We start from the raw sequence: 57238 nt of genomic DNA on the forward strand, positions 1-57238 counted from the left end.
AGATTTGTTCGAACTTCATAGCCCGCAAGGGGTGTGATTTGTCGCGGGAGACGCTCAATCTCCCGCATATGATGGGTTTGCCTAACCGCACCCTCGAACCGATCTCGAGAAGCTGGTCTTTTTGTGCCAATAACATCAAGCCGAATTCTGCACAGGATTTGGCTGAAGCGACGATCCTTCGGATCGCGCTGAAGCGACGATCTCTTCGAGATCGCGCGGTGGGTATTGGCAATGAGAACGATCAAGTGTCTTAAGGGCAATTGGTGGATGCCTTGGCATGCACAGGCGATGAAGGACGTGATACGCTGCGATAAGCTACGGGGAGGTGCGAATACCCTTTGATCCGTAGATTTCCGAATGGGGAAACCCACCTAAGGTGCTTGGAAAATCAGAGCAGCAGGGCAACTTGCTGCTGTGGTTTCCAAGTATCGATAATAGGTAACTTATCCTGAATACATAGGGATAAAGTGGCGAACGCGGGGAACTGAAACATCTAAGTACCCGTAGGAAAGGACATCAACCGAGACTCCGGCAGTAGTGGCGAGCGAACCCGGACCAGGCCAGTGGCGATGATGAGACAAGCGGAACCTTCTGGAAAGTAGGGCCATAGTGGGTGACAGCCCCGTACGCGTAATGCAAATCATCGTCCTCGAGTAAGGCGGGACACGTGAAATCCTGTCTGAAATTGGGGGGACCACCCTCCAAGCCTAAGTACTCGTGCATGACCGATAGCGAACTAGTACCGTGAGGGAGAGGTGAAAAGCACCCCGACAAGGGGAGTGAAAGAGTACCTGAAACCGATTGCCTACAAACAGTGGGAGCCCGCAAGGGTGACCACGTACCTTTTGTATAATGGGTCAGCGACTTAGTGTGACGAGCAAGCTTAAACCGCTAGGTGTAGGCGCAGCGAAAGCGAGTCTGAACAGGGCGTTCAGTTCGTCGCATTAGACCCGAAACCGAGTGATCTAGCCATGAGCAGGTTGAAGGTAAGGTAACACTTACTGGAGGACCGAACCCATAACTGTTGCAATAGTTCGGGATGACTTGTGGCTAGGGGTGAAAGGCCAATCAAACTCGGAAATAGCTGGTTCTCCGCGAAATCTATTTAGGTAGAGCGTCGACCGAATACCCCAGGGGGTAGAGCACTGGATGGGCTAGGGGTCCTCACCGGATTACCAAACCTAACCAAACTCCGAATACCTGGGAGTACTAGTCGGCAGACACACGGCGGGTGCTAACGTCCGTCGTGAAAAGGGAAACAACCCTGACCTACAGCTAAGGTCCCCAAGTTATGGCTAAGTGGGAAAGGATGTGAGGATCCCAAAACAACCAGGATGTTGGCTTAGAAGCAGCCATCATTTAAAGAAAGCGTAACAGCTCACTGGTCTAAATAAGGGTCTTTGCGCCGAAAATGTAACGGGGCTCAAGCCATACACCGAAGCTTAGGGTGGCGATAATCCTTCGGGATTACGCTGCGGTAGCGGAGCGTTCTGTAAGCTGATGAAGCCATACCCGTGAGGGGTGGTGGAGGTATCAGAAGTGCGAATGCTGACATGAGTAACGTAAGGGGAGTGAGAGACTCCCCCGCCGAAAGTCCAAGGGTTCCTGCTTAAAGCTAATCTGAGCAGGGTTAGCCGGCCCCTAAGTCGAGGCAGAAATGCGTAGACGATGGGAACCACGTTAATATTCGTGGGCCTGGAGGAAGTGACGGATCATTGAGGTAGTCCAATCTTATCGGATTGAAAGGGCTGCTGCGTGGTTCCAGGAAATAGCTCCTCCTTATAGACCGTACCCGAAACCGACACTGGTGGACTGGTAGAGTATACCAAGGCGCTTGAGAGAACTATGCTGAAGGAACTCGGCAAATTGCACGCGTAACTTCGGAAGAAGCGTGACCCTTTTCCACGCAAGTGGAGGAGGGTGGCACAGACCAGGGGGTAGCGACTGTTTATCAAAAACACAGGGCTCTGCGAAGTCGCAAGACGACGTATAGGGTCTGACGCCTGCCCGGTGCTGGAAGGTTAAGAGGAGGGGTGCAAGCTCTGAATCGAAGCCCCAGTAAACGGCGGCCGTAACTATAACGGTCCTAAGGTAGCGAAATTCCTTGTCGGGTAAGTTCCGACCTGCACGAATGGCGTAACGACTTCCCCGCTGTCTCCAGCATAGACTCAGTGAAATTGAATTCCCCGTGAAGATGCGGGGTTCCTGCGGTTAGACGGAAAGACCCCGTGCACCTTTACTATAGCTTTACATTGGCATTCGTAGTGGCATGTGTAGGATAGGTGGTAGGCTTTGAAACCTGGGCGCCAGCTCAGGTGGAGCCACCCTTGAAATACCACCCTTATCACTATGGATGTCTAACCGCGGCCCGTTATCCGGGTCCGGGACAATGTATGGTGGGTAGTTTGACTGGGGCGGTCGCCTCCTAAAGAGTAACGGAGGCGCGCGATGGTGGGCTCAGAACGGTCGGAAATCGTTCGCTGAGTGCAATGGCATAAGCCTGCCTGACTGCGAGACTGACAAGTCGAGCAGAGACGAAAGTCGGTCATAGTGATCCGGTGGTCCCGCGTGGAAGGGCCATCGCTCAACGGATAAAAGGTACGCCGGGGATAACAGGCTGATGACCCCCAAGAGTCCATATCGACGGGGTTGTTTGGCACCTCGATGTCGACTCATCGCATCCTGGGGCTGGAGCAGGTCCCAAGGGTATGGCTGTTCGCCATTTAAAGCGGTACGTGAGTTGGGTTCAGAACGTCGTGAGACAGTTCGGTCCCTATCTGCCGTGGGTGTAGGAATATTGAAAGGATCTGTCCCTAGTACGAGAGGACCGGGATGGACGGATCTCTGGTGGACCTGTTGTGGCGCCAGCCGCATAGCAGGGTAGCTATATCCGGACGGGATAACCGCTGAAGGCATCTAAGCGGGAAACCCACCTTAAAACGAGTATTCCCTGAGAACCGTGGAAGACGACCACGTTGATAGGCCGGGTGTGGAAGAGCGGCAACGCTTGAAGCTTACCGGTACTAATAGTTCGATCGGCTTGATCGTTCTCATTCCTTATGCCCATCTCGGCGCAATCCAAAGGATTGTCGTCGGCGCAATCCAAAGGATTGTCGCCTGATGGTTGTTTGCCCTCGCGGCAGTCGGCTTCGCCGACGCCTCCGGGCAGGGCCTCGCAAAGGCTCGGACGCGCGGTCGCGCTTGCGGACTGCGTCCGAAAACCGCGACGCCAGGCACGAAAAAACAGCTTCTCGAGCAACGTGCGCTTTGCCGACCTGGTGGTTATGGCGGAGCGGCTGCACCCGATCCCATTCCGAACTCGGCCGTGAAACGCTCCAGCGCTGATGGTACTTCGTCTCAAGACGCGGGAGAGTAGGTCGCTGCCAGGTCTGCAAAACGCACGTCGCAAGAATCCAAATTCTTCTCCTTACAAAACAGGCCCGCCAATCGCGAGCTCGGGCCGCGCAAGCGGCCCTTTCATTTGGCGGAACTTGTACCTAAGTAAAGCGCTGACTTGCTTGAAAAGTTGACGCGGGGTGGAGCAGCCCGGTAGCTCGTCAGGCTCATAACCTGAAGGTCACAGGTTCAAATCCTGTCCCCGCAACCAAATCCACAAAACGGCCCGCCTCAGTGCGGGCCGTTTGCGTTTGCGGCCTGCCGCGGTCGAGTTTGAAAGCCGACGCAGCGGGACAGAGAAAGTCACATTTTTCCGGCAACCAGTCTCGACATAAGCCCCCAGCAATCTCGAATGGTTGCTGGGGTTTTTCTTTGATGCCCGCCACTTGCTCGCCCGACATTCCAACCGGCGCTGCGACGCCTGAATTTCCTTTTGCCGCTCAATTCACACGGCTTTCCAACCCCGCCGTCAGCGGTATCTCGAGCCCGCGCCGCAATCCCGTCGCAACGACCGACACCCTGAATTTTCCGGCGAGCGCCTTGTCGAAAATGGCGCCGACGATGATATCGGCGTCGGCGTCGACCTCCTCGCGGATGCGGGTGGCGGCTTCGTCGACCTCGAACAGCGTCATATCAGTGCCACCCGATATCGAGACAAGGACGCCCTTGGCGCCCATCATCGAAGCTTCGTCGAGAAGCGGGTTTGCGATCGCTGCTTCGGCCGCCTTCCTGGCGCGGTCCTCCCCGGTGGCTTCGCCGGTTCCCATCATCGCGCGACCCATGTCGCGCATCACCGACTTCACATCGGCAAAGTCGAGATTGATCAGCCCTTCCTTGACGATGAGATCGGTGATGCAGCCGACGCCGGCATAGAGGACGCGGTCCGCCATGGCGAACGCGTCCGCGAAGGTCGTCCTGGCATCGGCGATCCTGAAGAGGTTCTGGTTCGGGATGACGATGACGGTATCGGCGCTTTCGCGCAGCCGCTCGATGCCCTCATTGGCGGCATGCATTCGACGGTTCCCTTCGAAGACGAACGGCTTGGTGACGACGGCCACGGTCAGTATTCCCGCGTTGCGCGCGGCCTGCGCTATGACCGGTGCTGCACCAGTTCCAGTTCCGCCTCCCATACCCGCGGTCACGAAACACATATGCGTTCCCGCAAGATGGTCCATGATTTCGTCGATCGATTCCACGGCCGCGGCATGGCCGACCTCGGGCAGGGATCCTGCACCAAGGCCTTCCGTGACGTGCGCTCCCAACTGGATCAGCCGCGTTGCCTTCGACATGGTGAGCGCCTGGGCATCGGTGTTGGCGACGATAAATTCGGTGCCCTGCAAGCCTTCGGCGATCATGTTGTTGATGGCGTTGCCGCCACCGCCGCCAACCCCGATGACGGATATTTTGGGCCTCATCTCCGAGATTGCCGGCCTCGTTGCAGTATTCATTTGCCGTCTCTCCCCTTGAAGGCGCCAGCGCAGCGGTCGGTGGAAGGCTTACTCCTGGCGCACTGCTAAGACTTTGGACAGTGAGCGAATCAGGACAGCCCAGCGTAACCAAGGGAATCAGACGGTTGAACCGGCTGCAAGTGCAGTATGCAAACTCGCGCATGTTAAGCGCCATTGGTTTGCCGGCCGAGACCGATCTTCCTGTTCTACTTGACGGCGATGCCGGCCGTCAGGCCGCCATCGATCCTGTAGTCCGCACCGGTGCAGAACCCGGCTTTCGACGAACACAGAAAGGCGATGAGTTCCGCCACTTCCTCCGGCTCGCCGATGCGCCCGATGGGGTGGGCTTCGCCGAAGCGCCTGTAGGCGGCCTCGACATCGGCGTCGGTGCCATTCTCGCCGCGCGCCGCCTTTTCCAGGATCGGGGTGCGGATCGAGCCCGGGCTGACGGAATTGACGCGAATGCCGGAGCGCGCGTAGTCAAGCGCCAGAGAGCGCGTCAGGGTGTGGATGGCGCCCTTGGTCGTAGCATAGGCGGCGACGTTCTGCTGGCAGGCGAAGCCCTGCACCGAAGCCACGTTGACGATGGCGCCGCCGCCTCTCTTCATCATCTCGGGAATACCGAAATGCGCGGTCAGGTAGATCGAGCCGACATTGACGGACATCGCCTGGTTCCAGGTGTCGAAATCGGTGCTGGTCGCCGTTCCATACGGATGGACCGCCGCGGAATTGACGATGACATCGAGGCCGCCGAACCGCTCGACACCGGCCGTGACCGCGTCGCGAACCTGATCCGGCACGGAGACGTCGACGGCCATGACCAGCGCCTTGGCGCCGGAGCTGTCCAGATCCGCTGTTATCGCAGCGTTGGCCGCGCGGTCGATGCCGCAGGCGATGATCGCCGCGCCGCCCGCCGCAAGACGTCTGGCAGTTGCCAGGCCGATCCCGGTCGTCCCCGTCACCAGAGCGATCTTGCCGTCGAAATCCTTCATTGCGCAAACTCCTTTAATTTGACTTCCATTGTGGCCCAACAATACGGTTCTGTTTTATCGCAAAGGAAAGCCTCGATGGAACAATGCTGGCGCTGGTATGGCCCTGACGACCCGGTAACGCTCGATCATGTCAAGCAGGCCGGAGCCACGGGCGTTGTATCCGCCCTGCATAATATCTATGACGGCCGCGCCTGGCCTTTGACGGACATCCTCGAGCGCAAGCGGATCATCGAGGCCGAAGGGCTGACCTGGTCTGTCGTGGAGAGCATTCCCGTCCACAATTCGATCAAGATCGGCTCGGCGGAACGGGTTCGCTATGTTGGCTGGTACAAGGACACGATCCGTGCGCTGGCGAAAGCCGGCATAAAGACCATCTGCTACAATTTCATGCCTGTGGTCGACTGGACCCGCACCGACCTTGCGTATCGTCTTCCAACGACGGGCTACGCCCTGCGGTTCGATGCGATTGATTTTGCCGCGTACGACCTGTTCGTCCTGAAGCGCAGGAATGCCGAAGCCAGCTACAGCGCGGTGCGTATCGCCGAAGCGGAATCGCGACTGAAGGAACTGAGCGAAGAGCAGATCGACAGGATCGAGCGCAATCTCATTGCCGGCCTGCCGGCGACCGAGCGCAGCTACGTCAGGGACAGTTTTCGCGAGGCATTGGCGGAATATGACTCGATCGGGCCGAAGGAATTGCGCGACAATCTCGCCTGGTTTTTGCGCGAGATCATTCCGGTGGCCGAGCAGGAGGGAGTGCGCATGTGCATCCATCCCGACGACCCGCCATTCTCGCTTTATGGCTTGCCACGGGTCGTTTCGACCGCCGAGGACGCGCGTTTCATCCTCAGCGCCGTCGGCAGTCCGGCGAACGGCCTGACATTCTGCACCGGCTCCTACGGTACGCGCGCAGACAACGACATTGTCGGCATGGTCAAGGAATTCGCCGACCGGATCCATTTCGTCCATCTGCGCAATGTGACCATCGAGGATGACGGCTCCTTCCATGAAGCCGAGCATCTGGAGGGCGGCACCGACATGACGCATGTCATCCTCGCTTTGATGCAGGAAGAAGCGCGCCGCAGTAGGGAAGGCCGCGCCGACTGGCGGATTCCCATGCGTCCTGATCATGGCCATCTGCTCGCCGACGATATCGGCAAGACCAGGATCAACCCCGGCTACTCATTGATCGGCCGGCTGAAGGGCCTCGCCGAACTGCGCGGCATCATGCGCGCCGTGGAACGTTTTGATCTGGCCTGAGGATCGCAAACGGGAAGTGGTGCTAAGGTCTATGGCTTGATGAAACAAGCTCGGCCTTGCGCCGTGCCGTCTCCAGCCCGATGGCTATGAAGCGGCGCGCATGCCGCGCCAGTTCCATATTGTCGGTCCACAGATTGCGCCAGATGGCGGTTTTCTTCGACAGGTTCTCGTCGACGATCTCCGATGAGAAGGATTCGAAGCTGAGGTCGTCGCTATAGCCGATCGCGGTCAGCGCATCGAGGATCGCCGCGAAGTCGATGTTGCCGGTGCCGAGGAAGCCGCGATGGCTCTCGCCGATATGGACATAGCCGATCTTCTTCGCGGCGTGGCGGATGGCCAGCCCGACATCAGCCTCCTCGATATTCATGTGGAAAGTGTCGAGATGCAGGAAGATGTTGTCTGAGCCGGTGTCCTCGATGAAGGCTAGCCCTTGTGCGGCGGTGTTGAGCAGATTGCTCTCGAAGCGGTTGACGATCTCGAGGTTGAGCGTGACGCCGGCGGCCTTGGCGGTCTCCGCGACCTTGGCGAGCGTGGCAGCACTGCGGTTCCATTGATCGCGAGTCGGCGCCTCAGTCTGCAATCCGTGGCTGGTGCTGAGGATGCCGGCGACCTTCCGGCCGCCGAGATCGCGGGTGAGCGCGATCGTACGTTTCAGGATTTCGACGCCGTGCGCCGCAATCGCCTTGTCGGCGCTTGAAATGTCGCCGTCGGCCGGCAGTCCGATGCTGATCGCCACGCCGAGATCGAGCTCGGCGATGCGATTGGCCAGCCCGCCAATGTCGACATTGGCGGGGTCGAGATAGGAGAATTCGATCAGGTCGAAGCCGGCCTCTTTGGTGTTGGCCAGCGTCCGCTCGAGGTCGCCTTGCGCCGAGCTCGCCGACCAGACGAAAGAATGGATTCCAATGCGCGACATGATCGTCTCCTGCTGCTCGAGAGCATCGGACCCAAAAGTGGGACCGTTTTGGGAAAAATCCGATGCTCAAACAAAAAACGGTGCGGCCGGTCGTCCCGGCCGCACCAGCCTTGGGAGGCTCTAAGCTAGCGGGCCGCCGTCCAGCCCTTGTAGTCCTTCAGGTTCTCGGCCGTGATCAGCTGCGGGTCGAGCAGCACCGTCGCCTCGGCCGGCTTTTTGCCGGCGAGCACTTCGGCCGCCATCTGCAGCGACTGGCCAGCCATGACGTAAGGATCTTGCGAGGCCGAGGCCTTGATCATCGAGGTGCCGGAAGAGAGTTCCTTCTCGATATCGGGCGCGCCGTCGACCGCGGTGAAGATGAACTCCGAGCGGTTGAGCTGCTTGGCCGCAAGCTGGGCGCCGATCGCTGTCGGATCGTTGATGGCGAACACTGCGTCGATCTTGTCGAAACGGGTCAGCAGCGACTGGAACACCTTGAGGCCGCCGTCGCGCGAGCCTTCGGCATTCTGGTCGTCGGAGAGGATCTTGATATCCGGGTGCTTCGCCAGCACGTCCTTGCAGCCCTTCACCCGCTCCAGGATCGACGACGATGCCGGGCCGTTCAGGATGACATAGTCACCCTTGCCGCCGGTATGGTCGACCAGATACTGGCAAGCCGCTTCGCCGGCCTTGACGTTGTTGGTCATCACTGTGACGTCGGCGCCCGGCGCCGAAACATCGAAAGCGGCAACCACGATGCCCGCCGCCTGCGCCTTCTTCACCGCCGGTGCGATCGCCTTGGCATCGACGGCGTTGAGCATGATCACGTCGACGCCGGCGGCGATGAAGGAGTCGACCTGCGAGACCTGCTTGTTGAGGTCGTAGTCGGCCGACACCGACGTCACCTCGACATTAGGGTTGATCTTCTTGGCGGCGTCCTCGATGCCCTTGATGGTGGCGACGAAGAACGGGTTGCCGAGCAGGCCGACCGAGATGCCGACCTTGTTCAGATCCTTGGCCGAAGCCGGTGCGATGACGACGGCCGCAAGGGCAACGCCGCAGAGCAGTTTAGCGATGGTCTTCATTGTTTTCCTCCTGATGCCCCGCGCCTCTCACGGTGCGTTACATGAAACCGGGTCGTTGACGCCGGCGACTAAGGTCAATCACGTTCTTGCTCCTGCCTGGAGCCTGTAGCGGTCGAGGGCGACCGCCACGATGATGACCAATCCCTTGATGATGTACTGCCAGATGTCCGAAACACCGGCCAAGATGAGCCCATTGGAGAGCACCGCGATGATCAGCCCGCCGATCAGCGTGCCCCAGATCGAACCGACGCCGCCGACAAAGCTGGTGCCGCCGAGAATGACCGCGGCAATGGCGTCGAGCTCATAGGACTGCCCAAGCTGCAGCCCATTGGCCGCATAGAGCCGGGCCGCCGACATGGCGCCGCCAAGGCCGGCCAGCAGGCCGGAAACGCCATAGACGAAGAGCAGCACCAGCGGCACCTTGATGCCGGTGAGGCGCGCGGCTTCGGCGTTGCCGCCGACGGCATAGATCCAGGTGCCGAGCACGGTGCGCTTGAGTACCAGCCAGGACAGCACCACGACCGACAGAGCGATGATGACCAGCCAGGGAATGCCGAACAGCGAACCGTTGCCGATGAAGTCGAACGGCAGGTCAGAGTTGAACACTGTGGTGTCCTGGCCGAGCAGGCGGGCAACACCGCGCACGGCGGTCAGCGAGCCCAGCGTGACGATAAAGGGCGGCAGCTTGATGTAGGCGACGAGCAGCCCATTGACGACGCCGAAGCCGAGGCCGACCAGAATGGCCGCTGGCACGCCGAGCATGCCCCACTCCGGCACCAGCGACACCATCACCGCCACCATCGCCGAGGCGGCAAGGATGGAGCCGACGGACAGGTCGATGCCGCCGGTCAGGATGACGAAGGTCATGCCGGCCGCGAGCACGATGTTGATCGACGACTGCTGCGTGACGATCAACAGGTTGGTCTCGGTGAGAAAGCGCGGGTTCATGATCTGGAAGCCGGTCGCCAGCAGGATCAGGACCGGCAGCATGCCAAGCGCGGCGAAGGCGGTGCGCAGCCGCCGGCTCCTGCCGACCGCCTGGTCACCCGCGCTGATCTCGGTTGCCTTGTCGGTCATCCCTTGGCCGCTCCCGTTGCAAGTTCCATGATTGCTTCCTGACTGAGCGGCTGGCCGGCGGATGCCATAACTTCGCCGACGATAGTGCCGTCGCGCATCACCAGCACGCGGTCGGCGACGCCGATCACCTCCGGCAGTTCGCTGGAGATCATCAGGATGGCGATGCCCTTCTTGGCGAGATCGTCGATCAGCCGGTAGATTTCGGACTTCGCCCCGACATCGACGCCGCGAGTCGGCTCGTCGAGGATGAGGACCCGCGGCTCGGTTTCGAGCAGGCGGGCGAGCAGCACCTTCTGCTGGTTGCCGCCCGACAGCGAGCCGGCATTGGCCTGCACCGACCTGGTGCGGATGGAGAGGTCGGAAACGGCCTTGCCGGCGCGCCTTTCGGCCGTGGCGAAGTCGCGCAAGCCGCCGGCCTGCGCGTCCCTTGCGAGCACGCCCATGCTGATATTGTCGGAAATCGACATGTCGAGGAACAGACCGAGTTCCTTGCGGTCTTCGGTGAGATAGGCGATGCCGGCGTCCAGCGCCTCGCGCGGCGAGCCGATGGCTATCGGCTTGCCGTCGAGTTCCAGCGTGCCTGATGTGTGCCTGTCGGCGCCGAAGATCAGCCGTGCGAGCTCGGTGCGGCCCGAGCCGACCAGGCCCGCCAGCGCCAAGACTTCGCCCTTGTGCAGGTCGAAGGAACAGTCCTTCAAAAGATTGCCGTCCGACATGCCCTGCACCGATAGTGCGATCGCGCGCTTGCTGTCCGGCGGGCGGTGATCCTTCTTGTAGAAGGCGGACAGATCACGGCCAACCATCATCGAAACGAGGCGCGAGGCGTTCAGATCGGCGCGGTCGAGCGTGCCGACATAGCCGCTGTCGCGCAGCACGCTGACACGGTCGGCTAGTTGGTAGACCTCTTCCATCCGGTGGCTGATGTAGATGATGGCGATGCCCTGCGACTTCAGCGTCGCAATAACCTCGAACAACCTGTCCGTCTCGCGCGAGGTCAGCGAGGTGGTCGGCTCGTCCATGACGATGATGCGCGCGCTGGTCGACAGCGCGCGAGCGATCTCGACCAGCTGGCGTTCGCCGAGCGACAGGCTGGAGACCGAGGCCCGCGCCGAGAAAGAGACGCCGAGCCGCGCGATGATCTCGTCAGTGCGCCGATTGCACTGATTGCGGTCGACGATGCCGAACCGTCTCGGCTCGTTGCCGAGGAAGATGTTCTGCGCAACCGTCAGGTTGGGCGCCAGCGACAGCTCCTGATAAATGACCGCAATGCCGTTGGCGCGCGCCTTGATCGGGTCACCAGTCGCAACGGGTGTGCCGTCGATCAGGATATCGCCGCCTGGATCCGGCCGATAGGCGCCGGACAGCACCTTCATCAGCGTCGACTTGCCGGCGCCGTTTTCGCCCATCAGCGCGTGCAGTTCGCCGGCGTGGACGGTCAGCGACACGTCCTGCAAGGCGCGGATCGGGCCGAACGTCTTGGAGATGTGCCGCATCTCCAGTATCGGCTGGCGCGCCGTCTCGATTTGGGCAGCGGCGGTCATCGTGCACCTCGCGCTGCAGTTTCAACGACGCCTCGATCGCCGGAGAGGCCGCGCCAGCTGTCGCGGTAGCCAGCAAGACCAGCGAAGCCGGAGGCGCGCACCGGCTCCGGCGCCTCGGCGGCAAATTCGCGTCCAACACTCTCGAAGGCAAGAGCCGCCGCTCCGGTGGCGCTGCCCTCCAGCGTGGCGCCCTGCATGAAGGACTGGCCGGGGCGCAGCTGCGCCAGCAGGGCGGCGAGCACGCCGCCGCTGTTCAGCCCGCCATCGACGATTACGGTATCGTTCGAATGGATCAGGTCGAGACACAGATCGACCATCAGTGCGACATAGAGCAGCGCCACAGCCGCGCGCTCCTCCGCGTTGGGTGTGCGCCCGACCAATTCGCCGGGATGGCCAGGCATCGGCCCGCCCGGGGCGAAACCAGGCAGCGCCATGATGCCGGCGTCGATCACCTGCTGTACCGAGGAGCGAGCGATTGCGCCTTGCCAGCCGGCGCTGATTGTCGCGAATTCACGGCCGCCCATGAAACGGATGGTCGGCACCGGGCCAGCATCGACATCAACATTGACCAGCATGTCGCGGTCGCGGTCGAGCGCGTCGAGCGGGCAGTCCGGGTTGAGCACGACGACCCAGGTGCCGGTCGAGACGACTGTGACCGGCCCAAGCTCCTGCCGGCGATAGGCATGGAGCGCCGCATTGCTGTCATGGACACCGTTGTGGATGGCAATCGGCCGTGTTGCCCCGCCGAAGCGCCGCTCGCCGATGACAGCTCCGGCACGCTCAAAGGCGGGCATCTGGCCGCGCCAGCCCTCGGCGTCGACCAGCGAACTGAAATCGCGCTTGCGCGGCGCCCACAGATGCGAGTGACAGCCGAGATAGGACACTTCCGAGACCGCCCGGCCGCCAAAGCGCCAGCTCCAGTATTGCGGATAGCCGAGGATCGATTTCGCGGCATCGAACGTGCTGGGTTGCACCGCCTTCAGCCACAGCATGTGGCGACCATAGTTGAAGCCGAGCGGCAGGAGCGGCGAGAAAGTCTCGGCAAAATCCGGAATGCGGCGATCGATCTGCGCAGCGATCTCAGCCGGTGGCTCCTGCTCGTAGTCGAGAATAGGATGCGTCAGCGCCGCATTGTCGACCAAGGCAAAGGTGCAGCCATGGCCCGAAACCATCAATCCTTCCACACCATGATTGTCGACCGCTTCGCCGACGGCGCGAGCCGCCCAATCGTGAAGGGCTGTCTCGTCGAGCACACTGAAGCCGCCTTTGCGCGTCCAGTTTGGCTGAGTCCGGCGCTCATCGAGAATCTGCCCGTCCTGACCAAAGACGAAGAGCTTCGAGTTGGTCTTGCCGAAGTCGAGGACGGCCACCTTCACTGCAGGGCTCCAGAGGCAGAGGCGATCCGCACCATGACGCCGGCGTCTTCGAGCATGCGTGCGTCGGCATCGGACAGGCCGTCATCGGTCACCAGCGTGCCGATGCGGGACAGAGGCAGCGCGACGTTGCGCGCGTGGATCGACAGTTTGCGGCTGTCGGCCAGCACCACGATCTGGTCGGCGCATAGGCTGAGTTCGACGATGGAGCGGACCAGCAGCGGATGCGATTCCAGCACGCCCTCCGGGCCGATGCCTTGCGCGCCAAGAAAGAATTTCGACGCATAGAACGGCACCGCCTGGGTGAGCGAATGGATGATGCCAGGCTCGCGATGAAGCTCACCGCCGGCGATGGTTAGGCTGCAATGACCGTGGTCGCTCAAATAGGCGATGAGCGGCATCGAGTTGGTGTAGAGCCGGATGTTGCGGTCGGCGAGCTTGGCGCCGAGGTGGAAACAGGTCGAACCGCCATGCACGATGATGGCGTCGCCATCGCGCACCATGGTCGCGGCGAGAGCCGCGATCTGCCGCTTGGCTTCGACTGCGAGATCGCGGTTCTCGTCATAGGGCCTGGCATAGGCGACGCCCGCCTGAGAGGCGCCATCGAGCGCCGAGATGCCGCCATAGACCTTTCGTGCTTCACCGGCCTCATCGATCTTGTCGATGTCGCGCCGCACCGTCGCAGCCGACACGCCGAGCCGCTCCTGGAGCTCGCGCACTGAGGCGAAGGGGCGATCCCGCAACAACTCGACGATCTGACGCTGGCGGCCGGAGTCGCTCAACGGATACCCTCCCGAAATGCCATTTTGCCACGGCAATTGGTGCAAGTTACTCAACACAGATCAGATTGCAAGCTCGATTTGACGAAATAAGATCACTATTGACGTAACTTACTCGTATCTGCGATACCAGCATCACTCCTTATCCCGGCAGCGGGATATCCAAAGCCGTGGCCACGCGGCCGGTTTGTGAAGGAATTTCGATGGCAAACTATGCGGATGCGCAGGAATTGGCTACTTTGCGGTCGCTTTCGGCCAGCATCGGGCGCGACCCGCATTTGACCCAGGCCGCGGGCGGCAACACTTCGCTGAAGGCTGGCGACACGCTCTGGATCAAGGCTTCCGGTACTTGGTTGAAGAATGCGCTCGCCGAAGACATTATGGTTCCCGTGGCGATCGCCCCGCTGCTTAGGGCTGTCGAACAGCGCGACCCAGCCGCCGATCAGCCGCAGGGTTTCGCCATCGAGGCGCTCAACACACGCAGGCTGCGCCCGTCCATCGAGACCACTGTTCACGCCCTGATGCCGCAGCGAGTGGTTCTGCATGTTCACTGTGTCGACACCATCTCCCTGGCCGTGCAGGCCGACTGCGAGGCTCAAATCGCCAAGCGCCTCGATGGTCTCGAATGGGCGTATGTTCCCTATCGCCGGCCGGGCCTGCCGCTCGCCCAAGGCATTGCCGAGCGCCTTCGGCCTGGGGTCGATGTGCTGATCCTTGCCAATCACGGCCTGGTCGTCGCAGCCGAGACCGTTGCCGGCGCCGAAGCGCTGCTGCGCCGCGTCACAGGGCTGCTGGCGCGGCCGCCCCGCGAGGTGGCGGAGCCCAACCTTGCTGCATTGACGGCGCTCATCGGACGCACCGGTTACAGGTTGCCGGCGGATGTCGAAGCGCATGCGGCCGCGATCGATCCGGAAAGCTGCCGCATGGCGTCGGGGGGCAGCCTCTATCCCGATCACGTCATCTTTCTCGGCCAGGGTTCGGTCGTGGCGAGACCCGGCGAGGACGTGAAGCGTGTCACCGAACGGTGCGACAGTGCACCGGTGGGAATCCTGTTCCCCGGGCTTGGCGTGCTGATGCGCGGCGACGCGAGTGGCGGCGCCGACGCCATGCAACGCTGCCTTGCAGACGTGACGGCGCGGGTCGATGTCGCGGCGAAGCTGAACTATCTGACCGCCGCCGAGAACGACGAACTGATCAACTGGGACGCCGAGCAGTACCGCCAGAAACTCAATGCAGCCAGCAGCTGACATGGCGCGTTTGATCGGCCCGCTTTCGATCGACCCGCTTTCGATCGGCCCCCTTTCGATCGGCATCGACATCGGCACATCAGGTGCGCGCGTCGTCGCCATGCGCCCGGACTTTTCGATTGCCGCGCGTTCCGCCGTCCCACTCGACAGATTTGGCCAGAACGCCCGCGATCCCTCAGTGTGGTGGTCAGCGGTCGGCGCGGCGCTGACCGAACTGCTTTCAGGCATCGATCGCGCGGCGGTCCGGTCGATTGCCGTCGACGGCACTTCGGGCACGCTGCTGCCGGTCGACGGCGCCGGGCGGCCGCTGGCCGAGCCGCTGATGTACAATGACAAGGTTGACGATGACGCCATTCTGGCCGTGATCGCGCGCGAGGCGCCGGCAGCGAGCGCTGCACTTGGGGCGACGTCCGGTCTCGCCAAGGCGCTGTCGTTCCAGCGCCAGCCCGGCGTTGCCGCGGTGCTGCATCAGGCCGACTGGATCGCGGCACAGTTCTCCGGCCGCTTCGACATCAGCGACGAGAACAATGCTCTGAAAACCGGTTACGATGTCGAGGCCCGGCGCTGGCCGGACTGGATCGCGGCGACCGGCATGCGCATGGAACTCCTGCCTCGCGTCGTCAAGCCGGGCGACATCACGGGAACGCTCTCCGCGAGCGCCGCGGATTTGTTCGGCCTGGCGCGCGACGTCGCCGTGGTCGCCGGGACGACGGATGGCTGCGCGTCATTCCTGGCGACGGGCGCTACGGCAGTTGGCGACGGCGTCACCGCTCTGGGATCCTCGCTGACCATCAAGATCCTCTCCGACCTGCCGATCTCGGCGCCGCAGTTCGGAATCTATAGTCACCGGTTGGGAGATGCCTATCTGGCGGGTGGTGCGTCGAATTCGGGCGGCAAGGTGCTGGCGCAGCATTTTCCCCTCGCGCGCATCATCGAGTTGAGTGCGGCGATCGACCCAATGACGGAGACGGGCCTCGACTATTATCCACTTCCCGCGGTCGGCGAACGCTTCCCGGTAGCCGATCCCGCCCTGCCGCCGCGTCTGACGCCGCGGCCGGCGGACGACGCCGACTATCTGAAAGGAATGTTGGAGGGCATTGCCGAGATCGAGGCGCTCGGCTATCGCCGGCTTGCCGAGCTCGGCGCGCCTCGGCTGAACTCGGTCAGAAGTGTCGGCGGCGGTGCGGCAAACGCCGCCTGGACCGCGATCCGGCAGCGCAAGCTGGGCGTCGATTTTCTGCCGGCGCTTTCGGACGAGGCGGCCGCCGGCACAGCGCGCCTAGCGCTGATGGGCGCAATCGAAGCGGGGCTTTTGTGATCACGAAGACAGTTGAACATGTCGATGGCATCGGAGCGCTGGTCGAGCGCTATCAGGTGTTCCTGCTCGATCAGTTCGGCGTGCTGCACGATGGTACAAACCCTTATCCGGGCGCCGTGGAGGCATTGTCGGCGCTGAAGCGCGCAGGCAGGACGATTGTGCTGGTCTCAAACTCGGGCAGGCGCGCGCGGCCCAACGAAGCCCGCTTGCTGAAGCTCGGCTTCCAACCAGGAAGCTGGGATCAATTTGTCTCCTCCGGCGAGATCGCGTGGCGGTCCTTTCACGAAATGGCGGTAACCGGAACGCTGCGCCCAAACACAAAGTGCCTGCTGATCAGCCGCGAGGGCGATCGCTCGGCGATTGAAGGCCTGCCTTTCGCGTTGACCGGTGACGGCGACGATGCCGAGCTGGTGCTGATCGCCGCCAGTGAGGGCGATCGCTACGACATCGATCACTATCGCAGGCTTTTTGCACCGGCAGCAATGCGGCACGTGCCGTGCTTCTGCACCAACCCCGACAAGATCATGCTGACCGCCGTGGGGCCTCGCTTTGGCGCCGGTCAGCTTGCGGATCTCTATGAGAGCCTCGGCGGCAGCGTCACCCGTATCGGCAAGCCCTATACCCCGATCTTCGACGCCGCGCTGGCGCTGGCGGGCAACCCGGACCGAAGTAGCGTGGTCTGTGTCGGCGACAGCGTCGAACACGATATCGCCGGCGGAATTGGCGCCGGCGTGGCGACTGCGCTGGTCCTGTCCGGAATATTGGCTGACACCCCTGACCTGGCCGAGCTTTTCGACAGTCTGGATGCCTACCCCGATTACACCACGGATGTTTTTAAATTCGCTGATTGAGGCCGTCAGTTTTCCAGGGTTGGGCGCTGCCACGGCAATGATACTGTCGGTCGTGGTGCTTGGTGGCGCAGCCCTTTGGCTGCCGGTGCCAGTTCACATCTGGTTGGTCGGAGGCTATTGATCCTGCATGCGTGATTTTCAACTCCCCGGTCGGTCGCCGGTTCGTGCGACGGAAGCGATGGCCGCGACATCGCACCCTCTGGCGACACTGGCGGCGCTCGAGATGCTGCGGTCCGGCGGTAACGCGATGGATGCAGCCGTGTGCGCGGCGGCGGTGCAGGCGGTCGTCGAGCCGCAATCGACCGGTATCGGCGGCGACTGTTTCGTCCTCTACTGCCCCAACGGCCAAGGCGAGGTTCTGGCCTTCAACGGCTCCGGCCGCGCACCTGCGTCAGCGACGGCTGAATGGTATCTGGACAGGGGGCATGTCGAACTGCCCGAGTCCGGTCCGCACGCGGTCACCGTGCCGGGCGCCGTCGACGCCTGGTGCCGGCTGCTCGAGAATCACGGCAGAAAGGGCATCGACGCCGCGCTCGCACCTGCCATACGCTACGCCGAACAAGGCTACGTCGTCCAAGACCGCGTCGCCTTCGACTGGGCTGAAAGTGCTGCCTTGCTGGCCGCTGACGAACATGCGGCGCGGATATTTCTGCCGGATGGAAGGGCGCCGCAGGCAGGCGAGTTGCACCGGCAGCCGCAACTGGCCGAAACCTTGCGCATCGTCTCGCGCCGTGGCCGCGCCGGCTTTTACGAAGGCGAGGTCGCCGACGACATGGTGGCGCGTTTGCGTGCTCTCGGTGGGCTGCATGCGCTCGAGGATTTCGCGGCGACGCAGGGCGAATATGTCAGGCCAGTCGGCACATCCTACCGAGGCTACGACATCCATCAGATGCCGCCGAACAACCAGGGGCTGACGGCACTGATCATGCTGAATGTGCTGTCGGGCTGCTCGCTCGGCTCACTGGAACCGAACGGCGCCGAGCGCTTTCACCTCGAGATCGAGGCTGGGCGGCTTGCCTATCAGGACCGCGACAATTTCATCGGCGACCAGAACCACGTCCATGTTCCGGTTGAGCAGTTGTTGTCCAGATCCCATGCGGACCGGCTCCGCGCCGAGATCGATCCGACGCGTGCGATGACGCATCTGCCTCGGCTTGAGCTTCAGCCGAGCGATACCGTTTACATCTCCGTGGTCGACCGCGATCGTAATGCGGTCAGCTTCATCAACTCGACCTTTGGTTCGTTCGGCAGCGGGGTGGTCGGCCCGAGCACCGGCGTCGTCCTGCAGAACCGCGGCAGCAGCTTCCGCCTGGCGGCGGACCACCCAAACCGCATCGCACCGGGAAAACGCCCCATGCACACCATCATGCCGGGCATGGTGACAGCCAAGGGCCGGGCGATCATGCCGTTCGGCGTGATGGGCGGCGGCTACCAGCCGTTCGGCCATGTCCACCTGCTCACCAACATTATCGATTTCGGCATGGACCCGCAGGAGGCGCTGGATGCGCCGAGGGTGTTTTACCGCCAGGACGCAGTGGAGGCGGAGCGTGGCGTTCCGGCCGAGGCGATCGCCGGCCTGCGCGAGCGAGGCCACGACGTGTCCATCCCAACTGAGCCGCATGGCGGCGGCCAACTGGTGCTGATCGACTGGGACAAGGGCACGCTTACCGGCGCGTCCGATCCACGCAAGGATGGTTGCGCGCTGGGTTACTGACGATCGGCCGCGCCTTGCGTGCTGGTCCTGTTCAGTTTTGGCGCTGCCGTCACCAGCGCCTTGCCGATCGTCGATTGCGGGGCACCGATGACCGCACGGGCGTTGCCGCTCTCGGCGACGCGGCCGGCGTCGAGGATGACGACACGATGGGCGATGGCGCTGATAACGCCGAGATCATGCGAAATGAACAGATAGGCGATCCGTTCCTCGCGCTGCAGATCGAGCAGCAATTGCAGGATCTGTCGGCGCACCGATACGTCGAGCGCGGACACCGCTTCGTCGAGCACGATCAGCGACGGCTTTGTCGCGATGGCGCGAGCAATCGCGATGCGCTGGCGCTGGCCGCCCGAGATCTCGTGGATGGCGCGGCCGGCGAGATCAGCGCTCAGGCCGACGCGATCGAGCAGAGCGGCGATGCGGCGCGGGCGTTCTGATATGGTTGCGACGCCATGGATCCGCAGGGGATCGTCGAGCACGCGCGCTACCGTAGCGCGCGGGTTGAAGGCGGCGAGCGGGTCCTGGAACACTATTTGCAAACGCGCGCGCCGTGCGCGCAAGGCAGCGCCGTTCAAGGACAGGAAATCGCCGCCTTCGAACTCGATACGGCCGGCGTCCGGTTCGATCAGCCGCAGCAGCAGCCGCGCGATGGTCGACTTGCCGCTGCCGGAAGGCCCGGCCAGTGCCAGCGTCTCGCCGGGCTCGATGTCGAAGGAAACATCATCGACGGCGGCGATTGTCTTGCCGCCGCGACGATATCGTTTGGTCAGGCCGGAAACAGCCAGCAATGGACGACGGCTCACCTCGATGCTCCTGCCGGCCGCAGCATTGGTTCGGCGTCGAGGCCGAGATGAGCGTCGAGCAGCGCTCTTGTATAGGCTTGGCGCGGGCTAGCAATGATCTGCGCCGTCGCACCGAGCTCGACCAGCTCGCCGTGCCGGAACACGGCGATGCGCTCGGCCAGCTCGGTGGCCAGCGCGATGTCGTGGCTGACGAACAGCAGCGTCATCCCGTCCTCGGCCACCAATTGCCGGATCAGCGCGACGATCTCGGCCTGCACGATGGTGTCCAACGCGCTGGTCGCCTCATCGGCGATCAGCAGTTTCGGACCTGCCGCGATCGCGGCGGCGATCGCTACGCGCTGCTTCTGGCCGCCGGAAAGCTGGTGCGGATAGGCGCGCAAGGCGGCATCGGGATCGGACAGGCGGACGCGTTCGAGCAGGGTTTTTGCCCAGGCATAGGATTGCGGCCAAGTAAGGCGGAGATGCGTGTGCGCAACTTCCGCGATCTGCTCGCCGACCGACATCACCGGATCGAGGCTTGCCGATGGGTCCTGGAAGACGAAGCCAATGTCGCGGCCGCCGAGGGGGGTGTGGGTGGACCGGGTAATGAATTCGGATGGCCGGCGTTCCTTCACGCCCCCCTCAGAGGGGGGTGCCTTGGCAACAACGGATGGCGACGATGGCAAAAACCAGTCAAGGCAGCCGTCGATCCTGGAGGAAGCCGGCAGCAGCCCGGCGATGGCCAGCGCCAGCGTGCTCTTGCCCGAGCCGCTCTCGCCGATGATGGCGAGGCGCTCGCCGGCGGCGACATCGAGGCTGACATGTTTCAGCGCCGCCACCTCGGCGCCATCGCGGCGATAGCTTACCGTCAAATCGCGGATCGAAAGCAGTGCCGTCACGACAGGCTCCTCCTCACCGCTGTCGTTTCGACGACGCCTTCGCCGGCGAGATAGACGCCGAGCACGGTCAGCACGAGCGCTACGCCCGGAATGATCGACAGGAAGGGCGCGGCGCGCAGCACGGTGCGACCTTCGGCGATCATGCCGCCCCAGGTCATGCGGTTCGGGTCGCCGAGACCGAGGAAGGACAATGCCGCTTCAGTAAGGATCGCCGCGGCGACGATCACCGACGACAATGCCAGCACCGGCGGCAATGCGTTGGGCAGCACTTCGCGAAAGGCGATCTCCAGCGGATGCATGCCGATGACGCGGGCGCCGGCGACAAAATCGCGCTCGCGGATCGACAGCACTTCGGCTCGCGCTACGCGCGCCGGACCGGTCCATGCGCCGAGCGCTATCGCCGCGACGACGACGCCGAGCGATGGCCCGACGACGCTGACGAAAGCCAGCGCCAGCAGGAAGCTCGGCACGGTCTGGAAGGCGTCAGTGATGCGCATAAGGATTTCGTCGACGAGGCCGCCGGTAAAGCCGGCCAGCGTGCCGACTATCGCGCCGACGGCAATGGCTGCGGCTGCCGCCGCCAGCCCGACTGCCAGCGAGGTGCGGGCGCCGTGGAAAAGTTCGGCCAGCACGTCACGGCCGAGCCGGTCGGTGCCGAGCGGCAGCGACCAGTCCTGAAAGGGCGGCAGCAATGCCGGCCCGGCAATGGCCTGCGGATCGCCGGGGAAGAACAGCGAGGCCGACAGCGCCATGGCAAACAGCGCCACCAGGATGATCGCGCCGGCGATCGCTTCCGGCGCCCGAAGAAAGCGGCGAAGCGGGTTCACGCGCTCGCCTCGTTGGCGCCGACGCGCGGATCGAGGAAGGCGTAGGCTATGTCGACGAGAAGGTTGATCACGACAACCAGAACGGCGCTGGTGAGAATGATGCCGAGCAGCAGCGGCGTGTCTCGCGCCGCCACTGCTTCCTGCGCCAGCCGGCCAAGGCCGGGCACGGAAAAGACGCTTTCGATGACGACGCTGCCGCCGAGCATCTGCGCCGATTGCAGGCCGAGCATGGTGACCAGCGGCAACAGCGCGTTGCGGGCAACGTGGGCGAGCACGATGCGGCGACGGGAAAGCCCTTTGGCGCGAGCGGCGAGGACAAAATCCTGTCGCCAGACCTCGGCCATGCCGGCGCGCATCATGCGCAGGTAGAGCGCGAGATAGATGAAGCCGAGTGCGGACACCGGCAGGACGAGATGGCTGGCGATATCAACCGCGCGGTCGAGGCCGGTCTTGGCCGACGCGATGCTCTCGATGCCGCCGATCGGGAACCAGCGCAGGTCGACGGCGAACACGATGATCAGCACCAGCCCGAGCCAGAAGCCGGGAACGGCATAGAGCGCCAGCGAACCGATCGACAGGAAACGGTCGCGAAAGCTGCCGGGCCTGGCGCCGGCATAGATGCCGAGTGCCGAGCCGAGCCCGAAGGAGAGCGCGGTGGCGCAGCCCATCAACAGCAGCGTGTTGGGCAGGCGTTCGAGGATGACGTCGCGGATCGGCCGCGAAAAGGTCACCGATTGGCCGAGGTCGAGATGCAGCAGCGCCCAGAGATAGTTGGCCAGCCGCGTCAGCGCCGACTGGTCGAGGCCCCAAAGATGGCGCAGCAGTTCGATCATGCCGGCATCGCCGCCGGTCGAGGCGATATAGGCGTCGACCGCATCACCAGGCGCTGCTTCCAGCAAAAGGAAAGTGCCGATGACGACAATCAGCAGTACGAAGACGCTGCCGACGAGGCGACGGCGAAGGAGGGTGAGGCTGCGGGTCATGGCGGCGCCGGTGAGCCGGCGCAATGGTAACCAGGAGATGCGGTGTTTCTTCCCACCCCCCTCTGTCCGGCAGGACAGAGGGGGGTGGGAAGGAACTCGGCATTTGACCAAGTTTCCACGACTTCGCTGCGAATTTTCATCCGCGCGAGTGTGTCACGATTCCAAATAAGTGTCCGCCCAGTTCGACACCGCCCAGCGCGGGTTGTTGGCGACATTTCCCACCGTATCTCTGATAACGCTGATGAAGCTCCATTCGGCGACGTTGATCAGCGGCAGGTCGGCTGCGACCTTTTTCTGAAACTCCTTGTAAAGTTCCGTCCGCTCGGCGGGGTCGAGCGTCTCGGACGCCTTGGCGATGAGGGCGTCCAGTTCGTCGTCCTTGTAGCCGCCCTGGTTGGAGAAAGGCACCCCGTCGGGAATGCCGCTCTGCACCAGAATGGTTGTCGAGATCGCAGGGTCGCCGCGGAACACCGGCGGGCCGACCGCGAGGTCGAAAGCGTGGTCGGTGTAGACAGCCTTGATATGCGCGGCCGAGTCGTTGTTGACCAGCTGGGCGTCGATGCCGATGGCGGCGAGCGCCTGGCGCAGATAGTCGCCGAACTGCTTGGTTTCGTTGAAGTAGGGCGCCGGCAGCAGTTTCAGCGAAAAGCGCTTGCCGTCGTCGCCTCTACTGTAGCCGGATTCGTCGAGCAGGGCGTTGGCCTTGGCCACATCGAAGGCATAGGTCGGCACGTCGGTCGTATAGAATTGCGGATCGTTCTTCGGCACCGGGCCGGTGGCTGTGGCGGCGTAGCCGAGGAACACCGTCTTGACGACGAAATCCTTGTCGATGGCGTGGGCGATCGCCTGGCGCACCTTCAGGTCGGCCAGTTCCTTGCGGCGATGGTTGATCTCGACGACGAGCTGATAGGTCAGCCCCTCATAACCCTTGGTAATCACCTTGAGACCAGACACCTTGGAGATGCGGTCGAGATCGGTCAGCGGCACCGCGGAAAAGGCGGCGAGCTGAATCTCTTCTGCCTCGAGCGCGCTTGCGGCCGAGGTGCGGTCGGGCAGCACCTGATAGATGATCTCGTCAAGGTAAGGCTGGTCCTTGCCCCAATAACCGGCATTCTTCTCCAGCCGGTAATATTCGCCTGACTTGTGTTCGGCGAATTTGAACGGGCCGGTACCAACGGGCGCGTTGTTGGCCGGGTTCTCTTCGATCTTTCCGGTCTCGTAGATGTGCTTGGGCACCACGCTGCTCAGCGCCGGCAAGGCATTGCGGATCAGCTGGAACGGTGTCGGCTTGGCGAATTTGAACACAGCCGTCAGTTCGTCCGGCGTGTCGACCGCCTCCAGATCCTTGAACACGGTGCGGCCGAGATTCTGCAGCGGCTTCCAGATCTGCAGCGCCGAGAACGCGACGTCGGCGGAGGTGAAGGGTTTGCCGTCATGCCATTTGACGCCCTCGCGCAATTTGAACGTCACCGACAGGCCATCGGCGGCGCCCTCCCAGCCTATCGCCAGGCGCGGGTCGAGCCCGTCCTTGCCGTCGAAGGACGCCTCGGCCAGCGTTTCCACGATCTTGCTCGAAATGAAGAACACGCCGTTGGAAGCGACGATCGCCGGGTTGAGGTTGCGCGGCTCGGAATCGGCGGCGACGACCAGCCGCCCGCCTTTCTTCGGCGTCTGTGCCCAGCCGATTGTCGGCAGCGCCGTCGAAGCCAGCAGGAATGCCGAACCGGCAAGCACGGTGCGTCTGGAAATCGTGAAATCTGACATGATCGAACTCCGTCCCTCTCAGCCACCCGGCCGGGTTGGCCACACCCTCGGACGCCAGACGGCTTCCTTGCAAGGTGATTATGAGCCTTGCCGAGGGTTTCGCCAGAGACGGATTTGGCGCATCCTCATGTGGCTTTGAAAATTTCGTGCGCTGGACCAGTTACAAGAAGGGGTTCAATCCGACCTTATCTGGTAGGACCAGACCTATCTAGTAGGACAACTGGGCACAGCCGGCGATCCGACCGGCCGGCCAGGAATTGCAGGGAGAGAGAAAGATGAACGTCGTCCCGGGCAAGAATGCCGTCAGCACCATCCCGTTCGATCATGCCAGGGTCGATCGGCTGATGGAGGAGGCCGGCATCGATGTGCTGCTCGCCACCTCCAAGCACAACACGCAATATCTGCTTGGCGGCTACAAATTCATTTTCTTCGCCGCCATGGATGCGATCGGCCACAGCCGCTATCTGCCGATCCTTGTCTACGAGAAGGGTGGGCCGGAGCATGCTGCCTATATCGGCAACCGCATGGAGGGCGGCGAGCACCAGAACAACCCGTTCTGGACGCCGACCTTGCACGCCGCCTGCTGGGGTACGCTCGACGCCGCCAACCTCGCGGTTGAGCACCTGACGAAAATCGGCAAGGGCGATGCCCGCATCGGCATCGAGCCGGCTTTCCTGCCGTCGGATGCCTATACGCTGATCCGCAAGGCGCTGCCGGACGCCAAGCTGATCGATGCGACTGATATGCTGGAGCGCATGCGGGCGATCAAAACCGAAGCGGAACTCGACAAGCTGCGCGTCGCCTCCGAACTAATCACCAATTCCATGCTGGCAACTATTGCCTGGGCACGCGAAGGCACGACCAAGACCGAGATCATCGAGCAACTCAGGCGCGAGGAGACCAATCGCGGCGCGCATTTCGAATATTGCCTGCTGACGCTGGGCGCCAGCCACAACCGCGCCGGCTCGCCACAGGCGTGGAAGAAGGGCGAGGTAATGTCGATCGACTCAGGCGGCAACTATCATGGCTATATCGGCGACCTCTGCCGCATGGGCGTTCTGGGCGAGCCGGATGCCGAACTCGAGGACCTTTTAGCCAAGGTCGAGACGGTGCAGCAGGCGGCCTTTTCCAGGGTACGCGCCGGCACACTAGGCGGTGATATGATTTCCTATGCGGAGGGCGTGCTGAAGAAATCCAAGGTTGCGCCCTATACCGATTTCTTCGCCCACGGCATGGGGTTGATCACGCATGAAGCGCCATTCCTCATGACCAACCATCCGGTGACATATGAAGGCACCTATGCCGAAAAGCCGCTGGAGAAAAACATGGTGCTCTCGGTCGAGACCACGATGCTCCACCCGACGCGCGGCTTCATCAAGCTGGAAGACACCGTGGCGGTCACCGAGACTGGCTACGTCATGTTCGGCGATCGGGGCAGGGGTTGGAACAGAGGTGGGGTGGCTTAAAGCGCGTCGCGTTTGAATGGATTCAATGCGACGCGCTTTAAATTCTTGTTTTAATGCATGTCGTTATCGCAAAACCGCTGCGCACTTTTGCGCGACATGCATTAGCCGCCGCCCGGCGGCAGCAGCCTGAAATCCGGCAGGTCGCGCAACGCCAGTTCCGGTCCGGCGGGCGAATAGACGACGAAGAGCTGCATCGGCCCATCGCCGGTATTTAGCGTCGAATGGAAGCGGCTTTCCGGTACATAGATGGTGCAGCCGGGGCCGACCTTCGCAATGACCGGATTGCCCTTGTCGTCCTCAACCATCTGCTCGCCATTGCCTGATATGACGAAGATGATTTCCTCCGCGCCCGGGTGGTTGTGGCGCGTGTGGCCCTTGCCGGACGGCAGGTCGACGACGCCGCCGGAAAAGCGCGTCGCGCCGTTCACCTCGGGCGCCACCGTCAACGACAGTCTGCCCCAGTCGAAGCCGAAGGCGCTGACCTCCTTCGGATAGACAAACACCTTGTTCTTGTCGGTCATCGTCTCATCCCTTCTTTTTCTTGGCGTCGGTTTTTGTGCCGCTTTGTCTTTTTGTTTGCGCATCGGATTTTCCCAAAACCGGCTCCCACTTTTGGGTCCGATGCTCCAGCGTGACGGCCTTGAAATCCGCTGTCTGCCTGGCGATCGCCGCTTCCGCCGGCAGCCGCTCCATCGAGCTTGCCCCGTAAAAGCCGTGCAGGCCCTTGCAGCGTTCGAGAATGTACCGGGCGTCGTCCGGCATCGAGATCGGCCCGCCATGGCAAAGCAGGATGACGTCCTTGCTCACGATACGCGCCGCCTCAGCGATGGCGTCGATCTCCGTCACGCAGTGGTCGAGCGACTTGGCCGACGTCGCGCCGATCGAGCCGCCGGTGGTCACCCCCATATGGGCGACGATGATGTCGGCGCCGGCCTTGGTCATGGCGCGGGCCTCATCGGGATTGAACACATAGGGCGTGGTCAGCAGGTCGAGTTCGTGTGCCGCGGCGATCATGTCGACCTCGAGCCCGAAGCCCATACCGGTTTCTTCGAAACTCTGCCGCATCTGGCCGTCGAACAGGCCGATGGTCGGAAAGTTCTGCACGCCGGAAAAACCCATCGTCTTCAGCTCGGTCAGCAGCAGCGGCATGATGACGAAGGGATCGGTGCCGTTGACGCCGGCCAGCACCGGCGTCTTTTTCACCACCGGCAGCACCTCATAAGCCATTTCCTTGACGATCTCGTTGGCGTTGCCATAGGCGAGCAGGCCGGCGGCGGAGCCGCGCCCGGCCATGCGGTAGCGGCCGGAATTGTAGATGATGATCAGGTCGATGCCGCCGGCCTCCTCAGCCTTGGCGGACAGACCGGTGCCGGCGCCGCCGCCGACGATCGGCACGCCGCCGGCAATCATCTTGCGGAATTTCTCCAGGATCTTCTTGCGCGGTATGGCGGCCATGGCTTCGTCTCTCACTGTCTGGCGATGTCGAGAAAAGCCGCAACCGCAGCCTTGGCGAATTCGGGATCGTTGATGTGCATTGGCAGGCGCGTCACGCTTCGCGTCTTACCAGGCTTGATCGTGCGCTCGATGGCCTCGAAGAGTGCTGCATCGGCCTCGGGGTCGAAGAAAGCGCCGCCTTCGATGTCGAGCGCCGAGGCGCCTTTTTCGGGAATGAGGAACCGGACCGGGCCATCGCAGAGGCTCAGTTTGGTGCCGATCCATTCGCCGATCTTGCGGCTTTCGTCAGGTGTCGTGCGCATAAGCGTCACGTTAGGATTGTGCTCGTAAAACAGCCGCCCGCTATAGCGTTCCGGAATGGTCGGCGGCGCCCAGAAATTCACCATGTCGAGCGCGCCGACCGAACCGACATAGGGCAGCCTGTTGCGGGCGATCGCGCCGAAGCGGTCTTCGGTCGCCGGCAGCACGCCGCCGAAAAGGAGGTCGCAGACTTCTGTCGTCGTGATGTCGATGACGCCGGACAGCAAGCCGCTGTCGGCCAGCTTCTCCATGGTGCGGCCGCCGGTGCCGGTGGCGTGGAAGACCATGCAGTCATAGATCGATCGGAGCTGTTCGGCGATGGAAGTCACGCACGGCGTGGTCACGCCGAACATGGTGAGGCCGATCGACGGTCTGCCGTCGGGCGGCGCCGCCGGCTTTGCCGCCATGCCTGATATCGCCTGGGCGGCGTTGTGCAGCACGACACGAGACAGCCGGTTCAGGCCGGCCATGTCGGTCACCGACGGCATCATCACGATGTCGGAAACATCGACATAAGGTGCGGTGTCGCCCGAGGCGAGCGTCGAAACCATGATCTTGGGCAGGCCGAGCGGCAGCGCGCGCATGCCTGATGTGATGATCGAAGTGCCGCCACCACCGCCAATGCCGATCACACCTGCTATATCGGTGCGCGATTGAACAAACCGGGTGAAAGCGATGGCCATTGCCGCCACTGCGGTGCCGCGGTCGTCGATGCCCAGTACGGCACTGCTGCCGCCAGGATGGTGGCCGGCGACCTCTTCGGCCGAGACATCGACCGGCACGGTTGGGTTGTGCGTTCCAACATCGATGCGGGCGACAGCAGCACCGGTAGCAGCGACCGCATCGGCCAGAAAGGCGAGTTCCTCACCCTTGGTGTCGGCGGTGCCCACCACATAGACGCGCTTCATTGCGTTTCCCCGGTTCTAGGCGCGCTCGGCGTTGCCGCCTGCCGCTCGTTGCCCGGCCGTTCGGCATCGCGAAGGCCATTGCAATTTTTTGAGACGCGCGTATCGTATTGACATGAACGTCTCACGTCAACAAGCGGCGGTTTCCGACGATGCCGGTTCTGGAGCCGCACGCGGACCGCGCGCACGCACAAGACGGCTGATGCTGGAGACGGCGACAAGGCTGATGCAGGCGGGCGCCACGCCTTCGGTCAGCGAGGTCGCCGAAGCGGCAGAAGTCTCCCGCGCCACCGCCTATCGATATTTTCCAAGCCAGGCGGCCCTGGTGCAGGCGGTGGTCGACGAAGGACTCGGGCCGATCCTCACCTGGAAATCAGCCTCGGGCGATCCCGAGCGCCGCGTCGTTGAACTGTTCGATACGGCCATGCCGCGCATCGAAGCCTTCGAGGCGACCTTCAAGGCGGCGCTGAAGCTGTCGCTCGACCAGTGGGCGCGGCGGCAGGCAGGCACGCTGGGCGGCGAGCCGGCCTTCACGCGCGGCCATCGCGTCGATCTGCTCAAGGACGCGATCGCACCGCTCAAGCACCGGCTGCCGCCACGCGAATTCAAGCGCCTGGCGCAGGCCCTGTCGTTGATCTTCGGCGTCGAAGTGCTCATCATACTGAAGGACATATGGGGGCTGGACAGCCGCAAGATGATGTCGGTAGCGCAATGGGCAGCCGGCACTCTAGTGCGGGCTGCAGTGATGGAATCGGTAACCGAAGGAGGCAAAAGCACGCCGGCGACAGCCACGGAATAGTATCCATCTGGTTCGACCAGATTGGCATGCTGATTACCGACAATAGTCGACGTACCGTAACGCGAGCAAGGCCCTTGCGTATCAAGGAGTAGGAAAATTTAAGAAAAACAGACAGATGTTGCTGGAATCCGCTTGTCTGAGGGGCTGCCATCGTCCAAGAAAGAGCTTGACGTGTGTCCGGAATTGGTAATACCAGATCAGGACATGATGGCGGATTGAAAGTGAGGGCTGCAATCCATTCCGGCCGAGCGAGCAGGCTCGAAACCGGAACGCTGCCACCACGGGAGGAACTACCAGGGTCGGCCTCACCGCCGGCTCGCGTGATACGGTAGAATGCGCACAAGGGAGGAAATCATTATGCGCAAGACAATGACCAGCATGCTTGCTGGTATCGGCTTAGTGCTCGCCTGCGGAACGTCCGTCTACGCGCAGGATAAGGAACTCACCATCTTCTGGGCTGAATGGGATCCGGCGAACTATTTGCAGGAACTCGTCAACCTGTACGAGGCCGAGAGCGGCGTGAAGGTCACGGTCGAGACGACGCCGTGGCCGGATTTCCAGACCAAGGCGTTCACCGAGTTCAACGCCAAGGGCAGCGCCTACGACATGGTCGTCGGCGATTCCCAGTGGATCGGCGCGGCCTCCGAGGCAGGCCACTATGTCGACCTCACCGACTTTTTCAACAAGCACAATCTGAAGGAAGTGATGGCGCCGGCGACGGTGAAATACTACGCCGAATATCCGTCCAACTCCGGCAAATACTGGTCGATACCGGCCGAGGGCGACGCGGTCGGCTGGTCCTATCGCAAGGACTGGTTCGAAGACCCGAAGGAAATGGAAGCCTTCAAAGCGAAGTACGGCTACGATCTCGGCGTGCCGAAGGACTGGAAGCAGCTGCGCGACATCGCTGAATTCTTCCACCGTCCCGACGAGAAGCGCTACGGCGTCGCCATCTACACCGATAACTCGTATGACGCTCTGGTGATGGGCGTCGAGAACGCCATCTTCTCCTTCGGCGGCGAACTTGGCGACTATGCCACTTACAAGGTCGATGGGATCATCAACTCCGAGCAGAACGTCAAGGCGCTCGAGGCCTACAAGGAGCTCTATTCCTTCACCCCTCCTGGTTGGGCCAAAAGCTTCTTCATCGAGGACAACCAGGCGGTCACCGAGAACCTGGCGGCGATGAGCATGAACTACTTCGCCTTCTTCCCGGCGCTCATCAACGAAGCCTCCAACCCGAATGCCAAGGCCACCGGCTTCTTCGCCAACCCTCCAGGACCGAACGGCGACCAGTTCGCTGCGCTCGGCGGCCAGGGCATCTCCGTCGTTTCCTATTCCCAGAATCAGGAAGAGGCGATGAAGTTCCTGGAATGGTTCATCAAGGACGAGACGCAGAAGAAATGGGCGGAACTCGGCGGTTACACGGCAAGCGCCAAGGTGCTTGAGTCGCCTGAATTCCAGAACGCCACGCCCTACAACAAGGCTTTCTACGAGACCATGTTCAAGGTGAAGGACTTCTGGGCGACGCCGGAATATGCCGAGTTGCTCATCCAGATGAACCAACGCGTCTATCCGTACATCACCGGCAATCAGGGCACGGCCAAGGAAGTGCTCGATGCGCTCGCCGCGGATTGGAACGCGACGTTCAAGAAATACAACCGCGTGAAGTAAACGGCATTAACGCTCGGAGGGGGCGGGAGCCCGCCCCTTCCGTTTTCTTTTCCGGACAAGGAAGGAACGGGCCTTGGCCACTGCAGTCATGACCACCCTGGATCCCAAGTCGCGCTCCGCCGCCCGCGGCATGAGCGACCTCACGATCCGCAATCTCTTCATCATTCCGACGATCGTTTTCCTGATCGTCTTCAACATCTTTCCACTGATCTATTCGCTCGGCTATTCGTTCACCGACTTCCGCGCATCGAGCGCGGCGCCGGCAACTTTCGTCGGACTGCAAAATTACCGCGAGCTGCTCAACGACCCGTTCATCTGGTCGAATTTCGCCATCACCGCCAAATATGTCATCGTCTCCGTAGTCGGCCAGGTCATCGTCGGCTTCGGCGTGGCGTTGCTGCTCAACCGCGATATCCCGTTGAAGGGCCTGCTGACGACACTGCTGCTGTTGCCAATGATGCTGTCGATGGCCGTCGTCGGCCTGTTCTGGAAACTGCTCTACGATCCGTCCTTCGGCATCATCAACTATACGCTCGGCCTTGGCTCCTTCGAGTGGCTGTCCAACCCCGACATGGCGCTCTACGCGGTTGCCATCACCGACATCTGGATGTGGTCGCCCTTCGTGATGCTGCTGTCGCTCGCCGGCCTGTCTGCGGTGCCGAAGCACCTCTACGAGGCGGCCGCGATCGACCGCGCCGGCTCGTTCTATACCTTCTTTCGCATTACGCTGCCCTTGGTCGCGCCGATCCTGATGATCGCGATCATCTTTCGCACCATGGAGGCGTTCAAGACCTTCGATCTCGCCTACATCCTGACCAGCCAGCCAACGACCGAGGTGATCTCGATCCGGCTCTACAAGATGGCGTTCCAGGAATGGCAGACCGGGCGCTCCTGCGCGCTAGCCTACATCGTGCTGATCATGATCCTGGCGATCACCAACATCTACGTCAAATACCTGAACAAGGTGAAGGAGCGCTAGAATGGCCGCTGTCACCACCTCTACCGAGCGTTCGCTCAACAAGCTTGCCATCGTCGGTGTGCTGATCGTCACGATGATCTTCCTTGCGCCGATCTACTGGATAGCCTCGACGGCGTTCAAGCCGCGCAACCTTGCCACCACCATTCCACCGACGGTGGTGTTCCAGCCTGAGATATCACCCTTCGTAAAGCTCTTCACCAAGCGGTCGCAGTTGCGCACTGCGCCGGCGCCGGAACAATACGCCGCCGCCCCGTGGTGGGAGCGGCTGGTGTTTGACGGCGGCGAGAAGGTGGTGCGCTCGGGCAGGGGCGACGTGCAGTGGTCCGGCTATCCGAACCGCTTCATGAATTCGCTGATCGTAGCCATCACTTCGACGATCCTCGCCGTCGGCATGGGCACCTTCACGGCTTACGGGTTCTCGCGTTTCAAGATTAAGGGGGAACAGGACCTGCTCTTCTTCATCCTGTCGACGCGCATGCTGCCGCCGGTGGTGGTGGCGATCCCGATGTTCCTGATGTACCGGGCCGTCGGCCTCAACGACACGCATTGGGGCCTGATCATCCTCTACACCGCCTTCAACCTCAGCTTCTCTGTATGGCTGATGAAGGGGTTCATGGACGAAATTCCGAAGGAGTACGAGGAGGCGGCCCTCGTCGACGGCTATACGCGCATGGAGGCCTTCTTCAAGATCGTACTGCCGGAGGCGGCCACCGGCATCGCCGCCACCGCCGTGTTCTGCTTCATCACCGCATGGAACGAATATGCCTTCGCGCTGATCATGACCAACCGCCGCGCCCAGACGGCACCGCCCTTCATTCCAAGCCAGGTCGGTTCCGGCCTGTCGGATTGGACGGTGATTGCCGCCGGAACCTTCCTGTTCCTGCTGCCTGTCGCCATCTTCACCTTCCTGCTCCGCAACCATCTTCTGCGCGGCATGTCCTTCGGAGCGATCCGTAAATGATCCGCCATGCTACAATCCAGCGCACGGCCGAGATCGTGATGGTGTGCGGCATCATTGCGCTCTGCCAGCCGTGGAATCTCTTCCTGCACCGCTACGGGCTAACGATCATCATCGTTGGGCTGCTGACGTTCATGATCACCGGTTGGGTCGGTCCAAGGCAGAAGCCGCAGGCGACCAGCGCGCCGGAAAAAGAAGGTCACCCATGACCCAGATCGAGCTTCGTGGCGTCCAGAAATTCTTCGGTGCCGTCCAGGTCATCAAGGATCTCAATCTCAAGATCGACGACAACGAGTTCATCGTGCTGCTCGGACAGTCGGGCTGCGGCAAGACGACGACGCTTCGGGCCATCGCCGGGCTGGAGACGATCGACGGCGGCGATGTCCTCATCGACGGCAAGCCCGTGCAGCATCTGAAGGCCGCCGACCGCGACATCGCCATGGTCTTCCAATCGTTCTCGCTCTATCCGCATATGAGCGTCTACGAGAACATCGCTTTTCCGTTGCGCGCCATGCGCAAGAGCAAGGCGGAGATCGACGGCGAGGTGCGTTCGGTCGCCAAAGTGCTGCAGATCACCGACCTGCTCGGCAAGAAGCCGTCGGCGCTGTCTGGTGGCGACATGCAGCGCGTGGCGATCGGCCGGGCGCTGGTGCGGCGGCCGAAGGCGATGCTGATGGACGAGCCGATCGGCGCGCTCGACGCCAAGCTGCGCGAGGAGATGCGCGCCGAGATCAAACGGCTGCACATCAAGCAGGGCTCGACCACCATCTACGTCACCCACGACCAGATCGAGGCGATGAGCCTTGCCGACCGCATCGTCATCATGCATGAGGGCGTTCTGCAACAGGTAGGCAGCCCATCGGAAGTGTATACGCGCCCGGCCAATTTGTTCGTCGCGCAATTCGTTGGCTCGCCCGTGATGAACGTCGCCAACGCGGCGGTGACGATGAACGGCTCCGGCGCCAGGGTCACCGTCGACGGGGCCGCGGAAGGGTTCCTTTTCCCGGCCGAACTGGTCGGCCAGCTCGACACCGCGAACGTCGGGCAGGACCGCCTTGCGCTCGGCATCCGCCCCGAAGGCGTGATGGTCTCGCGCGAGCCGGCGGACGGTTATCTGCCGGTCGAGGCGCACATCATCGAACCGCTTGGCTCCTACGACATCGTCGACCTCAAGGTTGGGGCACAGATGTTGCGCGCCCGCACCCGTTCCGGTTTCGTCGGCAAGCCAGGGGTCCAGGTCTTCGCCAAGCTCGACCCGGCGCAGGCGCACTTCTTCGACACGACAAGCGGCAATTCGCTGGGGGTGAGACTCTGATGGCCCATATCCAGCTCAAGAACATCTCGAAGACCTTCGGCAATCACACCGCATTGACCGGGCTCAATCTCGACATTGCCGACGGCGAGTTCTTCGTGCTGCTCGGCGAGACCGGCGCCGGCAAGACGACGACGCTGCGCATGATCGCCGGCCTGGAAAAACCGGACGAGGGGCAGATATTCATCGACGGCGCTGATGTCGCTGACTGGGGTGCGGCCGAGCGCGACGTGGCGCTGGTTCTGCAGCAATACTCGCTCTACCCGCGCTACACGGTGCGCGAGAATCTCGAATTCCCGCTGAAGCCGAAAATCCGCCGCATCGAGCCCGACGAGATCAAGACGCGCGTCGATCGCGTTGCCAGGACCTTGCGTATCGAGCATCTGCTCGACCGCAAGACGGATCGCCTCTCTGGCGGCGAGATGCAGCGCGTCTCGATTGGTCGCGCCATCGTCAGGAAGCCCCGCGTATTCCTGATGGATGAGCCCCTTTCAGCGCTTGATGCCAAGCTGCGCGAGGCGCTGCGTACCGAGCTGAAGAACATCCAAATGAACCTTGGTCAGACCTTCCTTTTCGTCACGCACGATCAGATCGAAGCGATGTCGATGGGCGACAAGGTTGGCGTGCTCAACCATGGCCGCATCATCCAGACCGGCACGCCGTATGAGATCTACAACAATCCGCGCGACACCTATGTGGCGAGCTTCGTCGGCTCGCCGCCGATGAACCTCATCGACGGCAAGCTCGTCGACGGCCGCGCGGTGATGGCACCGCTGAATTTCGAGCTGCCTTTTACGGGGGGTGCCAAGACGAGCGGTGCGACCGACGGTCGCCCGCTCGTCTTCGGTATTCGTCCCGAGGATGTCTATCTCGAGAGCGGGGCGCCGGTGGAAGCGCGCGTCCACGATGTCGAGAACCATGGCGTCGAAAAGATCCTGACCCTGCGGGTCGGCGATGCCATGCTGCGGGCCACGGTGCCGGCCAGAACCGATGTCGAGATCGAGCAGCCGGTGCGCTTTGCCTGGGATCCGGACAAGGTGGTGCTGTTCGACAAGGGAAGCGGGATTAGTCTCCGCCACGCGGGCTAAGCGCACCCGTTGGGCGGGAGGATGCTAAGCGGCGTGAAGTCTCTGTCAAGGTTTAGCCGGCTTGGCGGGTCTCAGTCTGTTCCTCGGCGCGAAAATGGCTGGGAGCCGATCCGATGACGCGCTTGAAAGCCCGACTGAACGACGCGTCGGATTCATAACCGAGGCGAGCGGCGACGACAGAAATCTTCAGCCGGTCGCGGACCAGCCATTGCCGTGCCTGGTGCATTCTCACCTGGGTGACATATCTCGCCGGGGTTTCGCCGACGATCGTCGCGAAGCGTTCCGCGAAACCCGATCGCGAGGCGCCCATCATCCTGGCGAGCGTTTCCACCGTCCAATCGCGGTCCGGTTCGAGATGGATCGCGGCCAGCACGCGACCGATCTCGCGGTCTCTCACCGCCGCGATCCATCCGGACGAGTCGCCGCAGCCGCGCTCGACCCATGACCGGATGACGGTGGCGGCCAGCACATCGGCAAGCCGTGCCAGAATGCCGCCGGAGCCGACGCGCTCCATCGTCACTTCGCGCGCCATGGCCTCCAGCAGATGCGGAATGGCCGGTTCATAGGCTTCCAGTTCGTGCGCACGCATGACATCCGGCATCATGCCCAGCAAAGGGTGCAAACCATCGAGATTGAAATACATGCTGCCGAAAAACAGCAGGGTCCCCGGCCGGCAGCCTTCGTTCGACAGGCAGTAAACGCCCTTACAGACCTCTCCGACCTCGTAACCCTGGATCGGCGAAGCCTCGGTGCCCGGTTCGCTGGCCAGGACATGTGCTGCACCGCGCGGCAACAGCACCGCGTCGCCTGCATTGAGTTCCACCCATTCGCCGGACGGCTGCAGCAACCAGCATCCTGTGCGGCCGATGAAATGAAATCGCGCCGCCGGCTGAGCCGGGAACTGGATGCCCCAGGGCTCCTTCATTTCGCACCGGCCGTATTCGACGCCATCAAGACGCAACCCGCGCAATATGTCTGTCAGCGGATCGCCAGTGACCGGAACTTTGGACGAATGGTCAAGCATGATGGTGTTTCTAGCATGGAAACTCCAGACGGTCACTCCCTATGTTGCATTGCAGCCAAATGTTGCGCTGCAACCAGATCGGAGATCCCATCATGACCGAACCCGCGACAGGCGTCATGGACACCGTTCTCGATCCCGCGGAAACCGACGAACGAGCCGAGCCGGCGTGGGGGGCGGTCGTATCCCTCGCGCTCGGTGTGTTTGGGCTGGTGACCGCAGAATTCCTGCCTGCCAGCCTGCTGACGCCGCTGGCGCAGGACCTCGGTGTGACGGAGGGCACTGCCGGCCAGGCGGTGACAGCGACGGCCATTGTCGGCGCGATCGCCGCCCCGACTATGGCTATCATCAACAAACGGCTGGACCGCAGGCTAGTCATGTGGGGACTGACCGTGCTCCTGATCCTGTCGAACCTCCTGGCGGCGTTTGCGTCCTCGCTTCCCGTTCTTCTGATCGCCCGCATCATGCTCGGGATCAGCCTCGGCGGCTTCTGGTCGATGTCGGCGGCGATGGCGATGCGGCTTGTTCCGATGCGGCTGATGCCGCGCGCCATGTCGATCATTCTCACCGGCGTTTCGGTGGCGACGGTCTGTGCGGCCCCGGTCGGCGCCTATGTCGGCGACGTCTGGGGATGGCGAACGGCCTTCATGATCGCGGCTGTTGTCGGGGCCCTGGCGCTGCTGATGCAGGTCGCCACCCTTCCGAAGCTGCCGCCGGCGGGCGTGGCCAGTTTTCGCACCTTGTTGGAGGTGATGAAGCGGTCGACGATCAGGGCAGCACTTCTGGTGGTGCTGCTGGTGGCCTCGGGACACTTTGCCGGCTTCACCTATGTCCGGGCATTTCTCGAGAACGTTCCGGCACTGGATATCGAGACGATCTCGCTGGTGCTGCTCGCTTACGGCATTGGTGGGTTCTTTGGCAATTTCGCCGGCGGCTTCATGGCTGAACTCAGCCTCAAGACCGCGGTGGGCCTGGCGCCACTGCTGATTGCTGTGGCGGCACTCCTGCTGCTCACTCTTGGGGCTTCGCCCGTGGTGGCGGCGATAGCGGTCGCCGCCTGGGGCTTTGCCTTCGGCGCGGTGCCGGTCGGGCTGCAAACCTGGCTGGTTCGCACCGCTCCCGACCAGGCCGAGAGCGCCGGCGGGCTGATGGTCGCCACATTCCAGGTGGCGATCGCGCTGGGCGCCATCTTCGGCGGATTGCTGGTCGATTACGCCGGCGTGGCCAGCGCATTCGCCTATTGCGGGATCGCGACGTTGCTGGCGGCTTTGGCGGCGTTTTGGCTTGGCCCGAAGCGCGCAAGTTAGGTCGGGCCACCGATGCTCGACGCCTCCAGCGTCTCACCATTGATCAGCCCGAAACCCGGCTACGGGTTTCGGGCTGAAATCGCAGTCACGAAACGGTTCAGGCTCTCTTCGACATAGGCGGCTACCTCGATCGTGGGATCAAAACTCCACCACAGCAGCGAGCCTTGCCAATGCGAAGCCATCAACAGGCCGATGTCAGGTGGGGCACTGCCGGTTGAGGCAAAGCAGGCGTCGAGCACGTCGCACAGGGATGCCTTCCAGGACGCGCCGCGTGCGCGAAGCAAGGGGTCGCGCAGGTCCTCGCGCAGCACGAGCAACCCCTCGGCATAGGATTCGATGCCGCCATAGTCACGCGACAACGCCACCAGCAGCCCGATCGCTCCAGCCGGCGATCTTGGGGCGGCCGCGGCCAGCCTTTCCGTCTTGCCGTCCAGCCGGTCCCATGCCTGCAGCAGGGTCCTCTGCTTCAGCGCGGCCTTGCTCTTGAAACGCTGCACCAGGGTCGAGCCGGAAAGCCCGCACGCCTCGGACAGCCGCTCGAAGGTGAGCGCCTCCGGGCCATGCGCGTGGATCAGCCTGTGCGCTGCTTCGAGCACGTCTTCATCGGACTGGGTTTTTGGCCGAGGCATCTTGACATCCATTTATAACCGAATGATCATTTATATATTATAATGGTGACAAAAACCAGCGCCTGCCTAGTCGAATCGAGATTTGGGAGAACCTAATGACGCTTCAAGGAAAAGTCGCTCTGGTCGCCGGCGCTACGCGTGGGGCCGGCCGGGGCATTGCGGTCGAACTGGGTGCAGCGGGCGCGACCGTCTACGTCACCGGCAGGTCGACGCGCGGCAATCCATCCGAATATGCCCGCCCGGAAACCATCGAGGAAACGGCTGAACTGGTCACAGCGCTTGGCGGCAAAGGCATTGCGGTGCAGGTCGATCACCTGATCTCCCAGGACGTGGGCAAATTGATCGACCGGATCCGCGCCGAACAGGGCCGCCTCGATATATTGGTCAATGACATATGGGGCGGCGAAAAGCTGTTCGAATGGAACAAGCCGGTCTGGGAGCACAATCTCGACAATGGCTTGCGCATGCTCAAGCTCGGCATCGACACGCATCTGATCACCGCCCACCATGCGTTACCGCTCATGATTGAGCGTCCCGGCGGGCTGCTGGTCGAAGTCACCGACGGCACCGCCGAATACAATGCCGACCACTATCGGCTGTCGCCCTTTTACGATCTCGCCAAGGTCTCGGTGACGCGTATGGCATGGGCTCACGCCAAGGATCTCGCCGCGCATGGCGCCACTTCGGTCTCGCTGACGCCCGGCTGGCTGCGGTCCGAAATGATGTTGGAGGCGTTCGGTGTCACCGAAGAGAATTGGCGCGAGGCGACCGCAAAGGTGCCGCACTTCGTCATCTCGGAGACACCGCGCTTCATTGGCCGCGCGATAGCGGCACTGGCTGCGGACCCGGATCGCTCGCGCTGGAACGGACAGTCGCTATCGAGCGGAGGGTTGGCGCAGATCTATGGCTTCACCGATGTCGACGGCTCGCGCCCTGATGCCTGGCGCTATGTTCCGGAAATCCAGGATGCCGGTAAGCCGGCCGACGCGGCGGGGTACCGCTAGATTGGTTGAGGACCGCGAGCCGACAGCCGCTTCAGCTTCAAGCCGAGCGACCATCGAAATCGATCACCGGCACGGCGTCCAGATCGAGGTCGTCTATGCAATGGATATTGACGTACGCGCTTCGTTCGCTCCCTTCGCTGACATCCTCGGCGAAGGGATGGATGCCGCAGGTGCGGCAGAACCGGTGGGCTATGGCCTGGCTGCCGAAAGTGTACGTGCCAAGATCGTCGCCCCAGGCAAGCACCCGCAATGTCTCGTGCGGCACGGCCCATAGCAGCGTACCCTTGCGCGAGCAGATCGAGCAATTGCATCGCACGGCGCCGGTCATCTCGCCTTCGACCTCGAACGCGACCTTGCCGCAATGGCAGTTGCCTTTGTAGAGCATGTCTTCCTCCTTCGGTCCGACTGGGGTGCAAATCCGCCCATGCCGGGTTATGTCTCGCCGAGCCACGTATTGGCTGTTGCCTGTAAGACGTTGCAGGCGCCTGGAGTCCGACACCGAAATGCAATCCACCCGCGACCGTCTTGAAGCCGTTCTTTCGCGCCTCGCCGACCGCGCGAACGACGAAAGCGTGTTCACAAAACTCTATCCGGAGGCAGCGCGGGCGGCGGCGGGCGCCGCCGATGCACGGCGCAGAGCCGGCGTGACGCTCGGGCCGCTCGACGGAACAATTCTGTCGATCAAAGACCTGTTCGATGTCGCCGGCGAGCCGACCACGGCCGGATCATTGTTGCTCAGCACCGCGGCGCCGGCGCTGCGGGATGCCGTCATCGTGCAACGATTGCGGCAAGCGGGCGCTGTCATCTTCGGCAAGACCAATATGACCGAATTCGCCTTCACCGCAATCGGCGTCAACCCGCATTACGGCACGCCCGGCAATGCGACCGACGCCAGCCGGATTGCGGGTGGCTCATCCTCCGGCGCCGGTGTTTCGGTCGCCGAAGGCACGAGCGAGATCTCGATCGGTTCCGACACCGGCGGTTCGGTGCGCATTCCGGCATCGCTGAACGGTGTCGTGGGGTTCAAGCCGACGGCACGCCGGGTGCCGCGTGATGGCGTTCTCCCGCTGTCGGCCACGCTGGACTCCATTGGCCCGCTTGCCCGCACCGTCGCCGAATGTGCCGCAGCCGACGCGGTGATGGCGGGCCAGGAGACTGTGGCTCTGGTTCCGCTTCCGTTTGCCGGACTGCGCATCGGCATTCCGCGCGGCGCGCTCTTCGAGGATACAGAAAAAGAGGTCTCGGCGGCGTTCGAGCGATGTGTTCGCAAGGTAGAGCTTGCGGGTGCATACCTCGCCGATCTGTCCATCGATGACCTCCTTGCCGATTTGCGAGGGGTAACCAAGCGGGCCTCGATCGCGGCAATGGAGGGTGCGGAGGTCCATGCAGATTGGCTGGCGACAGGCGCGACGACGCCGGTCGATCCGCGGGTGAGCGAGCCGTTGTCGCGCGCCGCCGCCGTTCCGGCCACGGCCTATATAAGGGCAATCCGCCGCCGCACGGCGCTGGTCGCGGCCATGGACGAGCGGCTGGTGTCCGTCGATGTGCTGGCCCTGCCGACCACACCGGTCACCGCGCCGACCATCGTGTCTATGACCAGCGACGAAGCTCTATGTGAGCGTACGGAAGGCCTTCTGTTGTGCAACACGCAGGTCGCCAACCAGTTCGACCTCTGCGCGATCTCGCTGCCGATGCCGGGAATGGCGCGCCCGGCCGGGCTGATGCTGGTGGCGCGCCACGGCCATGACCACCGTCTCCTGCGCATCGCGGCGGAAGTCGAGGCACTGCTTAAAGCGCGTCGCGTCTGAACGGGTTCATGCGACGCGCTTTAAGTTCTTGTTTCTATGCATGTCGTTATCGCAAAACCGCTGCGCACTTGCGCGACATGCATTAGCCGTTGAGGTGCTCAGATATCGGCCGGAAACCGCCGCCGGTAGTGCTCGACCACTTCGGGATTGCGCAGATTGACCGGCAATTTGTTGGCCAGCACCAGCAAGGCTTCATCAGCCGAACCGACGCCCATGCGCATCATCGATTGCTCGGTGATGCCGGCCATGTGCGGCGTGACGATGACATTGTCGAAGCCGAAATAGGCATGATCTGAAGGCAGCGGCTGCGTCACAAAAACATCGAGCGCGGCACCGCCGATACCGCCCTTTTGCAGCGCTTCGATCAGCGCGTCGTCGTCGATCACCGGCCCGCGCGAAATATTGATCAGCAGCGCATGCGGCTTCATTCGACCGATGCGCTCGCGGTTGATCAGGCCGCGCGTCTCCGGTGTCAGCGGGCAGCACAGAACGATGATGTCGCTCTGCTCGACCAGCGCGTCGATCGACAGAAAGCCGACCCTGTCCGGCGCCGGCCTCATGCTGCGCGTCGTCGCCACCACGTTCAGGTCAAAACCATGCGCCGCGATACGGCCGACCGCCTGTCCGATGGCGCCGAAGCCGACAATACCGATCGTGTTGCCGGCGAGCTCGCTGGCGAGAATGGTGTGGTCGCGGCCGGCCAGCCAGCCCTTCGCCCGCAAGTCGCGGTCCACCCTGCGGAAACGCCGAAGCAGCGCCAGGGCCGCGAACATCACGTATTCGGCGACCGACCGTGCATTGACCGCCGGCACGTTTGCCACCAGGACGCCGGCTGCAGTGGCCGCTTCCATGGGGACCATGTCGAGCCCGGCGCCGTGGCGGATTGCGGCCCGGAGCTTCGTCGCACCTTCGAAAAGCGCTGATGGCAGCGGGGCGCGAACGATGATGATATCGGCGTTCCTCGCCTCGGCGGCCAGCGTGTCCGCATCGAGGGCGGAGGCGACGACGAGTTCGCCGGCACCAGTCAGCATGGCGGAGGCGCGCGGGTGCAGCACGTGAGTCGAGAGGATTTTAGGCATATCAGACCTGTTCGAGTGCTGGGCTGTGAGGTTCTGCCCCGCCGCCTTCGATCAGGCCTTTCCAGTAGCTTTCCGCGCCTTGCAGATGGGCGCTCATCAGCGCCTGGGCGAGATTGCCGTCGCGGCGCAGCAGCGCCTCGTAGATCTGGATGTGCTCGGCATGCGAGCGCACGCTGCGTTCGGGATCGTTGAAATAGATCGGCAGGCGTTGCTCGCCCATCATGTAATAGACGCTGCATATGTTGTGAAAAACGCTGTTCTTGGTTGCCCGCACGATTTCAAGGTGAAATTCGCGGTCCTCCTTGGCAAGGCCCTCGCTTGCCGCAATGCGCTCTTCCGACGCCTTCAGGATTTCGCGCAGCCGCTCGAAATTTTCCTCGGTAGCGCGCGAACAGGCAAGCTCGGCGGCCTTGATCTCGTGGATCTTGCGCAACTCGACCGTCTCGTAGATCTGGATCGGATCAAGCGGCAGGCCGGCCCTGGCAAAAAGCGCCATCGCCTCGACGCTGGCCTGCTTGGTGTCGATGTAGATGCCGGACTTGGCCCGGCGCTCGACGATGCGCATGGCTTCGAGGATGGCCAGCGCCTCGCGGATCTGGCCGCGGCTGACGGCGAAATGCTCCGCCAGTTCACGCTCCGACGGCGTTCGGCCCGTCGCCTTGTCGGAGTGGGAGAACAGATAGGCAGCGAGTTCCGCGAGAAGGTTCTTTTCTTTCATGATCAGCCGCGTAGCGCGTGCGCCTCCAGGAACCGTTCCGAAAGGGTGAATCCCAGTCCGGGCTTCTCCGGGATCGCTATCATACCGTCCTTTGCTTCGACAGTCTCCTCGATCAGATCGTGGATCATCGGGTTGGCGCCGAGCGAATACTCGATGGTAAAGCTAGCCGGCGAAGCAGCGCAGACATGCAGCCCGGCAAAGAAGCAAGGCGCGCCAGCCCACAGATGCGGCGCAAAGCGCAGATTGAAGGCGCTGGCGATGGTGCCGATCTTTATCGCCTCGCTGATGCCGCCGCAAAAGGCCGGGTCAGGCTGGAAGATATCGGCCGCCTTGAGCGTGGCGAGATCGCGGAAAGCATAGCGCGTCGCTTCGCTTTCGCCGGTGGCGATCGGGATGGAGCCGGACGCCCGCACTTCGGCCATGCCGGGCTTGTCGTCGGCGATGACCGGCTCCTCGAACCAGGCCAGATCGAGATCGCCGGCGAGATGGATGAAGCGCTTGGCTTCCGCCACCGTATAGGTGCCATGCGCATCGACCATCAGGTCGACCTCGGGGCCGAGCGCCTGTCTTGCGGCGCGCACGCGGGCGGCGGAAAGATGCGGAGCGCCGTCCATCGCGCCGATCCGCATCTTCAGCGCCTTGAAACCGCCCTTGGCGATATAGGATTTTAACTGGTCGCCGATCGCCTCGGTGGAGGCCCAGCCGCCGGAAGCATAGGCGGGCATGCGGTCGAGCTTGCGGCCGCCGAGCAGCCGCCAGACTGGAACCCCCTGCGACTTGCCCAGAATATCCCACAACGCGATGTCGACGGCGCTGATCGCAGCGACGCTGATGCCGCGCCGCGCCAGTTGCGGCATGGCGTGGCCGTTTTGCGCGGCACTGTCGTGGCGCACGCCATTGTAGAGCATCTCCCAGATCACCCCGATGTCGGCCGGATCGCAGCCGATCAGCTGCGGGCCGACCTCGTGGTTCAGCATGTGGACGAGGGCGCCATAGCTGCCGGTGCTGCCGGCAGCATTCTTGCCTTCGCCCCAGCCGACCAGCCCGTCGTCGGTCTCGATGCGCAGGATGGCGGCGTCAAACGTCGTCACCTGACCGAAGTCGCTGCGGTGCTGCTTCGCGGCTTCGATCGGTATACGGACCCACCAGGCTTGGACCGTCTTGATGCGCATGTTCATCCCCGGCCTTGCCGCCGGTCAGGGCGGAAGGCTCATTCTCAAGCGGACCGACTACTTGATCAGCGGCAGCAACGTTTCAGCGTTGATACGCATCTGATCGGTGTAGAACTTTTCCGTCAGCACGCTGGAACCATGGTCCTGAATGAATTTGAGCTGCTCCGGCGAGATGTCGACCGGATTGCGTTCGACCATGTCGGGATAGGGAGCAGCCGGCGTGCGGTCGACGGGGGCGACGAACTCGTTGGTCAGCGCGCCGTCGTAACCGACCTCCTTCAGCGTGCCGACGATCTTCGGCCAGTCGATCTGTCCGAGACCGGCGGCGAAGCGGTTGTTGTCGGCGACATGGAAGTCGAACAGGCGCTTGCCGACCTGCCGGATGGCGTCATAGACGTTAAATTCTTCCATGTGGATGTGGTAGGCGTCGAGACAGACGCCGCATTCGGGGCTGACTGCATCGGCCAGCGCCAGCGCCTGGGCGCCACGGTTGAACAGATAGGTCTCGAAACGGTTGAGCGGCTCGACCGCGATCTTGACACCGACCTTCTTGGCATGGGTGAAGCATTCCCTGGTGGCGTCGACCACCCATTTCCATTCTTCTTCTTCGGTGCCGTCCGGCACCACCTTGCCGACGGTGGCGGGAACCAGGGTGATGATCTCGCCGTCGAGCTCGCTCACCATCGTCAGCACATCCTTGACGTACTGTACGGAGCGCTCGCGCTGGCCCTGGTCCTTGGCGGCGAGATTGCGCTCGCCCAGCATCAGCGTCACCGCCCCCCAGCAGCGGATGCCGTGCTCCTTCAGGAGCGCGCGCGTCTCCTCGGTCTTGTATTGCTCGGGCTCGCCGGAAATTTCGATCGACTCATAGCCGAATTTCTTGATGCGTTTGAGCGTCGTCTCCAATGGTTCCGCCCGCATCCAGTTGTGCGTCGAAAGATGCATGGTCTGTCCTTCCCAGAATTCGCCTGTAACAGTTCGCCTGCGACGCACTCCACCAGAGCGCGTTGCATGATTTCCTCCCCAAGGCGCTCCAGCATTTGTCGTAAACTGGTTCGACCAATTGGGCGTGAAAAGAGGTCTACAGCAATTTCATCTGGACGGCAAGAAATCCTACAAGGCAGCCCCGGTCTATGATTATTTCATTGATAAAACTGGCGTATTAGTCCGCTGCCCGCCAATTTTCGCAGCACTGGATGCGAGTGGCACCGCTTGACCAAATGACCATATTTGGTAATACCAGAATAGCGGTGCGTACTAGCGCCTGTCGAGAAAAGACCAAAGAGGCTGGCCCTGCTTTCAATCGGCGCTATGCTTGGTCGTGGATAATTAGGGAGGATGCCGATGCCGTCGACAATGAAGGGTCCTGGGCTGTTTCTGGCGCAGTTCGCAGGCGATGCCGCACCGTTCAATTCGCTGCCGGCGATCACCAAATGGGCGGCCGGGCTGGGCTACAAGGGCGTGCAGATCCCGACCTGGGACAGCCGGCTGTTCGACCTCGAGAAGGCGGCGTCTTCCCAGGCCTATTGCGACGAAGTGAAGGGCATCTGCACCGAGGCGGGCGTTGAGATCACCGAGCTGTCGACGCACCTGCAGGGACAGTTGGTGGCGGTGCATCCGGCCTATGACGCGCAGTTCGATGGCTTCGCGCCGCCTGCGGTGCACAATAATCCTAAAGCCAGGCAGCAATGGGCGGTCGAACAGATGAAGTTCGGCGCCAAGGCTTCGAAGAATCTCGGGCTTAAGGCGTCGGTGTCGTTTTGCGGAGCGTTGGCCTTCCCCTACCTTTATCCTTGGCCGCAACGGCCGGCGGGATTGATCGAGGAAGCATTTTCCGAACTGGGAAAACGCTGGAAGCCGATCCTCGACGTCTATGAGGACAATGGCGTCGACGTCGGTTACGAAATCCATCCGGGCGAGGACGTCTTCGACGGTGCGACATTCGAGATGTTCCTCGACGCGGTGGGCGGCCACAAGCGCTGCAACATCAATTACGATCCGTCGCATTTCCTGTTGCAGCAGCTCGACTATCTCGAATTCATCGACATCTATCACGAGCGGATCAAGGCGTTCCACGCCAAGGATGCCGAGTTCAATCCGACCGGCCGGCAAGGCGTCTATTCCGGTTATCAGAGCTGGACGAACCGGGCCGGGCGTTTCCGCTCGCTCGGCGACGGACAGGTGGATTTCGGCGGCATCTTCTCCAAACTCGCCCAATATGACTACGATTCATGGGCGGTGCTGGAATGGGAATGCTGCCTGAAGCACCCCGAGGATGGCGCGGCCGAAGGCGCTCCCTTCATCCAGCATCACATCATCAGGGTGACGGAAAAAGCATTCGACGATTTCGCCGGCGGCGCGACCGACAAAAAGGTGCTGCGCGCCATGATGGGAATCTAGCGCTTTTTTCCCTCCCCTCGAGGGGAGGGGCGATCCGCGCAGCGGATCGGGGTGGGGTCGCTGGGCGTAGAGCTCGGCATGAACCGACCCCTCCCGGCCCTTCGGGCCACCCTCCCCTCAAGGGGGAGGGGTATTTCAGACGAGGGAGAAAATCATGGTCGGCGCATCGAAATCGGAAACGGGAGGCGGCCCGATCCGCTACGGCATGGTCGGCGGCGGGCAAGGCGCCTTCATCGGTGCCGTGCACCGGATCGCGGCGCGCATGGACAATGAGTTCGTGTTGATCGCAGGTGCCCTGTCGTCCGACCCGGCGCGTGCCAAGGCATCGGCCGAGGAACTCGGGCTCGATCCGGCGCGCAGCTACAGCTCGTTCGCCGAGATGGCTAAGGCCGAGGCCAAGCGGCCGGACGGCATCGAGGCGGTGGCCATCGTCACGCCCAACAATGTCCATGTGCCGGCGGCAAAGGCGTTTCTCGAGGCCGGCATCCATGTCATCTGCGACAAGCCGCTGGCGACGACACTGGCCGAGGCAAAGAAGCTGGCGGCACTAGTCGAAAAGACCGGCAAAGTGTTCGTGCTGACGCATAATTACACCGCCTATCCGATGGTACGGCAGGCGCGCGAGATGGTAGCCAAGGGGCAGCTCGGCGACATCCGCATCGTGCAGTCTGAATATCCGCAGGACTGGCTGACCGAGGACCTCGCCGCTACCGGCCAGAAGCAGGCGGCCTGGCGCTCCGACCCCAAGCAGGCGGGTGCCGGCGGTGCGCTGGGCGACATCGGCACGCATGCCTACAATCTCGCGCGCTTTGTCTGCGGGCTGGAGCTCGATTCACTTTCCGCCGATCTCGACGCCTTCGTGCCGGGGCGGCAACTCGACGACAATGTCAACGTGATGCTGCGCTTCAAACCGGTCGGCAAGTCGCACCCGGCCAAGGGCATGATCTGGGCGAGCCAGGTGGCGCCCGGCCACGAGAACGGGCTGAAGCTGCGCATCTACGGCTCGAAGGGCGGACTTGAATGGGTGCAGGCCGACCCGAACTATCTCTGGTACACGCCGTTCGGCCAGCCGAAGCAGTTGATCACCCGGAACGGCGCCGGCGCGCTGCCCGTCGCCGGGCGCGTCAGCAGGGTTCCGTCAGGCCATCCGGAAGGCTATCTCGAAGGCTTCGCCAACATTTACCAGGAGGCGGCCCGCGCCATCCGCGCGGCGCGCCGCAAAGGCGGCAAGCCGGCTAAGGATGTTATCTTCCCGACCATCCAGGACGGCGTCGAAGGCATGGCCTTCATCGAAGCCTGCGTGAAGTCGTCGAGGAAGAACGGGGCTTGGACGAAGCTCTGATTTAAGAAGCAGCAGTGGATCAAGGGGGAGGGGTGTCGATGAAAATCGGCATGTGCATGTTCTTGTGGACGACGGCCGTGTCGAAGAAACACGAGCCACTGCTTAGGGATATCAAGGCGACCGGCTTCGATGGCGTCGAGATACCGATCTTTGCCGGCACGCCGAACGACTACACAAAACTTGGCGAACTGCTCGACCGCATCGGGCTGGAGCGCACCGCCGTTTCAGCGATGGGCGATCCGGCGCTGAACTTGATCTCGGCCGATGGTTCAACGCGCAAGGCCGGCATCGACTATATGAAATGGGCGATCGACTGCTCGGCTGCGCTCGGCGTCAAGACGCTGAGCGGCCCGTTGCATTCGACACTGGGCGCCTTCTCCGGCAGCGGGCCGACGGCGGCGGAGAAGAAGCGCTCCGTTGCTTCGCAACGCGCCATCGGCGACCATGCCGGCAAGAGGAACGTCACCATCGGGCTGGAGGCGCTCAACCGCTTCGAATGCTACCTGCTGAACACGATGGACGATCTGTCCGAGCATATCGATGCTATCGACCGGCCGCATATCAAGGCGATGTACGACACGTTCCACGCCAATATCGAGGAGGCCGACCCGATCGGCGCCTATACGCGCAACCATAAAAATGTCGTCCATATCCATATTTCGGAGAATGATCGCGGCGTGCCTGGGCGCGGCCACGTTCCGTGGAAGGAGACGTTTTCGGCCATCCGCAAGAGTGGCTATGACGACTGGCTGACGATCGAGGCCTTCGGCCGCTCGCTGAAGGATTTGGCGGCGGCAACCAAGGTCTGGCGCGATTTTTCGGAAAGCCCGGAAGCCGTCTACCGCGACGGCTACAACCATATCAGGAGTGGCTGGAAAAAGGCTGGTGCGCTGAACGCAGCCGGGCCTTCCTCTCAGGCGATCTGAGCTGCGGCCGAACGGGCCGAAACGCGCCGCTCATCGTTGCCGTTTCCGACTGTCCCCATCAGTTTGCGGCGGAGAAAACTGGAAATGTTGTCGAAGATAAAGACGACAACAAGGATCAGCAGAACCATGTAGAAAACATTGGCCCAATTGGTATTGGTGCGCATGGCCTCCCACAATTTCAGACCGATGCCGCCGGCGCCGACAGCCCCTATGATCGTCGCTGACCGGGTGTTCGATTCCCAGAAATAGAGCGATTGGCTAAGGAATACCGGCAGAACCTGGGGCAGCACGCCGTAGCGCTGCACCATTGCCGGCGTGGCGCCAACCGAGCGGATGCCCTCGCGCTGCTTGTCGTCGATGTTTTCCAGTGCCTCGGAATAGAGTTTGCCGAGGGTTCCGGTGTCGGTGAAGAAGATGGCCGACATGCCGGCCAGCGGTCCCGGACCGAAGCCGCGTGTGAAGAACAGCGCCCAGATCAGCATGTCGACCGAGCGCAGGAAATCGAAAAAGCGTTTTGTTGCCTGGTTGGCGATCCGGCTCGGCGTGACGTTGCGTGCAGCCAGAAAGGCGAGCGGAAAGGCGACGATCGAGGCCAGCACCGTGCCGACAAAAGCCATGACGATGGTTTGCAAGAGTTTCAGCCAGACGTCTCCATGCTGCCACTCGGCGTTGTTGAGGATGTTGTCCCAGGCGAGTGCCGCGTTCGACCGTGACGGGTCGATGCGTGCCCCGAAGACGACCAGTGAAGCGACCTCGCCGAACGGCTTTCCCCAGAATGGCGAGTTCGTGTCAAAGACGAAATTGGCCCAGCCGAAGAAACGTCTCCAGGCGACGACTTCGTCATTTTGCACCTCGGCGCGACCGAGAAATCCAAAAGAGACGTAGGCTGTCGAGCCTGGCCTGCGTTGCTCGATCCAGTCGGGCAGCGGTGTGCGCGGCGTGACAGAGCTGTCCTTGGCAATATCGAAGATGACGCTTTCGGCGCCGCGCGTCACGGTGACGAGGTCTGGCGTGATGGCGATCCGGCCATTGCCAAGGGTGACAGTCGCCGCCACAACGGCGTTTTCGCGCACCGTTTCAGGTGCAGCCGGAGCGGATTGGCCCAACGGGGCGGCCGGGTTCTCGGCAGTCGGCGCGCCGGGCGCCATGAACGAATCCTGCGATGACTTGTTGGTCGCGATCGCCGGTGCCGGCGCTGCCTCGACCCGCTGCTCGATGACGGCCATCTGCTTGGCCACCCAGTCGGGATCTGGATTGGATCCCAGTTTGGAGAAGCGGGAGTAGTCGATCGTCAGATAGTTATCTTTGAACTCAATGTCGGGCCGGATTTCGTAAGACACCCAGTCGGCGAGATAAGCGCCGGCAAGGTTCCAGTTCGCCTTTTCGAGAACGCTGGCGACTGAGAAGAACCACGAACAGTAGAAGGCGTAGAGAATACAGAGAAGGATGCCGATCGGGACGGCGTAGCGCTTCCACAGGGAGCGCCGGAAGGCGTCCGGGTGGCGAGCGGCGATGTCGTTGATGGCGTCGGCGTTCATGCGTTACTCTCCGCGCCCATATGCGAACGCTTGCCGGCCGACAAGACGGTGTCTCAGCCACGCCGAAACCTGATCGACGGCAACAATCGTGCAGAATAGCAGGAAGACGATGGCGAGGGTCTTGGCCTCATGGCCCCGGCTGATCGAAAGACGCAGGGATTCGCCGATGCCGCCGGCGCCGACGGCGCCGAGAATGGTCGAAGCGCGCACATTGATCTCGAAGCGGAGCAGGACGTAGCTCATGAAGTTGGGCAGGACCTGTGGCACGATGCCGAACCACACCCGTTCGACCCAGTTGGCACCGAGGGCGCGCAAGCCTTCTTCAGGCTTCATGTCGACATTCTCGACCACCTCGAAGAACATTTTTCCGAGTGCGCCGACGGTGTGGATGCTGACCGCGAGGATCGCCGGAATCGGTCCGAGCGAGAAGACCGCCAGAAAGAAGCCGGCGATGACGATTTCCGGAAAGGCGCGGACAATTTCAAGGAAGCGGCGCGTGGCGAAACGGAGCCAGCGGCTGGCCGTGATATTGCCTGCAGCGAGGAAGCAGAGCAGGAAACCGAATGTGGCGCCCACCAGCGTTGAAAACAGAGCTATGTTCAGCGTCTCGATCATCCGGTGGAAATACTCCGGAATGTAGATGCTCTGGGTCAGGTAGACCCGGCCTTCGGGGTAGTCGAATTTGAGGCTGCCATCGTCATAGGGGGACGGCAGGTCGAACAGCGCGCGCACCGGGTCGAACCAGTCGCGCGGCTTCAACTCGGCGAAAAAGTCGGCGACGTAAGGAAGGCGGTCGAAAAACTTTCCGGCGTTGGTTTCGTTGGCGAACCAGAGCGAGCCAGAGAGTGCAAGAAACAGGAAAACCAGGCCTCCGATCGTGTAAAGGCGCCGGCGGGCGGCGAGGTCGCGCCAGTGCCGCTCGACTGTGGCTCCCTCCGGTGAGAGCGCAGGCGCTCGGTATACGTCGGTCGCGCTCATTGATAGATCCCCGGCCCCTGATGCAGCAACGCCGCCGGCGGCATGGCCCCGGCGGCGTTGTGGCAGTTTGATTACGAGCCGATCTTCGCCTTACGGGCGTCGATGATCGGCTGATAGAATTCCGGGGTGACCGGCGAATAGCCCTTGTAATCGCCGCCTTGTATCGCCGAGAAACAGGCCGGGTCGGTTTCCGGAAGCTTGGTCAGGAAATCGGTGATCTTCTGCTTGGCGCCGGCGTCGATCGACGTACGCACGACCAGCGGGCCATTCGGAATCAGCGGCGACTGCCACAATTCGACAAGGTCGTCCATCTTGAGCACGCCCTTGTCGACCATCTTGCGAAGATTGCCCGAGCTGTAGCCGTCGTTAAACTCGCCGACGCCGGAGGCCCAGGTTGTGCCGGCATCGAACGTGCCTTTCAGAACTTCAAGGACGAGCTGTTCGTGGCCGCCGCCGAAACCGGTCGACGCGAAGTAGCTCTTCACATCCATGCCGATGTCCTTGGGCAGTGAGGTGACCGGGATCAGGTAACCAGAAGTCGAATCGGGATCGGCGAAACCGAGTTTCTTGCCCTTCATGTCGGCGAGCGTCTTGATGCCGGAATCAGCACGGGCAACCATGACCGAATGGTAGCCGGTCGAACCGTCGGTCTGAACCGTCGTCAGGATCGGCTGAACCGCGTCCTTGTTTTCAAGATAGATCTTGGCGTAGCCGGAAGCGCCCAGTTCGGCAAAGTCAAGCGTGCCGCCAAGCAGGCCCTGGATGACGCCGTCGTAATCGGCGGCCGGGAACAGCGAAACTTTCTCGACACCGAGGACGTCCTTGATGTGATCGGAGAAGCACTGGTAGTTGCGCAGACGGTCGGCTTCGTTCTCGCCGCCCAGAATGCCGACGCGGAATTCCTTCAGGTCCTGTGCCTGAACCGCGCCCATCGCCATGGCGATGACCGAAACAGCACCGAAAAACATCATTCTAAACATTTCGCATCTCTCCTGTTGGTTCCGGCATCGCGCCGGCAGCGTTCGAATTTTGACAGCGCCCTTGACGCGGGCTGGCGATCCAGGCGCTCTTTTGTTTGTCCATGATCTTTTCTGGATACCGGTATCCACTTGTCGGGATCATGGAATTAGTAGCCAGGAAATGCGGGCTCGAGCGGTACTGCGGATGCGGCGATTTTTTGCTTGATGGTGACGCTGGTCGAGGTGATGGCCTCGGAGATTTCACCGCCATTGCTGTCGGCACCGTAGACCATGCGCACCGCCTCACGGTTGAGATCTTCGGGGGGGCCGTCGAACACGACCTTGCCGGCGGCCATGCCGATGATGCGGTTGCAATAGGTGCGCGCGGTATCCAGCGTGTGCAGATTGGTGACGACTGTGAGGCCCTCGCGCAGATTGATGTCCTGCAGCGAATCCATCACCACCTTAGCGTTGAGGGGGTCGAGCGAGGCGATCGGCTCGTCGGCAAGGATGACTTTCGGCTGCTGCATCATGGCGCGGGCGATCGCGACGCGCTGCTGCTGGCCGCCGGACAAGGTGCCGGCCGGCTGCAGCGCCGTGCGGGCAATGTCGAGACGTTCGAGCGCCGCGATCGCCTCGGCCCGTTCCTCGCGGGAGAAGAGACCGAGCAGATTGACAATGGTCGAGCGGTGATTGAGCCGGCCGAGCAGCACATTGGTCAGCACGTCGAGACGCGGCACAAGGTTGAATTGCTGAAAGATCATGGCGCAATCGCGCTGCCAGCGCCTGAGCAGCGAACCGCGCAGGCTGGAAACTTCGGCGCCGTCAAAGAAAATCGATCCTTGGCTGGGATCGATGAGGCGGTTGATCATGCGCAAAAGCGTCGACTTGCCGGCGCCCGAGCGGCCGATAATGCCGACCATCTGGCCGTGCGGGATCGAGATGTCGACATTGCTGACGGCGGTGTTCTTGCCAAACCGGCGGGTGACACCGCGGATTTCGAGCGTGGCTGAGGTTGCTGACATAGGCAAGTTCCAGTCCAGTCGCGTTTGGAAGGTCTGTTAACCATCGCTAGCGCAACGCCATGAACCTGCGGTGTCGGATTGATGTCAGTTTTGTTACCGCCCACAGGCTTGGCGGCGAGCCATGAATGGTGAATAGTGAATAGTGAATAGTGAATAGTGAATAGTGAATAGTGAATAGTGAATAGTGAATAGTGAATAGTGAATAGTGAATAGTGAATAGAAAGGGCTTCACCAGCCTCTGCTGGCTGCCAGCGTCACCATTCACCATTCACCCCCTTCAGCTGCCGTATTTTTCCAGAAACGCTTCCGCCGAAAGGGCGCGGAAATCGTCGAGCGCGGCGCGCAGGCGGGCATGGTCCCAATCCCACCAGGCGAGTGCCTGATAACGTTCCGCCGTGTGGCGGTCGAAGCGTTCGCGGATTGGTTTCGCCGGCACGCCGCCGACGATGGTGTAGGGCGCAACGTCCTTCGACACCACCGCGCCGGCGCCGACCGCCGCACCGTCGCCCACGGTGACGCCGGGCAGGACGGTCGAGCCGTGGCCAAGCCAGGTGTCGTGGCCGATGGTGACGCGTCTGGCGCGGCGCTGGGCGAAGAATTCGCTTTCGTGCTGAGCGTCGTCCCAATAATCCGAGGCGCGATAGGTGAAATGGTGCAGCGTCGGCCGCCACGTCGGGTGGTTGGTGGCGTTGATGCGCACATTGGCGGCGATGTTGGCGAACTTGCCGATCGTCGCGCACCAGACGCCGCAGTCCTGCATCATGTAGGAATAGTCGCCGATTGTGCTCTCGGAAACTCGGCAGCGATCGGCGATCTCGGTCCAGCGGCCGAGCGTCGAGTTCTCGACTTCCGCCGTCTCGTGGACAAGCGGCGTTTCCGACAGTTTCCTGGTCATGCGGCGATTTTCCCGGCGGCAAAAGCGGTCACGTCGATGACGCGGTCGGCTACCGCCTCGCGCACGTCGTGGTCATGGAAGATGCCAAGCAGGGCGACGCCGGCCGCCTTCTTGGCCGCGATCAGCGTAATCACGACATCGCGGTTCCTGGCATCGAGCGAAGCGGTCGGCTCGTCGAGCAGCAGGATCGGGTGCTCGGTGATGAAGCCGCGCGCGATGTTGACGCGCTGCTGTTCGCCGCCGGAAAAGGTCGCCGGCGGCAGTGCCCAGAGTTTTTCCGGCAGGTTGAGCTGCCCCAGCAAGGCGCGCGCCTTGCCGCGCGCAACTTCACGGTCCTCGCCGCCCTCGACCAGCGGTTCGGCCACGACATCGAGGGCGGAGACGCGCGGCACTGTGCGCAGGAACTGGCTGACATAGCCGATCGTGAGCCGGCGCACGGCAAGCACGGTGCGCGGGCTCGCCGTCGCGAGATCGATGAGCCCGTCCTCGTGCTGGACGATGATCTGGCCTTCGTCGACCGCATAGTTGCCGTAGAGCATCTTCAGGATCGAGCTCTTGCCGGCGCCGGAAGGGCCGCCGAGCACGGCGCACTCGCCTGCCCTGATCGAGAACGACACGCCGGTGACGACAGGCAGTTTGATGCCGTCGCGCAGATGCATGGTGAAGCTCTTGGCGACATCGGAGACGACGAGCGGGGTTGCCATGATCACACCTGCAGAATGGAAGAAACAAGGAGCTGCGTGTAGGGCGCGCGCGGATCGTCGAGCACGCGGTCGGTGAGGCCGCTTTCGACGACGCGGCCGTCCTTCATCACCATCATGCGTTGCGACAGCAGACGTGCCACCGCGAGGTCGTGGGTGACGACGATGGCGGCCAGGCCGAGATCGGTGACCAGGCCGCGCAACAGGTCGAGCAGGCGCGCCTGCACGGAAACGTCGAGGCCGCCGGTCGGCTCGTCCATGAACACCAGCCGCGGCCCGGTGACGAGATTGCGGGCGATCTGCAAGCGCTGGCGCATGCCACCGGAAAAAGCGCGCGGTTCGTCGTCGATGCGGTCCTCGTCGATCTCGACGCGTGACAGCCAGTCGACGGCGCAAGCGCGGATTTTTCCATAGTGGCGGTCGCCCACCGCCATCAGCCGCTCGCCGACATTGGCGCCGGCTGACACCGTCATGCGCAGCCCGTCGGCCGGGTTCTGGTGGACGAAGCCCCAGTCGGTGCGCATCAGGAAGCGGCGCTCAGCCTCGCTCATGCGGTAGAGCTCGCGGAACTGACCGTCGCGCATGCGGTAGCTGGCGGTGCCGGAACTCGGCAGCAATCTGGTCGAGAGACAGTTGAGCAGCGTCGTCTTGCCGGAACCGGATTCGCCGACCACCGCCAGCACCTCGCCCGGCCACAGGTCGAAGGTGACGTTTTCGCAGCCGACACGCGAGCCGTAGAATTTGGATAGCGCGGAAACGCGCAGCAGTGGTTCGTCGGTCATTGCGCCGGCTCCGTTTTTTCCAGGGCAAGAGGGGTTTCAGGCGCAAGATGGCCGCGATGGCCTCCTTCGCGCCGTTTCTCGCAATGGTCGGTGTCGGAGCAGACGAACATGTGGCCGCCATGGTCGTCGAGGATGACTTCGTCGAGATAGACGTTCTCGGCCGCACACAGCGCGCAGGGCTGGTCGAAGGTCTGCACCTCGAACGGGTGATCCTCGAAATCGAGGCTGACCACATCGGTGAAGGGCGGCAGCGCATAGATGCGCTTTTCGCGGCCAGCACCGAATAGTTGCAGAGACGGCGAACGATGCATCTTCGGATTGTCGAACTTCGGCGTCGGCGAGGGGTCCATCACATAGCGGCCCTCGACCTTGACCGGGTAGGCATAGGTAGTGGCAATGCGGCCGTGCCTGGCGATGTCCTCGTAGAGCTTCACATGCATGAGGCCGTATTCCTCCAGCGCATGCATCTTGCGCGTTTCCGTTTCGCGCGGTTCGAGGAAGCGCAACGGTTCGGGGATCGGCACCTGATAGACCAGCACCTGGCCCGCGCTCAGTGGATGTTCGGGAATGCGGTGGCGGGTCTGTATGATGGTCGCCTTCGCCGTCTCGGTGGTGACGGCGACATTGGCGACCTTCTTGAAAAAAGCGCGGATCGAGACGGCGTTGGTGGTGTCGTCGGCGCCCTGGTCGATGACCTTCAGCACATCGTCGGGACCGATGATCGAAGCCGTGACCTGGACGCCGCCGGTGCCCCAGCCATAGGGCATCGGCATTTCGCGCGAGGCGAACGGCACCTGATAGCCGGGAATGGCTATGCCCTTGAGGATCGCGCGACGGATCATCCGCTTGGTCTGCTCGTCGAGATAGGCGAAGTTGTAGGTGGCGATGTCGGTCATGGCGATCGCTTCCACTTTGTGCTACCGAATTGACTTCCAAGACACGGAAGAAGGGCCAGGCTCAGGTGACTCCAACCGGATGGATGCACATCGGAATCCTGTTGCTGGTGTTCGTCGGCGTGGTTGCCTTTGTCCTTCGAAGAATGGTTCTTCCTGCGCCGAAGGAAGGCGCGAATGGCGAAACCGTTGGCGGCAGTAGCGGCTACGGCGGATCCGGAGGGGTGTAGCGGCCATTCCCACGAGATCATGGTGGTGGAGCTAACTGAAGTCATTCCGCGGCCTGCCTCTTCTCCTCGGCTTTGCCGGCGTTTTCGCGGGAATCGTGCTCGGCGCGCATGCGGCGCACCAGGTCGAGCTCGGCCTGGAAGTCGACATAGTGCGGCAGCTTCAGATGCTCGACGAAGCCGGTCGCCTGGACGTTGTCGGAATGCGAGATGACGAACTCCTCGTCCTGGGCTGCGGCGACGACATCTTCGCCGAATTCGGTTGCACGAAGAGCGCGGTCGCACAGCGCCATGGCCATCGCCTTGCGCTCGCTCTGGCCGAAGACGAGGCCGTAGCCGCGGGTGAATTGCGGCGGCGCCTTGGCCGAGCCCTTGAACTGGTTGACCATCTGGCACTCGGTGACACGTACGGAGCCGAGCGGTACTGGGAATGGCAGCTCCGGCACGTCGAGTTCCAGCTCGACCTCACCGATGCGAACCTCGCCGACGAAGGGATGGTTGCGGGCATAGCCGCGCTGGGTGGAATAGCCGAGCGCCAGCAGAAAACCCTCGTCGCCGCGTGACAGCGCCTGCAGGCGGATGTCGCGCGCCATCGGAAATTCCAGCGGCTCGCGGGTGATATCGCCGGGGATATGGTCCTGCGGCATGTCGCCATCAGGCTCGATCAGGC

Annotated in this window: 51 protein-coding genes, 1 tRNA gene and 2 rRNA genes (1 of these 54 cut by a window edge); 22 read left to right on the plus strand and 32 right to left on the minus strand. The window is 62.4% G+C overall.

What is annotated here, in order from left to right:
- The first annotated feature begins 239 nt into the window (after nucleotides 1-239).
- The 3 genes from EN807_RS08545 to EN807_RS08555 all read left to right on the plus strand — a co-directional run bounded on the left by EN807_RS08545 (nucleotide 240) and on the right by EN807_RS08555 (nucleotide 3607).
- Nucleotides 240-3048: ribosomal RNA gene (locus EN807_RS08545) — 23S ribosomal RNA — on the plus strand.
- A gap of 226 nt (nucleotides 3049-3274) precedes the next feature.
- Nucleotides 3275-3389 (plus strand): 5S ribosomal RNA (gene rrf, locus EN807_RS08550).
- Nucleotides 3390-3530: 141 nt separating this feature from the next.
- Nucleotides 3531-3607, plus strand: a tRNA-Met gene (locus EN807_RS08555).
- 229 nt (nucleotides 3608-3836) lie between these two features.
- On the opposite strand, the gene ftsZ is transcribed toward EN807_RS08555, so the two are convergent.
- Nucleotides 3837-4844, minus strand: coding sequence for a cell division protein FtsZ (gene ftsZ, locus EN807_RS08560; protein ID WP_127318591.1), 1008 nt, complete (start codon nucleotides 4842-4844; stop codon nucleotides 3837-3839).
- Between the two features lie 206 nt (nucleotides 4845-5050).
- A complete protein-coding gene (locus tag EN807_RS08565; protein WP_135934595.1) occupies nucleotides 5051-5836 on the minus strand; it encodes an SDR family oxidoreductase in 786 nt (261 codons plus the stop codon).
- 75 nt (nucleotides 5837-5911) lie between these two features.
- On the opposite strand from EN807_RS08565, the gene uxuA reads away from it, so the two are divergent.
- Entirely contained in the window at nucleotides 5912-7096 is a 1185-nt protein-coding gene (gene uxuA / locus EN807_RS08570) for a mannonate dehydratase (RefSeq protein WP_135934596.1), read from the plus strand.
- Between the two features lie 22 nt (nucleotides 7097-7118).
- On the opposite strand, the gene EN807_RS08575 is transcribed toward uxuA, so the two are convergent.
- The 6 genes from EN807_RS08575 to EN807_RS08600 all read right to left on the minus strand — a co-directional run bounded on the left by EN807_RS08575 (nucleotide 7119) and on the right by EN807_RS08600 (nucleotide 13849).
- Entirely contained in the window at nucleotides 7119-8012 is an 894-nt protein-coding gene (locus EN807_RS08575; protein ID WP_135934597.1) for a sugar phosphate isomerase/epimerase, read from the minus strand.
- Nucleotides 8013-8137: 125 nt separating this feature from the next.
- Nucleotides 8138-9076: an ABC transporter substrate-binding protein gene (locus EN807_RS08580; protein WP_029348335.1), complete on the minus strand. Its 939-nt coding sequence runs from the start codon at nucleotides 9074-9076 to the stop codon at nucleotides 8138-8140.
- Between the two features lie 78 nt (nucleotides 9077-9154).
- Nucleotides 9155-10153: a ribose ABC transporter permease gene (locus tag EN807_RS08585; RefSeq protein WP_135934598.1), complete on the minus strand. Its 999-nt coding sequence runs from the start codon at nucleotides 10151-10153 to the stop codon at nucleotides 9155-9157.
- The gene (locus tag EN807_RS08590) at nucleotides 10150-11694 is read right to left on the minus strand and encodes a sugar ABC transporter ATP-binding protein (protein ID WP_135934599.1); all 1545 of its coding nucleotides are present in this window, start codon (nucleotides 11692-11694) and stop codon (nucleotides 10150-10152) included. The genes EN807_RS08585 and EN807_RS08590 overlap by 4 nt, the downstream gene beginning before the upstream one ends.
- The gene (locus EN807_RS08595) at nucleotides 11691-13070 is read right to left on the minus strand and encodes a carbohydrate kinase (RefSeq protein WP_135934600.1); all 1380 of its coding nucleotides are present in this window, start codon (nucleotides 13068-13070) and stop codon (nucleotides 11691-11693) included. The genes EN807_RS08590 and EN807_RS08595 overlap by 4 nt, the downstream gene beginning before the upstream one ends.
- On the minus strand, nucleotides 13067-13849 hold the full coding sequence (locus EN807_RS08600) for a DeoR/GlpR family DNA-binding transcription regulator (RefSeq protein ID WP_127318577.1): 783 nt from the start codon (nucleotides 13847-13849) through the stop codon (nucleotides 13067-13069). Before EN807_RS08600 ends, EN807_RS08595 begins: the two co-directional genes overlap by 4 nt.
- 200 nt (nucleotides 13850-14049) lie before the next feature.
- Between EN807_RS08600 and EN807_RS08605 the strand changes: the two genes are divergently transcribed.
- The 4 genes from EN807_RS08605 (at nucleotide 14050) to ggt (ending at nucleotide 18976) form a co-directional block, all read left to right on the plus strand.
- Nucleotides 14050-15093, plus strand: a complete 1044-nt coding sequence (locus EN807_RS08605) for a class II aldolase/adducin family protein (RefSeq protein WP_135934601.1) — start codon at nucleotides 14050-14052, stop codon at nucleotides 15091-15093.
- Between the two features lies 1 nt (nucleotide 15094).
- A complete protein-coding gene (locus EN807_RS08610) occupies nucleotides 15095-16411 on the plus strand; it encodes an FGGY-family carbohydrate kinase (RefSeq protein WP_135934602.1) in 1317 nt (438 codons plus the stop codon).
- Complete coding sequence (locus EN807_RS08615; RefSeq protein WP_135934603.1) at nucleotides 16408-17262, plus strand: TIGR01459 family HAD-type hydrolase; 855 nt, start codon at nucleotides 16408-16410, stop codon at nucleotides 17260-17262. The genes EN807_RS08610 and EN807_RS08615 overlap by 4 nt, the downstream gene beginning before the upstream one ends.
- 127 nt (nucleotides 17263-17389) lie before the next feature.
- Nucleotides 17390-18976, plus strand: a complete 1587-nt coding sequence (gene ggt / locus EN807_RS08620) for a gamma-glutamyltransferase (protein WP_135934604.1) — start codon at nucleotides 17390-17392, stop codon at nucleotides 18974-18976.
- On the opposite strand, the gene EN807_RS08625 is transcribed toward ggt, so the two are convergent.
- From EN807_RS08625 to EN807_RS08645, 5 genes are all read right to left on the minus strand, one after another.
- Nucleotides 18970-19776, minus strand: a complete 807-nt coding sequence (locus tag EN807_RS08625) for an ATP-binding cassette domain-containing protein (protein WP_189522376.1) — start codon at nucleotides 19774-19776, stop codon at nucleotides 18970-18972. The genes ggt and EN807_RS08625 overlap by 7 nt on opposite strands.
- Entirely contained in the window at nucleotides 19773-20654 is an 882-nt protein-coding gene (locus tag EN807_RS08630; protein ID WP_189522377.1) for an ABC transporter ATP-binding protein, read from the minus strand. Before EN807_RS08630 ends, EN807_RS08625 begins: the two co-directional genes overlap by 4 nt.
- Entirely contained in the window at nucleotides 20651-21481 is an 831-nt protein-coding gene (locus EN807_RS08635; RefSeq protein WP_135934605.1) for an ABC transporter permease, read from the minus strand. Before EN807_RS08635 ends, EN807_RS08630 begins: the two co-directional genes overlap by 4 nt.
- Nucleotides 21478-22464 carry an ABC transporter permease gene (locus EN807_RS08640; protein ID WP_135934606.1) on the minus strand — a complete coding sequence of 329 codons (987 nt, stop codon included), beginning with the start codon at nucleotides 22462-22464 and terminating at the stop codon, nucleotides 21478-21480. Before EN807_RS08640 ends, EN807_RS08635 begins: the two co-directional genes overlap by 4 nt.
- Before the next feature lie 153 nt (nucleotides 22465-22617).
- A complete protein-coding gene (locus tag EN807_RS08645) occupies nucleotides 22618-24228 on the minus strand; it encodes an ABC transporter substrate-binding protein (protein WP_135934607.1) in 1611 nt (536 codons plus the stop codon).
- A gap of 275 nt (nucleotides 24229-24503) precedes the next feature.
- Here EN807_RS08645 and EN807_RS08650 point away from each other — a divergent pair, with 275 nt between their 5' ends.
- Nucleotides 24504-25694: a Xaa-Pro peptidase family protein gene (locus EN807_RS08650; RefSeq protein WP_135934608.1), complete on the plus strand. Its 1191-nt coding sequence runs from the start codon at nucleotides 24504-24506 to the stop codon at nucleotides 25692-25694.
- Between the two features lie 101 nt (nucleotides 25695-25795).
- On the opposite strand, the gene EN807_RS08655 is transcribed toward EN807_RS08650, so the two are convergent.
- The 3 genes from EN807_RS08655 to EN807_RS08665 are packed head-to-tail and all read right to left on the minus strand — an operon-like array spanning nucleotide 25796 to nucleotide 28357.
- Complete coding sequence (locus tag EN807_RS08655) at nucleotides 25796-26215, minus strand: cupin domain-containing protein (protein WP_135934609.1); 420 nt, start codon at nucleotides 26213-26215, stop codon at nucleotides 25796-25798.
- A gap of 4 nt (nucleotides 26216-26219) precedes the next feature.
- Nucleotides 26220-27149, minus strand: a complete 930-nt coding sequence (locus EN807_RS08660) for a phosphoenolpyruvate hydrolase family protein (protein ID WP_135934610.1) — start codon at nucleotides 27147-27149, stop codon at nucleotides 26220-26222.
- 11 nt (nucleotides 27150-27160) lie between these two features.
- Complete coding sequence (locus tag EN807_RS08665) at nucleotides 27161-28357, minus strand: Tm-1-like ATP-binding domain-containing protein (RefSeq protein WP_135934611.1); 1197 nt, start codon at nucleotides 28355-28357, stop codon at nucleotides 27161-27163.
- A gap of 112 nt (nucleotides 28358-28469) precedes the next feature.
- Here EN807_RS08665 and EN807_RS08670 point away from each other — a divergent pair, with 112 nt between their 5' ends.
- From EN807_RS08670 to EN807_RS08700, 7 genes are all read left to right on the plus strand, one after another.
- Nucleotides 28470-29153, plus strand: coding sequence for a TetR/AcrR family transcriptional regulator (locus EN807_RS08670; protein WP_135934612.1), 684 nt, complete (start codon nucleotides 28470-28472; stop codon nucleotides 29151-29153).
- Between the two features lie 357 nt (nucleotides 29154-29510).
- Nucleotides 29511-30827, plus strand: coding sequence for an ABC transporter substrate-binding protein (locus EN807_RS08675; protein WP_135934613.1), 1317 nt, complete (start codon nucleotides 29511-29513; stop codon nucleotides 30825-30827).
- A gap of 73 nt (nucleotides 30828-30900) precedes the next feature.
- Nucleotides 30901-31806, plus strand: coding sequence for a sugar ABC transporter permease (locus EN807_RS08680; RefSeq protein ID WP_135934614.1), 906 nt, complete (start codon nucleotides 30901-30903; stop codon nucleotides 31804-31806).
- 1 nt (nucleotide 31807) lies between these two features.
- The gene (locus EN807_RS08685) at nucleotides 31808-32767 is read left to right on the plus strand and encodes a carbohydrate ABC transporter permease (protein ID WP_135934615.1); all 960 of its coding nucleotides are present in this window, start codon (nucleotides 31808-31810) and stop codon (nucleotides 32765-32767) included.
- Nucleotides 32764-32973: a hypothetical protein gene (locus EN807_RS08690; protein ID WP_135934616.1), complete on the plus strand. Its 210-nt coding sequence runs from the start codon at nucleotides 32764-32766 to the stop codon at nucleotides 32971-32973. Before EN807_RS08685 ends, EN807_RS08690 begins: the two co-directional genes overlap by 4 nt.
- Complete coding sequence (locus tag EN807_RS08695; protein WP_135934617.1) at nucleotides 32970-34079, plus strand: ABC transporter ATP-binding protein; 1110 nt, start codon at nucleotides 32970-32972, stop codon at nucleotides 34077-34079. Before EN807_RS08690 ends, EN807_RS08695 begins: the two co-directional genes overlap by 4 nt.
- The gene (locus EN807_RS08700; RefSeq protein WP_135934618.1) at nucleotides 34079-35164 is read left to right on the plus strand and encodes an ABC transporter ATP-binding protein; all 1086 of its coding nucleotides are present in this window, start codon (nucleotides 34079-34081) and stop codon (nucleotides 35162-35164) included. The genes EN807_RS08695 and EN807_RS08700 overlap by 1 nt, the downstream gene beginning before the upstream one ends.
- A 52-nt stretch (nucleotides 35165-35216) precedes the next feature.
- Here EN807_RS08700 and EN807_RS08705 read toward each other — a convergent pair whose 3' ends face one another.
- Complete coding sequence (locus EN807_RS08705; protein WP_135934619.1) at nucleotides 35217-36188, minus strand: AraC family transcriptional regulator; 972 nt, start codon at nucleotides 36186-36188, stop codon at nucleotides 35217-35219.
- 92 nt (nucleotides 36189-36280) lie between these two features.
- On the opposite strand from EN807_RS08705, the gene EN807_RS08710 reads away from it, so the two are divergent.
- Nucleotides 36281-37492: an MFS transporter gene (locus EN807_RS08710; RefSeq protein WP_135934620.1), complete on the plus strand. Its 1212-nt coding sequence runs from the start codon at nucleotides 36281-36283 to the stop codon at nucleotides 37490-37492.
- A 59-nt stretch (nucleotides 37493-37551) separates the two neighbouring features.
- Here the strand turns inward: EN807_RS08710 and EN807_RS08715 are convergent, their stop codons facing one another.
- On the minus strand, nucleotides 37552-38121 hold the full coding sequence (locus EN807_RS08715) for a helix-turn-helix domain-containing protein (protein WP_065009196.1): 570 nt from the start codon (nucleotides 38119-38121) through the stop codon (nucleotides 37552-37554).
- Between the two features lie 95 nt (nucleotides 38122-38216).
- On the opposite strand from EN807_RS08715, the gene EN807_RS08720 reads away from it, so the two are divergent.
- Nucleotides 38217-39125, plus strand: coding sequence for an SDR family oxidoreductase (locus tag EN807_RS08720; protein WP_135934621.1), 909 nt, complete (start codon nucleotides 38217-38219; stop codon nucleotides 39123-39125).
- A gap of 37 nt (nucleotides 39126-39162) precedes the next feature.
- Here EN807_RS08720 and EN807_RS08725 read toward each other — a convergent pair whose 3' ends face one another.
- Nucleotides 39163-39510 (minus strand): GFA family protein, encoded by a 348-nt coding sequence (locus EN807_RS08725; protein WP_135934622.1) that lies wholly within the window; start codon nucleotides 39508-39510, stop codon nucleotides 39163-39165.
- Between the two features lie 118 nt (nucleotides 39511-39628).
- Here EN807_RS08725 and EN807_RS08730 point away from each other — a divergent pair, with 118 nt between their 5' ends.
- On the plus strand, nucleotides 39629-40933 hold the full coding sequence (locus EN807_RS08730) for an amidase (RefSeq protein ID WP_135934623.1): 1305 nt from the start codon (nucleotides 39629-39631) through the stop codon (nucleotides 40931-40933).
- A gap of 98 nt (nucleotides 40934-41031) precedes the next feature.
- Here the strand turns inward: EN807_RS08730 and EN807_RS08735 are convergent, their stop codons facing one another.
- From EN807_RS08735 to EN807_RS08750, 4 genes are read right to left on the minus strand one after another with little or no spacing between them, the layout of a single operon-like run.
- Complete coding sequence (locus tag EN807_RS08735) at nucleotides 41032-42012, minus strand: hydroxyacid dehydrogenase (RefSeq protein WP_135934624.1); 981 nt, start codon at nucleotides 42010-42012, stop codon at nucleotides 41032-41034.
- A gap of 1 nt (nucleotide 42013) precedes the next feature.
- Nucleotides 42014-42730: a FadR/GntR family transcriptional regulator gene (locus EN807_RS08740; RefSeq protein WP_135934625.1), complete on the minus strand. Its 717-nt coding sequence runs from the start codon at nucleotides 42728-42730 to the stop codon at nucleotides 42014-42016.
- A gap of 2 nt (nucleotides 42731-42732) precedes the next feature.
- The gene (locus EN807_RS08745; RefSeq protein ID WP_135934626.1) at nucleotides 42733-43902 is read right to left on the minus strand and encodes a mandelate racemase/muconate lactonizing enzyme family protein; all 1170 of its coding nucleotides are present in this window, start codon (nucleotides 43900-43902) and stop codon (nucleotides 42733-42735) included.
- A gap of 57 nt (nucleotides 43903-43959) precedes the next feature.
- Nucleotides 43960-44847 carry a sugar phosphate isomerase/epimerase gene (locus EN807_RS08750; protein ID WP_127318072.1) on the minus strand — a complete coding sequence of 296 codons (888 nt, stop codon included), beginning with the start codon at nucleotides 44845-44847 and terminating at the stop codon, nucleotides 43960-43962.
- Nucleotides 44848-45246: 399 nt separating this feature from the next.
- Here EN807_RS08750 and EN807_RS08755 point away from each other — a divergent pair, with 399 nt between their 5' ends.
- The 3 genes from EN807_RS08755 to EN807_RS08765 all read left to right on the plus strand — a co-directional run bounded on the left by EN807_RS08755 (nucleotide 45247) and on the right by EN807_RS08765 (nucleotide 48570).
- A complete protein-coding gene (locus EN807_RS08755) occupies nucleotides 45247-46302 on the plus strand; it encodes a sugar phosphate isomerase/epimerase (RefSeq protein WP_135934627.1) in 1056 nt (351 codons plus the stop codon).
- A 154-nt stretch (nucleotides 46303-46456) separates the two neighbouring features.
- A complete protein-coding gene (locus tag EN807_RS08760; RefSeq protein WP_135934628.1) occupies nucleotides 46457-47644 on the plus strand; it encodes a Gfo/Idh/MocA family oxidoreductase in 1188 nt (395 codons plus the stop codon).
- A gap of 38 nt (nucleotides 47645-47682) precedes the next feature.
- Nucleotides 47683-48570, plus strand: coding sequence for a sugar phosphate isomerase/epimerase (locus tag EN807_RS08765; protein ID WP_135934629.1), 888 nt, complete (start codon nucleotides 47683-47685; stop codon nucleotides 48568-48570).
- Here the strand turns inward: EN807_RS08765 and phnE (EN807_RS08770) are convergent.
- The 9 genes from phnE (EN807_RS08770) to EN807_RS08815 form a co-directional block, all read right to left on the minus strand.
- Nucleotides 48558-50108 carry a phosphonate ABC transporter, permease protein PhnE gene (gene phnE / locus EN807_RS08770; protein ID WP_135934630.1) on the minus strand — a complete coding sequence of 517 codons (1551 nt, stop codon included), beginning with the start codon at nucleotides 50106-50108 and terminating at the stop codon, nucleotides 48558-48560. The genes EN807_RS08765 and phnE (EN807_RS08770) overlap by 13 nt on opposite strands.
- A gap of 3 nt (nucleotides 50109-50111) precedes the next feature.
- Nucleotides 50112-51086: a phosphonate ABC transporter, permease protein PhnE gene (gene phnE / locus EN807_RS08775; RefSeq protein WP_135934631.1), complete on the minus strand. Its 975-nt coding sequence runs from the start codon at nucleotides 51084-51086 to the stop codon at nucleotides 50112-50114.
- 71 nt (nucleotides 51087-51157) lie between these two features.
- Nucleotides 51158-52066: a phosphonate ABC transporter substrate-binding protein gene (gene phnD, locus EN807_RS08780; RefSeq protein WP_135934632.1), complete on the minus strand. Its 909-nt coding sequence runs from the start codon at nucleotides 52064-52066 to the stop codon at nucleotides 51158-51160.
- A 146-nt stretch (nucleotides 52067-52212) separates the two neighbouring features.
- On the minus strand, nucleotides 52213-53070 hold the full coding sequence (phnC, locus tag EN807_RS08785) for a phosphonate ABC transporter ATP-binding protein (protein WP_135934633.1): 858 nt from the start codon (nucleotides 53068-53070) through the stop codon (nucleotides 52213-52215).
- A gap of 277 nt (nucleotides 53071-53347) precedes the next feature.
- On the minus strand, nucleotides 53348-53965 hold the full coding sequence (locus EN807_RS08795) for a DapH/DapD/GlmU-related protein (protein ID WP_135934635.1): 618 nt from the start codon (nucleotides 53963-53965) through the stop codon (nucleotides 53348-53350).
- On the minus strand, nucleotides 53962-54669 hold the full coding sequence (gene phnL, locus EN807_RS08800) for a phosphonate C-P lyase system protein PhnL (RefSeq protein ID WP_135934636.1): 708 nt from the start codon (nucleotides 54667-54669) through the stop codon (nucleotides 53962-53964). Before phnL ends, EN807_RS08795 begins: the two co-directional genes overlap by 4 nt.
- A gap of 2 nt (nucleotides 54670-54671) precedes the next feature.
- On the minus strand, nucleotides 54672-55448 hold the full coding sequence (gene phnK, locus EN807_RS08805) for a phosphonate C-P lyase system protein PhnK (RefSeq protein ID WP_127317930.1): 777 nt from the start codon (nucleotides 55446-55448) through the stop codon (nucleotides 54672-54674).
- The gene (locus tag EN807_RS08810; RefSeq protein ID WP_135934637.1) at nucleotides 55445-56344 is read right to left on the minus strand and encodes an alpha-D-ribose 1-methylphosphonate 5-phosphate C-P-lyase PhnJ; all 900 of its coding nucleotides are present in this window, start codon (nucleotides 56342-56344) and stop codon (nucleotides 55445-55447) included. Before EN807_RS08810 ends, phnK begins: the two co-directional genes overlap by 4 nt.
- Nucleotides 56345-56612: 268 nt before the next feature.
- Nucleotides 56613-57238 carry the 3' portion of a carbon-phosphorus lyase complex subunit PhnI gene (locus EN807_RS08815; RefSeq protein ID WP_135934638.1) on the minus strand. 487 nt of this gene lie beyond the right edge of the window, so the window shows 626 of its 1113 coding nt (coding positions 488-1113); its start codon lies off the right edge, out of view — the gene reads right to left on this strand; it ends in the stop codon at nucleotides 56613-56615.

Source organism: Mesorhizobium sp. M5C.F.Ca.ET.164.01.1.1, assembly GCF_004792125.1.
GTDB classification, from domain to species: Bacteria; Pseudomonadota; Alphaproteobacteria; order Rhizobiales; family Rhizobiaceae; genus Mesorhizobium; species Mesorhizobium wenxiniae.

Coding starts and splice junctions, on each gene's coding strand:
- EN807_RS08670 (WP_135934612.1), top strand. CDS start 28,470: ATGAACGTCTCACGTCAACAAGCGGCGGTTTCCGACGATGCCGGTTCT.
- phnK (WP_127317930.1), bottom strand. CDS start 55,448: ATGACCGACGAACCACTGCTGCGCGTTTCCGCGCTATCCAAATTCTAC.
- EN807_RS08705 (WP_135934619.1), bottom strand. CDS start 36,188: ATGCTTGACCATTCGTCCAAAGTTCCGGTCACTGGCGATCCGCTGACA.
- EN807_RS08660 (WP_135934610.1), bottom strand. CDS start 27,149: ATGGCCGCCATACCGCGCAAGAAGATCCTGGAGAAATTCCGCAAGATG.
- EN807_RS08665 (WP_135934611.1), bottom strand. CDS start 28,357: ATGAAGCGCGTCTATGTGGTGGGCACCGCCGACACCAAGGGTGAGGAA.
- EN807_RS08745 (WP_135934626.1), bottom strand. CDS start 43,902: ATGCGCATCAAGACGGTCCAAGCCTGGTGGGTCCGTATACCGATCGAA.
- EN807_RS08810 (WP_135934637.1), bottom strand. CDS start 56,344: ATGACCGACATCGCCACCTACAACTTCGCCTATCTCGACGAGCAGACC.
- EN807_RS08725 (WP_135934622.1), bottom strand. CDS start 39,510: ATGCTCTACAAAGGCAACTGCCATTGCGGCAAGGTCGCGTTCGAGGTC.
- phnE (WP_135934630.1), bottom strand. CDS start 50,108: ATGAACGCCGACGCCATCAACGACATCGCCGCTCGCCACCCGGACGCC.
- EN807_RS08650 (WP_135934608.1), top strand. CDS start 24,504: ATGAACGTCGTCCCGGGCAAGAATGCCGTCAGCACCATCCCGTTCGAT.
- EN807_RS08760 (WP_135934628.1), top strand. CDS start 46,457: ATGGTCGGCGCATCGAAATCGGAAACGGGAGGCGGCCCGATCCGCTAC.
- uxuA (WP_135934596.1), top strand. CDS start 5,912: ATGGAACAATGCTGGCGCTGGTATGGCCCTGACGACCCGGTAACGCTC.
- phnL (WP_135934636.1), bottom strand. CDS start 54,669: ATGGCAACCCCGCTCGTCGTCTCCGATGTCGCCAAGAGCTTCACCATG.
- EN807_RS08605 (WP_135934601.1), top strand. CDS start 14,050: ATGGCAAACTATGCGGATGCGCAGGAATTGGCTACTTTGCGGTCGCTT.
- EN807_RS08710 (WP_135934620.1), top strand. CDS start 36,281: ATGACCGAACCCGCGACAGGCGTCATGGACACCGTTCTCGATCCCGCG.
- EN807_RS08735 (WP_135934624.1), bottom strand. CDS start 42,012: ATGCCTAAAATCCTCTCGACTCACGTGCTGCACCCGCGCGCCTCCGCC.
- EN807_RS08765 (WP_135934629.1), top strand. CDS start 47,683: ATGAAAATCGGCATGTGCATGTTCTTGTGGACGACGGCCGTGTCGAAG.
- EN807_RS08640 (WP_135934606.1), bottom strand. CDS start 22,464: ATGACCCGCAGCCTCACCCTCCTTCGCCGTCGCCTCGTCGGCAGCGTC.
- EN807_RS08695 (WP_135934617.1), top strand. CDS start 32,970: ATGACCCAGATCGAGCTTCGTGGCGTCCAGAAATTCTTCGGTGCCGTC.
- EN807_RS08655 (WP_135934609.1), bottom strand. CDS start 26,215: ATGACCGACAAGAACAAGGTGTTTGTCTATCCGAAGGAGGTCAGCGCC.
- EN807_RS08580 (WP_029348335.1), bottom strand. CDS start 9,076: ATGAAGACCATCGCTAAACTGCTCTGCGGCGTTGCCCTTGCGGCCGTC.
- phnE (WP_135934631.1), bottom strand. CDS start 51,086: ATGAGCGCGACCGACGTATACCGAGCGCCTGCGCTCTCACCGGAGGGA.
- EN807_RS08730 (WP_135934623.1), top strand. CDS start 39,629: ATGCAATCCACCCGCGACCGTCTTGAAGCCGTTCTTTCGCGCCTCGCC.
- phnC (WP_135934633.1), bottom strand. CDS start 53,070: ATGTCAGCAACCTCAGCCACGCTCGAAATCCGCGGTGTCACCCGCCGG.
- EN807_RS08750 (WP_127318072.1), bottom strand. CDS start 44,847: ATGCATCTTTCGACGCACAACTGGATGCGGGCGGAACCATTGGAGACG.
- EN807_RS08755 (WP_135934627.1), top strand. CDS start 45,247: ATGCCGTCGACAATGAAGGGTCCTGGGCTGTTTCTGGCGCAGTTCGCA.
- EN807_RS08720 (WP_135934621.1), top strand. CDS start 38,217: ATGACGCTTCAAGGAAAAGTCGCTCTGGTCGCCGGCGCTACGCGTGGG.
- EN807_RS08590 (WP_135934599.1), bottom strand. CDS start 11,694: ATGACCGCCGCTGCCCAAATCGAGACGGCGCGCCAGCCGATACTGGAG.
- EN807_RS08575 (WP_135934597.1), bottom strand. CDS start 8,012: ATGTCGCGCATTGGAATCCATTCTTTCGTCTGGTCGGCGAGCTCGGCG.
- EN807_RS08690 (WP_135934616.1), top strand. CDS start 32,764: ATGATCCGCCATGCTACAATCCAGCGCACGGCCGAGATCGTGATGGTG.
- EN807_RS08675 (WP_135934613.1), top strand. CDS start 29,511: ATGCGCAAGACAATGACCAGCATGCTTGCTGGTATCGGCTTAGTGCTC.
- EN807_RS08565 (WP_135934595.1), bottom strand. CDS start 5,836: ATGAAGGATTTCGACGGCAAGATCGCTCTGGTGACGGGGACGACCGGG.
- EN807_RS08685 (WP_135934615.1), top strand. CDS start 31,808: ATGGCCGCTGTCACCACCTCTACCGAGCGTTCGCTCAACAAGCTTGCC.
- phnD (WP_135934632.1), bottom strand. CDS start 52,066: ATGTTTAGAATGATGTTTTTCGGTGCTGTTTCGGTCATCGCCATGGCG.
- EN807_RS08715 (WP_065009196.1), bottom strand. CDS start 38,121: ATGCCTCGGCCAAAAACCCAGTCCGATGAAGACGTGCTCGAAGCAGCG.
- ftsZ (WP_127318591.1), bottom strand. CDS start 4,844: ATGAATACTGCAACGAGGCCGGCAATCTCGGAGATGAGGCCCAAAATA.
- EN807_RS08700 (WP_135934618.1), top strand. CDS start 34,079: ATGGCCCATATCCAGCTCAAGAACATCTCGAAGACCTTCGGCAATCAC.
- EN807_RS08645 (WP_135934607.1), bottom strand. CDS start 24,228: ATGTCAGATTTCACGATTTCCAGACGCACCGTGCTTGCCGGTTCGGCA.
- EN807_RS08585 (WP_135934598.1), bottom strand. CDS start 10,153: ATGACCGACAAGGCAACCGAGATCAGCGCGGGTGACCAGGCGGTCGGC.
- EN807_RS08610 (WP_135934602.1), top strand. CDS start 15,095: ATGGCGCGTTTGATCGGCCCGCTTTCGATCGACCCGCTTTCGATCGGC.
- EN807_RS08795 (WP_135934635.1), bottom strand. CDS start 53,965: ATGACCAGGAAACTGTCGGAAACGCCGCTTGTCCACGAGACGGCGGAA.
- EN807_RS08740 (WP_135934625.1), bottom strand. CDS start 42,730: ATGAAAGAAAAGAACCTTCTCGCGGAACTCGCTGCCTATCTGTTCTCC.
- ggt (WP_135934604.1), top strand. CDS start 17,390: ATGCGTGATTTTCAACTCCCCGGTCGGTCGCCGGTTCGTGCGACGGAA.